The organism is Streptomyces sp. NPDC088794, from assembly GCF_044750545.1.
GTDB lineage: Bacteria > Actinomycetota > Actinomycetes > Streptomycetales > Streptomycetaceae > Streptomyces.
The window spans coordinates 388,728-445,508 of sequence record NZ_JBIVKB010000001.1; the positions used below are offsets into that span (position 1 = coordinate 388,728).

Annotated in this window: 47 protein-coding genes (1 of these 47 cut by a window edge); 17 read left to right on the forward strand and 30 right to left on the reverse strand. The window is 70.8% G+C overall.

The window, feature by feature from the left end; genetic code table 11:
* Positions 1 to 2 precede the first annotated feature (2 nt).
* Positions 3 to 1,001, forward strand: a complete 999-nt coding sequence (locus ACIP6U_RS01870) for an LLM class flavin-dependent oxidoreductase (RefSeq protein WP_401711443.1) — start codon at positions 3 to 5, stop codon at positions 999 to 1,001.
* A gap of 36 nt (positions 1,002 to 1,037) precedes the next feature.
* Here the strand turns inward: ACIP6U_RS01870 and ACIP6U_RS01875 are convergent, their stop codons facing one another.
* Positions 1,038 to 1,598 carry a TetR/AcrR family transcriptional regulator gene (locus tag ACIP6U_RS01875; RefSeq protein WP_401711446.1) on the reverse strand — a complete coding sequence of 187 codons (561 nt, stop codon included), beginning with the start codon at positions 1,596 to 1,598 and terminating at the stop codon, positions 1,038 to 1,040.
* A gap of 158 nt (positions 1,599 to 1,756) precedes the next feature.
* On the opposite strand from ACIP6U_RS01875, the gene ACIP6U_RS01880 reads away from it, so the two are divergent.
* Positions 1,757 to 2,776, forward strand: coding sequence for an NAD-dependent epimerase/dehydratase family protein (locus ACIP6U_RS01880; protein WP_401711448.1), 1,020 nt, complete (start codon positions 1,757 to 1,759; stop codon positions 2,774 to 2,776).
* Between the two features lie 52 nt (positions 2,777 to 2,828).
* Here ACIP6U_RS01880 and ACIP6U_RS01885 read toward each other — a convergent pair whose 3' ends face one another.
* The gene (locus tag ACIP6U_RS01885) at positions 2,829 to 5,312 is read right to left on the reverse strand and encodes an ATP-dependent Clp protease ATP-binding subunit (RefSeq protein ID WP_401711451.1); all 2,484 of its coding nucleotides are present in this window, start codon (positions 5,310 to 5,312) and stop codon (positions 2,829 to 2,831) included.
* A gap of 168 nt (positions 5,313 to 5,480) precedes the next feature.
* Between ACIP6U_RS01885 and ACIP6U_RS01890 the strand changes: the two genes are divergently transcribed.
* Both ACIP6U_RS01890 and ACIP6U_RS01895 read left to right on the forward strand, forming a co-directional pair.
* Complete coding sequence (locus tag ACIP6U_RS01890) at positions 5,481 to 7,826, forward strand: ATP-binding cassette domain-containing protein (protein ID WP_401711454.1); 2,346 nt, start codon at positions 5,481 to 5,483, stop codon at positions 7,824 to 7,826.
* A 159-nt stretch (positions 7,827 to 7,985) separates the two neighbouring features.
* Positions 7,986 to 9,329 (forward strand): jacalin-like lectin, encoded by a 1,344-nt coding sequence (locus ACIP6U_RS01895; protein WP_401711456.1) that lies wholly within the window; start codon positions 7,986 to 7,988, stop codon positions 9,327 to 9,329.
* Here ACIP6U_RS01895 and ACIP6U_RS01900 read toward each other — a convergent pair.
* From ACIP6U_RS01900 to ACIP6U_RS01930, 7 genes are all read right to left on the reverse strand, one after another.
* Positions 9,310 to 10,485 (reverse strand): alanine--tRNA ligase-related protein, encoded by a 1,176-nt coding sequence (locus ACIP6U_RS01900; protein ID WP_401711458.1) that lies wholly within the window; start codon positions 10,483 to 10,485, stop codon positions 9,310 to 9,312. The genes ACIP6U_RS01895 and ACIP6U_RS01900 overlap by 20 nt on opposite strands.
* Positions 10,486 to 10,605: 120 nt before the next feature.
* Positions 10,606 to 11,532 carry a lysophospholipid acyltransferase family protein gene (locus ACIP6U_RS01905; protein ID WP_401711461.1) on the reverse strand — a complete coding sequence of 309 codons (927 nt, stop codon included), beginning with the start codon at positions 11,530 to 11,532 and terminating at the stop codon, positions 10,606 to 10,608.
* The gene (locus ACIP6U_RS01910; RefSeq protein WP_401711463.1) at positions 11,532 to 12,305 is read right to left on the reverse strand and encodes a GNAT family N-acetyltransferase; all 774 of its coding nucleotides are present in this window, start codon (positions 12,303 to 12,305) and stop codon (positions 11,532 to 11,534) included. Before ACIP6U_RS01910 ends, ACIP6U_RS01905 begins: the two co-directional genes overlap by 1 nt.
* A 172-nt stretch (positions 12,306 to 12,477) precedes the next feature.
* The gene (locus ACIP6U_RS01915; protein ID WP_401711466.1) at positions 12,478 to 13,503 is read right to left on the reverse strand and encodes a hypothetical protein; all 1,026 of its coding nucleotides are present in this window, start codon (positions 13,501 to 13,503) and stop codon (positions 12,478 to 12,480) included.
* Between the two features lie 123 nt (positions 13,504 to 13,626).
* Entirely contained in the window at positions 13,627 to 14,376 is a 750-nt protein-coding gene (locus tag ACIP6U_RS01920; protein WP_401711469.1) for a succinate dehydrogenase/fumarate reductase iron-sulfur subunit, read from the reverse strand.
* Complete coding sequence (locus ACIP6U_RS01925) at positions 14,373 to 16,322, reverse strand: fumarate reductase/succinate dehydrogenase flavoprotein subunit (RefSeq protein WP_401711472.1); 1,950 nt, start codon at positions 16,320 to 16,322, stop codon at positions 14,373 to 14,375. The genes ACIP6U_RS01920 and ACIP6U_RS01925 overlap by 4 nt, the downstream gene beginning before the upstream one ends.
* A gap of 2 nt (positions 16,323 to 16,324) precedes the next feature.
* Complete coding sequence (locus ACIP6U_RS01930) at positions 16,325 to 16,996, reverse strand: succinate dehydrogenase (protein WP_401712875.1); 672 nt, start codon at positions 16,994 to 16,996, stop codon at positions 16,325 to 16,327.
* Between the two features lie 119 nt (positions 16,997 to 17,115).
* Here ACIP6U_RS01930 and ACIP6U_RS01935 point away from each other — a divergent pair, with 119 nt between their 5' ends.
* Entirely contained in the window at positions 17,116 to 18,003 is an 888-nt protein-coding gene (locus ACIP6U_RS01935) for a LysR family transcriptional regulator (protein ID WP_401711475.1), read from the forward strand.
* Between the two features lie 53 nt (positions 18,004 to 18,056).
* Here ACIP6U_RS01935 and ACIP6U_RS01940 read toward each other — a convergent pair whose 3' ends face one another.
* From ACIP6U_RS01940 to ACIP6U_RS01960, 5 genes are all read right to left on the reverse strand, one after another.
* Positions 18,057 to 21,305 carry a discoidin domain-containing protein gene (locus ACIP6U_RS01940; protein ID WP_401711478.1) on the reverse strand — a complete coding sequence of 1,083 codons (3,249 nt, stop codon included), beginning with the start codon at positions 21,303 to 21,305 and terminating at the stop codon, positions 18,057 to 18,059.
* Between the two features lie 132 nt (positions 21,306 to 21,437).
* A complete protein-coding gene (locus ACIP6U_RS01945; RefSeq protein WP_401711480.1) occupies positions 21,438 to 22,280 on the reverse strand; it encodes a FadR/GntR family transcriptional regulator in 843 nt (280 codons plus the stop codon).
* A 228-nt stretch (positions 22,281 to 22,508) separates the two neighbouring features.
* Positions 22,509 to 24,644, reverse strand: a complete 2,136-nt coding sequence (locus ACIP6U_RS01950; protein WP_401711483.1) for a putative bifunctional diguanylate cyclase/phosphodiesterase — start codon at positions 24,642 to 24,644, stop codon at positions 22,509 to 22,511.
* On the reverse strand, positions 24,641 to 25,453 hold the full coding sequence (locus ACIP6U_RS01955) for an SAM-dependent methyltransferase (protein ID WP_401711486.1): 813 nt from the start codon (positions 25,451 to 25,453) through the stop codon (positions 24,641 to 24,643). The genes ACIP6U_RS01950 and ACIP6U_RS01955 overlap by 4 nt, the downstream gene beginning before the upstream one ends.
* Before the next feature lie 289 nt (positions 25,454 to 25,742).
* Complete coding sequence (locus ACIP6U_RS01960; RefSeq protein ID WP_401711489.1) at positions 25,743 to 26,699, reverse strand: SCO0930 family lipoprotein; 957 nt, start codon at positions 26,697 to 26,699, stop codon at positions 25,743 to 25,745.
* A gap of 293 nt (positions 26,700 to 26,992) precedes the next feature.
* Here ACIP6U_RS01960 and ACIP6U_RS01965 point away from each other — a divergent pair, with 293 nt between their 5' ends.
* From ACIP6U_RS01965 to ACIP6U_RS01975, 3 genes are all read left to right on the forward strand, one after another.
* The gene (locus tag ACIP6U_RS01965; RefSeq protein WP_401711492.1) at positions 26,993 to 27,610 is read left to right on the forward strand and encodes a hypothetical protein; all 618 of its coding nucleotides are present in this window, start codon (positions 26,993 to 26,995) and stop codon (positions 27,608 to 27,610) included.
* A gap of 46 nt (positions 27,611 to 27,656) precedes the next feature.
* Positions 27,657 to 28,391 (forward strand): DUF4239 domain-containing protein, encoded by a 735-nt coding sequence (locus ACIP6U_RS01970; RefSeq protein ID WP_401712878.1) that lies wholly within the window; start codon positions 27,657 to 27,659, stop codon positions 28,389 to 28,391.
* 166 nt (positions 28,392 to 28,557) lie between these two features.
* Entirely contained in the window at positions 28,558 to 29,088 is a 531-nt protein-coding gene (locus ACIP6U_RS01975) for a hypothetical protein (RefSeq protein WP_123996529.1), read from the forward strand.
* Positions 29,089 to 29,188: 100 nt separating this feature from the next.
* On the opposite strand, the gene ACIP6U_RS01980 is transcribed toward ACIP6U_RS01975, so the two are convergent.
* Complete coding sequence (locus ACIP6U_RS01980) at positions 29,189 to 29,677, reverse strand: hypothetical protein (protein WP_401711495.1); 489 nt, start codon at positions 29,675 to 29,677, stop codon at positions 29,189 to 29,191.
* A 377-nt stretch (positions 29,678 to 30,054) separates the two neighbouring features.
* On the opposite strand from ACIP6U_RS01980, the gene ACIP6U_RS01985 reads away from it, so the two are divergent.
* Entirely contained in the window at positions 30,055 to 30,714 is a 660-nt protein-coding gene (locus tag ACIP6U_RS01985) for a class F sortase (protein WP_401711497.1), read from the forward strand.
* A 31-nt stretch (positions 30,715 to 30,745) separates the two neighbouring features.
* On the opposite strand, the gene ACIP6U_RS01990 is transcribed toward ACIP6U_RS01985, so the two are convergent.
* Positions 30,746 to 31,582: a polysaccharide deacetylase family protein gene (locus ACIP6U_RS01990; RefSeq protein ID WP_401711500.1), complete on the reverse strand. Its 837-nt coding sequence runs from the start codon at positions 31,580 to 31,582 to the stop codon at positions 30,746 to 30,748.
* A gap of 89 nt (positions 31,583 to 31,671) precedes the next feature.
* Complete coding sequence (gene lysX / locus ACIP6U_RS01995) at positions 31,672 to 34,950, reverse strand: bifunctional lysylphosphatidylglycerol synthetase/lysine--tRNA ligase LysX (RefSeq protein ID WP_401711502.1); 3,279 nt, start codon at positions 34,948 to 34,950, stop codon at positions 31,672 to 31,674.
* A gap of 113 nt (positions 34,951 to 35,063) precedes the next feature.
* Here lysX and ACIP6U_RS02000 point away from each other — a divergent pair, with 113 nt between their 5' ends.
* Positions 35,064 to 35,525: a universal stress protein gene (locus ACIP6U_RS02000; RefSeq protein ID WP_401711504.1), complete on the forward strand. Its 462-nt coding sequence runs from the start codon at positions 35,064 to 35,066 to the stop codon at positions 35,523 to 35,525.
* Between the two features lie 30 nt (positions 35,526 to 35,555).
* Here ACIP6U_RS02000 and ACIP6U_RS02005 read toward each other — a convergent pair whose 3' ends face one another.
* Entirely contained in the window at positions 35,556 to 36,404 is an 849-nt protein-coding gene (locus ACIP6U_RS02005; RefSeq protein WP_401711507.1) for an alpha/beta fold hydrolase, read from the reverse strand.
* 57 nt (positions 36,405 to 36,461) lie between these two features.
* Between ACIP6U_RS02005 and ACIP6U_RS02010 the strand changes: the two genes are divergently transcribed.
* On the forward strand, positions 36,462 to 36,947 hold the full coding sequence (locus ACIP6U_RS02010) for a MarR family winged helix-turn-helix transcriptional regulator (protein WP_401711509.1): 486 nt from the start codon (positions 36,462 to 36,464) through the stop codon (positions 36,945 to 36,947).
* 15 nt (positions 36,948 to 36,962) lie between these two features.
* Here the strand turns inward: ACIP6U_RS02010 and ACIP6U_RS02015 are convergent, their stop codons facing one another.
* Entirely contained in the window at positions 36,963 to 38,114 is a 1,152-nt protein-coding gene (locus ACIP6U_RS02015) for a CapA family protein (protein ID WP_401711512.1), read from the reverse strand.
* A gap of 233 nt (positions 38,115 to 38,347) precedes the next feature.
* On the opposite strand from ACIP6U_RS02015, the gene ACIP6U_RS02020 reads away from it, so the two are divergent.
* The 3 genes from ACIP6U_RS02020 (at position 38,348) to ACIP6U_RS02030 (ending at position 40,349) form a co-directional block, all read left to right on the forward strand.
* Complete coding sequence (locus ACIP6U_RS02020) at positions 38,348 to 38,893, forward strand: sigma-70 family RNA polymerase sigma factor (RefSeq protein WP_401711516.1); 546 nt, start codon at positions 38,348 to 38,350, stop codon at positions 38,891 to 38,893.
* Positions 38,894 to 39,027: 134 nt separating this feature from the next.
* Positions 39,028 to 39,546 carry a hypothetical protein gene (locus tag ACIP6U_RS02025; protein WP_401711519.1) on the forward strand — a complete coding sequence of 173 codons (519 nt, stop codon included), beginning with the start codon at positions 39,028 to 39,030 and terminating at the stop codon, positions 39,544 to 39,546.
* A gap of 152 nt (positions 39,547 to 39,698) precedes the next feature.
* Positions 39,699 to 40,349: a zf-HC2 domain-containing protein gene (locus ACIP6U_RS02030; protein ID WP_401711522.1), complete on the forward strand. Its 651-nt coding sequence runs from the start codon at positions 39,699 to 39,701 to the stop codon at positions 40,347 to 40,349.
* 41 nt (positions 40,350 to 40,390) lie between these two features.
* Here the strand turns inward: ACIP6U_RS02030 and ACIP6U_RS02035 are convergent, their stop codons facing one another.
* From ACIP6U_RS02035 to ACIP6U_RS02045, 3 genes are all read right to left on the reverse strand, one after another.
* Entirely contained in the window at positions 40,391 to 41,254 is an 864-nt protein-coding gene (locus ACIP6U_RS02035) for an Fpg/Nei family DNA glycosylase (protein ID WP_401711524.1), read from the reverse strand.
* Between the two features lie 41 nt (positions 41,255 to 41,295).
* Complete coding sequence (locus ACIP6U_RS02040; RefSeq protein WP_401711526.1) at positions 41,296 to 43,383, reverse strand: SpoIIE family protein phosphatase; 2,088 nt, start codon at positions 43,381 to 43,383, stop codon at positions 41,296 to 41,298.
* A gap of 99 nt (positions 43,384 to 43,482) precedes the next feature.
* Positions 43,483 to 44,727 carry a DUF6777 domain-containing protein gene (locus ACIP6U_RS02045; RefSeq protein ID WP_401711528.1) on the reverse strand — a complete coding sequence of 415 codons (1,245 nt, stop codon included), beginning with the start codon at positions 44,725 to 44,727 and terminating at the stop codon, positions 43,483 to 43,485.
* A 147-nt stretch (positions 44,728 to 44,874) separates the two neighbouring features.
* Between ACIP6U_RS02045 and ACIP6U_RS02050 the strand changes: the two genes are divergently transcribed.
* The 3 genes from ACIP6U_RS02050 (at position 44,875) to ACIP6U_RS02060 (ending at position 49,593) form a co-directional block, all read left to right on the forward strand.
* Positions 44,875 to 46,296, forward strand: coding sequence for a lipase maturation factor family protein (locus tag ACIP6U_RS02050; protein ID WP_401711530.1), 1,422 nt, complete (start codon positions 44,875 to 44,877; stop codon positions 46,294 to 46,296).
* 193 nt (positions 46,297 to 46,489) lie between these two features.
* Positions 46,490 to 49,213 (forward strand): hypothetical protein, encoded by a 2,724-nt coding sequence (locus ACIP6U_RS02055; RefSeq protein WP_401711532.1) that lies wholly within the window; start codon positions 46,490 to 46,492, stop codon positions 49,211 to 49,213.
* A gap of 11 nt (positions 49,214 to 49,224) precedes the next feature.
* Entirely contained in the window at positions 49,225 to 49,593 is a 369-nt protein-coding gene (locus ACIP6U_RS02060) for a hypothetical protein (RefSeq protein WP_401711534.1), read from the forward strand.
* 53 nt (positions 49,594 to 49,646) lie between these two features.
* On the opposite strand, the gene ACIP6U_RS02065 is transcribed toward ACIP6U_RS02060, so the two are convergent.
* The 8 genes in view from ACIP6U_RS02065 to ACIP6U_RS02100 are tightly spaced (at most 40 nt apart) and all read right to left on the reverse strand, a layout consistent with a single transcriptional unit that may run on beyond the window.
* The gene (locus ACIP6U_RS02065; protein ID WP_401711537.1) at positions 49,647 to 50,471 is read right to left on the reverse strand and encodes an amidohydrolase family protein; all 825 of its coding nucleotides are present in this window, start codon (positions 50,469 to 50,471) and stop codon (positions 49,647 to 49,649) included.
* Positions 50,468 to 50,782 carry an L-rhamnose mutarotase gene (locus tag ACIP6U_RS02070; RefSeq protein ID WP_401711540.1) on the reverse strand — a complete coding sequence of 105 codons (315 nt, stop codon included), beginning with the start codon at positions 50,780 to 50,782 and terminating at the stop codon, positions 50,468 to 50,470. Before ACIP6U_RS02070 ends, ACIP6U_RS02065 begins: the two co-directional genes overlap by 4 nt.
* Complete coding sequence (locus ACIP6U_RS02075) at positions 50,779 to 51,780, reverse strand: aldo/keto reductase (RefSeq protein WP_401711542.1); 1,002 nt, start codon at positions 51,778 to 51,780, stop codon at positions 50,779 to 50,781. Before ACIP6U_RS02075 ends, ACIP6U_RS02070 begins: the two co-directional genes overlap by 4 nt.
* Positions 51,777 to 52,532 (reverse strand): SDR family NAD(P)-dependent oxidoreductase, encoded by a 756-nt coding sequence (locus ACIP6U_RS02080; RefSeq protein WP_401711545.1) that lies wholly within the window; start codon positions 52,530 to 52,532, stop codon positions 51,777 to 51,779. The genes ACIP6U_RS02075 and ACIP6U_RS02080 overlap by 4 nt, the downstream gene beginning before the upstream one ends.
* Positions 52,529 to 53,887, reverse strand: coding sequence for an L-fuconate dehydratase (locus ACIP6U_RS02085; RefSeq protein WP_401711548.1), 1,359 nt, complete (start codon positions 53,885 to 53,887; stop codon positions 52,529 to 52,531). The genes ACIP6U_RS02080 and ACIP6U_RS02085 overlap by 4 nt, the downstream gene beginning before the upstream one ends.
* A 40-nt stretch (positions 53,888 to 53,927) precedes the next feature.
* Entirely contained in the window at positions 53,928 to 54,953 is a 1,026-nt protein-coding gene (locus ACIP6U_RS02090; RefSeq protein ID WP_401711551.1) for an ABC transporter permease, read from the reverse strand.
* On the reverse strand, positions 54,946 to 56,457 hold the full coding sequence (locus ACIP6U_RS02095; RefSeq protein ID WP_401711554.1) for a sugar ABC transporter ATP-binding protein: 1,512 nt from the start codon (positions 56,455 to 56,457) through the stop codon (positions 54,946 to 54,948). The genes ACIP6U_RS02090 and ACIP6U_RS02095 overlap by 8 nt, the downstream gene beginning before the upstream one ends.
* A protein-coding gene (locus ACIP6U_RS02100) for a sugar ABC transporter substrate-binding protein (protein ID WP_401711557.1) crosses the window boundary here: on the reverse strand, positions 56,454 to 56,781 show its 3' end. Its footprint extends 749 nt past the window's final position; the window shows 328 of its 1,077 coding nt (coding positions 750–1,077); the start codon falls outside the window, past its right edge — the gene reads right to left on this strand; the stop codon is at positions 56,454 to 56,456. Before ACIP6U_RS02100 ends, ACIP6U_RS02095 begins: the two co-directional genes overlap by 4 nt.

Here is a 56,781-nt window from a genome sequence, read left to right on the forward strand (position 1 = left end):
ATGTGACCTCTGCATTCGAAGGCGTACGGTTCTCCGTCCTCGACCGGTCCCGCACCCGCGAGGGGCACCGGGACGGGGAGGCGCTGCGCGACACCGTGGCGTTGGCCCGGGAGGTCGAGGCCTTCGGGTACCACCGGTTCTGGGTGTCCGAGCATCACGGCGTACCCGGGGTCGCCGGGTCGGCACCGACGGTCCTCGCGGCCGCCGTCGCGAGTGCCACACGGAACATCCGGGTGGGCACCGGCGGTGTGATGCTGCCGAACCATCAACCCCTGGTGGTGGCCGAGCAGTTCGGGGTGCTGGAGTCGCTCTTCCCGGGCCGGATCGACATGGGCCTGGGCCGGTCCGTGGGCTTCACCGACGGCGTGCGCAAGGCACTTGGGCGCGACAAGGAGGACGCCGAGGACTTCGCCGGTCAACTCGATGAGCTGCTCGGCTGGTTCGGCGGTACGTCACCCACGCGCGTCCACGCCCGCCCGTCCGAGGGCCTGACCGTGCCGCCCTTCGTCCTCGCGATGGGCGAGGGCGCGGAGATCGCCGCCCGGGCCGGGCTGCCGATGGTGATCGGCGACCTGCGCGGCCGGGAGAAGATGCAGCGCGGCATCGACCACTACCGCAGCCGGTTCCACCCCTCCCCCTGGGCGCCGGAACCGTACGTCGTCATCTCCGGCACGATCGCCGTCGCCGCCACCCCCGAGGAGGCACGGCGCCTGCTGATCCCGGAGGCCTGGTCGATGGCGTACTCCCGCACCCACGGCACCTTCCCGCCCCTGCCGCCCGCCGAGCGGGTCGAGGGCCTCAGCATGACCACGAAGGAACGCGGGTTCTACGAGGCCGGGCTGGCCGGCCACATCGCCGGTACCGAGGAGCAGGTGGCCCACGAGCTGGAGACGGTGCTGAAGGAGACGGGGGCGCAGGAGGTGCTCGTCACGACCAGCACCTACGACCGTGCGGCACTGGTGGACTCGTACCGGAGGCTCGGCCGGATCTTCGAAGGCTGACGGCCCGGCGATCGAACGGTCCGGCTGGTCAGGCGGTCAGGCCTTGAGGCCGTCCACGATCAGGGCGAGGATCCGCGCCGCCCGCGCCTCGGCGCCGTCGCGCTTGGGGTCGATCCGCCACAGGACGCTGAGTTGGAGCAGGACGTCCTCCGGGTCGAGCCGCGACTTGAGGGAGCCGTCGGCCGCGCCGGCGTCGAGCAGGACACCGATGGCGTGGACGAAGGGTTCGTAGTACTCGTCGTCGAGGCCGCCGTTGGTCGCCGCGTGGATGACCTCCGAGACGCCGAACTTGAGCCGTCCGTAGTGCGCGACCTCGTCGAACCAGAGGCGGAGGGCGACCAGGGGCTCGTGCTCCGTCAACAGGGCGGGGGCCCGGTCGATCAGGTGCTGGATGTCGTGCCGGTACAGCTCCAGGACGAGCGCCTCGCGGGTCGGGAAGTGCCGGTAGAGCGTGCCGATGCCGACGCCGGCCTGCCGGGCGATCGCCGAGAGGGACGCGGAGGCGGAGGTGCCGAGCGCCTGACGGGCGACGGTCAGGATGCGCTCCCGGTTGTCGAGCGCGTCTCGGCGGGTCGGTTTCGCGGGCGGCGGGGTCACGGGTGCGGGGCGTCCAATCGGCTCGGGTGTCGGCTTGCTTCTCAGCTGGGACGGTGGCTCGGATTGCTAAACGGAGGGGTCTCCGGTACGTTGAAGGGGAAGCGGAGGGGCCTCCGTTTCATTCTGACACTACCCGTCCCACTCCGCGGAGGACAGTCATGCCCGAGTTGGTTCTGGTCACCGGGGGCAGCGGTTACATCGCCGGCTGGTGCGTCGCCGAGTTGCTTCGGCGCGGCTACCACGTACGGACCACCGTGCGTTCCCCGGAACGCGAGAAGTCGGTCACCGAGGCGGTCTCGACCGCCGTCGACCCGGCCGGCCGGCTCAGTTTCGCGGTCGCCGACCTGACGGCGGACGAGGGCTGGGAGGCGGCTCTCAAGGGCGTGGACCACGTCCTGCACGTCGCCTCACCGCTGGGCGCCGCCTCCGACGACCCCGCCGCCCTCATCGGCCCCGCCCGCGACGGCGCGCTGCGCGTCCTGCGTGCGGCGACCGCGGCCGGCGTGCGACGCGTGGTGATGACGTCGGCGGCGAACGCCGCGAGCCCGTCCTCGTACGCCACCGAGGGCGTCACCGACGAGACGCTGTGGACCGACCCCGACGATCCGACGCTCATCCCCTACCGCCGGTCCAAGACCCTCGCCGAGCGTGCGGCCTGGGACTTCATGGAGACCTACGACGGTCCCACCGAGCTGACCACCGTGCTCCCCGGCGCCGTGTTCGGGCCGATCCTGACCTCGGAGAACCTCGGCTCGGTCGGCATCGTCGCGCGCATGCTCTCCGGCGGGATGAGCGGCGTCCCGCGGATCGGCCTGGAGGTGGTGGACGTCCGCGACCTCGTCGACGTGCACATCCGGGCGATGACGTCACCGGCGGCCGCCGGTCAACGCTTCCTCGCCACCGGGGAGTTCGTGTGGATGGCGGACATGGCACGCACCCTGCGCGACGGCCTCGGCGAGGACGGTCGCCGCGTCTCCACGCGGCAGGTCCCGGACTTCGCCGTCCGCCTGGTGGCCCGCTTCCGCGACCCGTCGCTCCGCGAGATCACCCCGGCCCTTGGCCGCCGCAACCGCCACAGCACGGAGAAGGCCCGCACGGTACTGGGCTGGGAGCCGCGGCCGGCTCGGGAGGCGGTGCTGGACTGTGCGCGCAGTCTGATCGCGCACGGGGTCGTCTAGAACTGGCCCTGGTCCGGCCCCGGTTGTCCAGGGCCGAACCGGTTCCGGTCGTCTAGGACTCGCCTTGATCCCGGACCGCGGTGACCTTGAGTTCTCCGTCCGCCGCGTCCACCCGCGCCCGGTCGCCCGCCGTCAACTCCCCCGACAGCAGCAGGTCCGCGAGCCGGTCGTCGACCTCGCGTTGGATGGTGCGGCGCAACGGGCGGGCGCCGAAGTCGGGTTGGTAGCCGAGGTTCGCGAGCACGTCGGCTGCCTCGTCCGTGACCTCCAGCGTGACGTCCTGGGCGTGCAGGCGGCGCCGGGTGTGTTCCAGCAACAGGTCGACGATCCGGCGCAGTTGGGTACGGTCGAGGCCGCGGAAGACGATGATCTCGTCGATGCGGTTGAGGAACTCGGGGCGGAAGTGCTGGTTCAGGACCGGCAGTACGGTCTCGCGCACCTTGGCGTAGTCGTCCACCCCGGCCGCGAGGATGCGGTCGGCGCCGATGTTCGACGTCATGATGACGACGGTGTTCTTGAAGTCGACGGTACGGCCCTGGGAGTCCGTCAGCCGTCCGTCGTCCAGGAGTTGAAGCAGCGTGTTGAAGACGTCGGGGTGCGCCTTCTCCACCTCGTCGAGCAGCAGCACGGCGTACGGCTGCCTGCGCACCGCCTCGGTGAGCTGCCCCGCCTCCTCGTGGCCGACGTATCCGGGCGGCGCGCCGACCAGCCGGGAAACGGTGTGCCGCTCCTGGAACTCGCTCATGTCCAGGCGGATCATGCGGGTCTCGTCGCCGAAGAGCGCGGCCGCGAGGGCGCGGGCCAGTTCGGTCTTGCCGACGCCGGTCGGGCCGAGGAAGAGGAAGCTGCCGACCGGGCGGTTGGGGTCGCTCATGCCGGCCCGGGCCCGCCGTACCGCGCGGGCGACCGCGGTGATCGCCTCGTCCTGGCCGACGACCCGCTCATGGAGGTGCTCCTCCAGTTTCATCAGCCGGGCCCGCTCCTCCTCGGTGAGCTGGGCGACCGGGATGCCGGTGGTGCGGGAGACGACCTCGGCGATGTCCTCGGCGGTCACCTTCGGTGCGTGCTCCTCGGCCCGTTCCGCGCCCGCCCGTTCGGCCTCGGCGTCCTTGATCCGGTCCCGCACCTCCTTGGCGCGCTCGTACTCCTCGTCGGCGACGGCCTGGTCCTTCTCGCGGTTGAGGGCGGCGATCCGGTCCTCGATGTCGCGGGTGTCGGCGGGCGGGGTCTTGGCGCGCAGCCGTACCCGCGCCGACGCCTGGTCCATCAGGTCGATGGCCTTGTCGGGCAGGAAGCGGGCGGTGATGTAGCGGTCGGAGAGTTCGGCCGCGGCGACGACGGCCTCGTCGGTGATCCGGACCTGGTGGTGGGCCTCGTAGCGGTCGCGCAGGCCGCGCAGGATCTCGATGGTGTCGTCGACCGTCGGTTCGCCGACCAGGATCGGCGCGAAGCGGCGCTCCAGGGCGGAGTCCTTCTCGATGTACTTGCGGTACTCGTCGACGGTGGTGGCGCCGATGAGGTGCAACTGGCCGCGGGCCAGGGCGGGCTTGAGCATGTTGCCCGCGTCCATGGCGCCGTCGCCGCCCCCGCCGGCGCCCACGACGGTGTGCAACTCGTCGAGGAACAGCACCAGTTCGTCGCCGTGCTCGCTCACCTCGTCGAGGACCTTCTTCAGCCGCTCCTCGAACTCGCCGCGGTACTTGGTGCCGGCCACCATCCCGGCGAGGTCCAGGGTCACCAGCCGCTTGCCCTCCAGCGTCTTCGGAACGTCGCCGGACACGATCCGCTGGGCGATGCCCTCGACGATCGCGGTCTTGCCGACGCCGGGGTCGCCGATCAAGACGGGGTTGTTCTTGCTGCGCCGGGAGAGGACCTCGATGGTCTGCTCGACCTCCTCGTCCCGCCCGATCACGGGATCGAGCCGGCCGGCCCGGGCGTCCTCGGTGAGGTCACGGCCGTACTCGTCGACCGTAGGCGTGGTGCTGGGCCGCTTGCGCTCGGGCTCGGCGCCGGTGCCTGAGGCGGGCAGCCTGCCGCTCTCCCAGCCGCTGCCCGCGAGGGCCTGGCCGGCGGCCGACTCGGGGTTGGCGGCCAGCGCCCGCAGCAGGTGTTCGGGGCCGATGTACGAGGAGTCCTCGGCGCGGGAGATCCGGTAGGCGTCAAGCAGTGCCCGTTTGGCGGCCGGGGTGAGCGTGGCGGGCTCGGTCTTGGCCGCGCCGCCCCCACCGGCGGTCAGGCGCTCCCGGATGCGGTCGGGATCCGCGCCGGCCTCGGCGAGCAGGCGGCGGGTCGACTCCTGCTCGGTGGCGGCGGCCAGCAGATGCCGGGCGTCGAGTTCCTCGCTGCCCTCGACGGCGGCGATGTCCCGCGCCTGGGCGACCAGCTCGCGGGCCCGTTCGGAGAGCAGGCTGCCGATGTCGACGCGCTGCGCCCGGCGCGACGGCGCCGCCGGGCCCGAGCCGCCGAAATACCGGGACATCAGCTCGTCGAATTCCTCGAAGGGGCTGCGTCCGAAACCGAATCCGGGAGTGGTCATGACCACGGACCTTCCGTGTGGTGATGGGCATCCTTATCTGCTGGGCCGTATCGGGCCTCCATAGCTTCTGCGCCTGCTGCGCCTTCCAACCTGGCACAGGGCCAAGGCCCTCGCACCCGCGCAGGTCAGCGGGCGTCACAGGGCGGATTCGCATAGACTCGCGGGGTCATGCAGACCCCTCACGACCCGTACGTCCGCGTCCGTGGCGCCCGCGAGCGCAACCTCAAGGGCGTGGACGTCGACATCCCGCGGGACGTGTTGACCGTGTTCACAGGCGTGTCCGGTTCCGGGAAGTCGTCGCTCGCGTTCGGCACGATCTACGCGGAGGCCCAGCGCCGCTACTTCGAGTCGGTGGCGCCGTACGCCCGCCGCCTCATCCACCAGGTCAGCGCGCCGAAGGTCGGCGAGATCACCGGCCTGCCACCCGCGGTCTCGCTCCAGCAGCGCCGCTCGTCGCCGACGTCACGCTCGTCCGTCGGCACGGTCACCAACCTCTCGAACTCGCTGCGAATGCTGTTCTCGCGCGCGGGCACCTACCCGCCCGGCGCCGAGCGCCTCGACTCGGACGCGTTCTCCCCGAACACGGCCGTCGGCGCCTGCCCCGAGTGCCACGGGCTCGGCCGGGTGCACGGTACGACGGAACAGTCGCTGGTCCCCGACCCGTCGCTGTCGATCCGCGAGGGCGCGATCGCCGCCTGGCCGGGCGCCTGGCAGGGCAAGAATCTGCGCGACATCCTCGACGCGCTCGGCCACGACGTGGACCGCCCTTGGCGTGAACTCTCCGCCGAGCAGCGGGAGTGGATCCTCTTCACGGACGAACAGCCGGTCGTCACCGTGCACCCGGTGCGGGACGCGGACCGCATCCAACGCCCGTACCAGGGCACGTACATGAGCGCCCGCCGGTACGTCATGAAGACCTTCGCCGACTCCAAGAGTCCGGCCCTGCGTGCCCGCGCGGAACGCTTCCTGACCAGCGCGCCCTGCCCGGTGTGCGGCGGCGGCAGGCTGCGCCCGGAGTCACTGGCGGTGACGTACGCGGGCCGCACGATCGCCGAGGTGGCCGCGCTGCCCCTGGCGGAGCTGGCGGCGACCCTGGACGGCTCCTCGCCGGCGGCCCGCGTCCTCACCGAGGACCTCAAGTCCCGTATCGCACCGGTCGTCGAGCTCGGCCTGGGCTACCTCAGCCTGGACCGCCCGGCCCCCACCCTCTCCGCGGGCGAGCTCCAGCGACTGCGCCTGGCGACCCAGCTGCGGTCCGGGCTGTTCGGTGTCGTGTACGTCCTCGACGAGCCGTCCGCGGGACTGCACCCGGCGGACACGGCGGCCCTGTTGACGGTCCTGGCCCGGCTGAAGGCGGCGGGCAACTCGGTGTTCGTGGTCGAGCACCACCTCGACGTGATGCGCGGCGCCGACTGGCTGGTGGACGTGGGCCCGGGGGCCGGCGAGCACGGCGGGCAGGTGCTGCACAGCGGTCCGCCGGCGGAGCTGGCCGCCGTGCCCCGGTCGGCGACGGCCCGCTTCCTCTTCGACCGCTCCCCCGCTCCGGTACGCCAAGTGCGCGCCCCGCGAGGCCAGTTGAAGGTCGGCCCGGTGACCCGGCACAACCTGCGCGGAGTGACGGCCGAGTTCCCCCTGGGCGTCTTCACCGCGGTCACCGGCGTCTCCGGGTCCGGGAAGTCCACGCTGATCGGCGAGATCACCGAGGAACTGCCGGGCGTGAAGCGTCTGGTGTCCGTGGACCAGAAGCCCATCGGCCGCACCCCGCGCTCCAACCTGGCCACCTACACGGGCCTGTTCGATGTCGTGCGCAAGGCGTTCGCGGCCACCGACCAGGCCCGCGAACGCGGTTACGGCGTCGGGCGCTTCTCCTTCAACGTGGCCGGTGGTCGCTGCGAGACCTGTCAGGGCGAGGGGTTCGTCAGCGTCGAGCTGCTGTTCCTGCCGAGCACCTACGCCCCCTGCCCGGACTGCGGCGGAGCCCGCTACAACCCCGAGACGCTCGACATCACCTACCGGGGACGGAACATCGCGCAGGTCCTCGACCTGACGGTGGAGGGCGCGGCGGAGTTCTTCACCGACACTCCGAGCGTCTCCCGCAGCCTGAAGACCCTGCTGGACGTGGGTCTCGGCTACCTGCACCTGGGGCAGCCCGCCACGGAGTTGTCCGGCGGCGAGGCCCAACGCATCAAGCTGGCCAACGAGTTGCAACGCGGTCGGCGCGGCCACACCCTTTACCTCCTCGACGAGCCGACGACCGGTCTCCACCCGGCCGACGTCGAGGTCCTCATGCGTCAACTGCACGGACTCGTGGACGCCGGGCACACCGTGATCGTCGTCGAGCACGACATGTCGGTCGTGGCGGGCGCGGACTGGGTGATCGACCTGGGGCCGGGCGGCGGGGACGCGGGCGGCCGGATCGTGGCGACGGGAACTCCCACGGAGGTGGCGGGGGTTGGCGCGAGCGCCACGGCTCCGTATCTGGCGGCGGTGCTGGATCGGCAGCGGCAACCCTGAGGTTCCCGCTCCCTTAACCCGCCCTCCACCCGCAAACATCCACGCATCACCCGGGCTCGAGATTCTCCTGTCAGGACCGCGACAGATCGGGGTAACCGGCGGTAACTTCTGCCATGTCCCTATGGCAACCGCTTACTTCCCCCCGGGAGACACCAGCTCATGCGCAGACTCCTCGCCTGCCTGGCGGCAGCCGCCGCCGCTGTCGGCGGGCTCACCGTCGCGGCCGCCCCGCCCGCGGCGGCCGCCGACTCGGGCACCTTCAGCGTGCTCAGCTACAACGTGGCCGGACTCCCCGAGGCGCTCTCCAGCGCCTCGACTCCCCGCGAGTCCAGCACCACGGCGATCGGCCAGCGGATCGCTCCCTACGACATCGTCCACGTCGAGGAGGACTTCAACTACCACGCCTACCTCTACGCCGGCGACACCACGCACGCCTACCGCACGCCCACCAGCGGCGGAGCCGGCATCGGCAGCGGTCTCAACACGCTGTCCAAGATCTCCTACGACACGGACGACTTCGAACGCGTCGGCTGGAACTCCTGCCAGTGGGACTCAGGTGACTGCCTGACCCCCAAGGGCTTCACCTTCATGCGCGAGCGCCTCGCCGAGGGCGTCTACGTCGACTTCTACAACCTGCACACCAACGCGGGCACCAACGACGGCGACCTCGCCTCGCGCGCCGACAACCTCAACCAGCTCACCGCCTTCATCGGCAGCCACTCGGCGGGCAACGCCGTCGTGGTGATGGGCGACACCAACACCCGCTACACGCGCGCCGGCGACACCATCGCCGAGTTCGGCGCGGCCAACGGCCTCACCGACGCGTGGGTCAAGCTGATCCGCGGCGGCACCGCGCCCGCCAAGGGCAGCGACGCGCTGGTGTGCGACCAGACCGGCACCACCGTGCCGAACACCTGTGAGGTCGTCGACAAGATCCTCTACCGCGGCAGCAAACTCGTGTCCCTCAACGCGACCTCGTACAACAACGAGCACTCCAAGTTCCTCACGGACGCCGGGCTGATGCTCTCCGACCACGACCCGATCACAACCGGGTTCACCTGGTCGCGCAACGCCTCCTTCCAGCTCAGCGACCAGTTCGGCGGCCCGCACGGCGACTACTTCAACGACATCGACAGCGTGCCGGCCGCCGCCCGGGCCACCACCATCGGCCTGCGCGCCGGATCCCGCGTGGACCAGCTGAACGTCACGCTCTCCAACGGCACCACGCTCGCCCACGGCGGCACGGGCGGGACGGCGTCCTCACTGACCCTGGGCAGCGGCGAGTACGTCACGACCGCCAACCTGTGCCAGGGCGTGAAGGACGACCACACCCGCATCTTCTACGCCAAGTTCACGACCAACCTCGGACGCACGCTGGCCGGCGGCACCACGACCTCCGACTGCGTGACCCGTACCGCGCCCTCGGGCTGGCAGATCGCGGGCTTCCACGGCCGCACCGGGGACGAGGTCGACAAGGTCGGCTTCATCTACACCCAGCGCTGATCCCGGCGACCAGTTCGCGGGGCAGGCCGTAGGTGTCGTGGAGGTAGGCGTAGTCCTCCTCGTCCAGCGGCCGGGCGCGGAACTCCGTCCGTGACAGCACCCGCCGACCCCGCTCCAGCAGTTGGCCGAACCGCCGTTCCTCGTCCAGGAGCACTTCCCGGACGAGGTCGGCGCGTTCGGTCTGCCGGAAGTGGTCCAGCGTGTGCTCGATCAACTCCCTTGGCAGCTCGGCCAGTCCACGCGAGGAGTCGTCGCGGTACAGGGAGGTCAGAAGGCGGCGGATCAGGCGGCGCAGTACGTAGCCGCGGCCGGTGTTGGAGGGTCGTACGCCGTCGGCGGTCACCACGATGCTCGACCGCAGGTGGTCGCAGACCAGGCGGGTCGAGCGCTCGTCCAGGTCCCACAGCGAGGGGACCGTCCGCATCCACGGCTCGAACAGGTCGATCTCGTAGACGTCGCGGCGGCCCTGAAGGACCGTCAGCAGCCGTTCCAGGCCCATGCCCGTGTCGACACCGGGCCGGCGCAGGGGTTCCAGGCGGCCGTCCTCGTGACGGTGGTAGCGCAGATGGACGTGGTTCCAGATCTCGACCCAGCGCGGGTCGGTGGTGGGCGTGCGTCGGGGCGGGCCGTCGCCGGTCCACACGAAGATCTCGGAGTCGGGGCCGCAGATGCCGACGGGTCCGTTGGACCACCAGTTGTCCTCGCCGGTGAGCTCCACGGGGACGCCCAACTCCTGCCAGGTGCGCAGGGATTCGTCATCGGGGCCGACCTGGTCGTCGCCGCCGAACACGGTGGCGTAGAGCCGCTCGGCCGGGATGCCGAAGCCGTCGCGCAGCAGCTCGTACCCCCACCTCAGGCTCTGCGGATGCCCGTAGTCGCCGAGCGACCAGGAACCGAGCATCTCGAAGACGGTCAGGTGCGTGGCGTCGCCGACCTCGTCGAGGTCCGTGGTGCGCAGGCAGCGCTGGACGTTCAGCAGGCGTCGGCCCTGTGGATGGGGCCGGCCCTGGAGGTAGGGCGTGAGGGGGTGCATGCCGGACGTCGTGAACAGCACCGGGTCCTGCGGCGGGGGCAGCAGCGAGGTGCCGGTGACGGTCTCGTGCCCGCGCTCGCGGAAGAAGTCGGTGAACGTCCGTAGGGTCTGGTCGGTGTCCATGGCGGTGTTCCTTCACCTGAGGTCGTGGAGACCGGGAAGGACCGCGCGAGCACAACGGGGAGAGTAAGGAGAGGGTCGTCCCGGCGGTCCGTCTCCGGCCGCCGGGGAGGTGTGACGAGGTCAGACGTCGGCAGCCGGGGAGCTGGTCGCTCGCGCGGCTGCGGTGTGGGTACGCCTGATGTCCTGCACGCGCTCCACGCTAACAGCGTTCCGTCGGAACGTCCTCGGGATTTCCGTCCGGGCCACGAGCACGGTGTGGGTCCAGTTCGGCTGGGTCGTCTCCCGCGGCTGCGCGGCCCGCGCCAGTGACCGGCGGTCGGGGTGGCTGCCCGGCGCGATGACGGCCCGTACGTCGATCTCGGCCACCAGGCCGCGCGTCGACACCACCCGCCACACCGACGCCAGCAGCGAGTCCTGTCCTATGAACGCGGGCGCCGTGCTCGCCGAGCCGCCCTCGATCCGGTACCGCAGCCGCACCGGCTGCACGGGCACACCGGCGTCGAGCGCGGCCTGGAAGACGGCCCGCCGGAACGAGCCCTGCGCGCGCCCGCACCAGGTGCTGCCCTCCGGGAAGACGGCCACCGCGCTGCCCGAACCCAGCGCGCCCGCGATACGGGCGACCGTTTCGGGGAGCGCGCGCAGCCGGTCCCGGTCGATGAACAGGGCACCGCTCCCTGCGGTCAGCACCCCCGCCACCGGCCAGCCCCGGATCTCCGCCTTGGCCAGCATCCGGGCCGGGCGTACGGCGGCCATCAATGGGATGTCCAGCCACGAGATGTGGTTGGCGACCAGCAGCAGACCGCCGCCGGAGGGCGCGGCCCCGGTGATCCGGAGCCGCACCCCCGCGGCCCGTACGATCCAGCGGCACCACAGCCGCACCGCCGCGGCGGGGATCAGCCCGCCGAGCGGCATCAGCATGATCCCGCCGAGCACCACCACGACGACCGCCATGAGGCGCAGCACGGCCAGGGGTACGGCCGTGAGGGACCGGGTGGGTTCGATGCACGCCCTGGGGGTGCAGGGCGCGCTCGGCAGCCAGACGCTCATCAGGCCGGGACGAGCGAGAGGAAGTGCCGCAGATAGCGCGGGTTGACCCGGCGCATCGACAGCAGCACGTACAGGTCGGCGACGCCGAAGTCGGGATCGTGGGCGGGCTCGCCGCACACCCAGGCACCGAGTCGGACGTATCCGCGCAGCAGCGGCGGGAGTTCGACGCGGCCGGCGGGACGGGCGACACCGTCCGCGCTCCAGGGCAGCAGCGGCCTGACCCGGAACTCCTCCGGGGCGAGGTGCTTGGCGCCGACCCGGTCCCAGGTGCCGGCGGCGAGGGCGCCGCCGTCGGCGAGCGGGATCGAGCAGCAGCCGGCCAGCCACTCGTGGCCGCGGTCGACCATGTAGCGGGCTATGCCGGCCCAGATGAGGCCGATGACCGTGCCGTCGCGGTGGTCGGGGTGAACGCAGGAGCGGCCGACCTCGACCAGGCCCGGGCGGATCGAGTCGAGCGGAGCGAGGTCGAACTCGCTCTCCGAGTAGAGCCGGCCGGCGACCGCGGCCCGCTCCGGCGGCAGCAGCCGGTAGGTGCCGACCACCTGGCCGGTGACCGTGTCGCGGACGAGGAGGTGGTCGCAGTAGGCGTCGAAGGCGTCCACGTCCAGGCCCGGCCGCGGGCTGGACAGGTGGGCGCCCATCTCACCGGCGAAGACGTCGTGCCGCAGCCGCTGCGCGGCACGCACATCGTCCTCGTCACGGGCGAGCGTGACGGTGTAGCGGGTCGGCGCGGCGGGCTGCGAGGGACGGTCGAGGGTGGAAACGCCGGTCATGGCTCTCCCTGATCACGGGCCGGGTTCGGCGGAGGAACTGGCTGGCCGGTTCCGTATCTCCGGTCGCAACAGTTCTTCCGATGCCGGGCGTCCTGCGCGTGACCTGTGCCCGGAGCAGGGATGTGGGGTTGTTGAACGGCGTCCCCGCACCCGGGCCCTCAGGGTGTGCCGCTCACTTCGGCGGGGCGCACCGCCCCAGCCACTCCCGCGCCTCGTCGGCGCCGAGCACCCGCTCCAGCACCAGGTCACCGGTCATGCCGGGGAAGAACCGGCCGGCGGGCCAGCCGCGCTGGTACGGCGGCGGATCGAGGACCACCACCCGTACGCCGTCAACGACCGGGATGTCGGTGGGAGTTCCCTCGTTCCACACCCATTCGCCGTCCGGGGTCACGAGGTTGAAGGCGCCGGTGGTCGGCACCTGTCCCGGGGCGTCCCGGCACACGGCCGCCTCCTGCGCGGAGGGCGCCTGCCCGGGCACGTGCCCGCCGCCGATGAGGACGTCGGCGAGGAGGGTGTGCAGCTGGAAGGTGTCGCCCATGCCGGTCATGCGCAACAGGTAACCGGTGCCGGTGGGGCGGTGCAGGGCGAGGAGGGGTTCGTCGTCGAGGACGAGGAGGGCGTAGTGCAGGCACTTGAAGTCGTGGCCGGACGCCTCCTGTATCCCGTGCAGGGCGCGCAGGAGGACGAGGCGGGTCTCGGGCAGGAGTGCGGTGCGCACCGCCGGACGGTTGAGCATGGCCACGGACGCCATCTCCCACTGCGGCAGGGTGATCCAGCCGACGGCGGCGTCCTGTCCGACCCGTTCGAGGGCCGCCTCGGTGAGCGCGGCCGGGTCGGGCTCGGGGAGGTCTCCGCCGCCGGTCGCCGCCCAGCGCTCGCAGAACTCCTGAGCGACGCCGAGGGCTTCGGCGAGACCGTCGAGGACCTGCGGCGCACAGGCGACGGCGTCCGCGCCCCGTTCGACACAGGCGCCGATCAGTACGGCGACCAGCGCGCGGGGTCCGGGCGGCACCTCCGGCAGCAGCGCGGCCATGCGCGGGCCGATCAGGACGAGGTCGTCGTCCCGCGCGTGCTCGAAGTACTGCCGGACGTCCTGCATCGCCTGCTGCGCGCGCTCGCCGTCACTCCGGCCCACGGCGTCCTCGAAGCCCGTCACGGCGTCGAGAAACCGAGTCCGCCCCTTGCCTGTGAAGATCATGCGGGCAGCCTACCGAGGGCCGCGATGCCTGGCGGGACCGGGGATGAGCACCACTCCCGGTCCCGCCCGTCCGCACCTTGTCGGCGAACGTTCTTTTCCCACAAGGGAGTTGGTGTCCGGAGTTCAGCGCTTGGCGACCTTGCGCGTGGCCCGCAGCCACTCCTTGTTCATGCTGGTGATGGAGACCAGCGGGATGCCCTTGGGGCAGGCCGTGGCGCACTCGCCGGCGAGGGTGCAGCCGCCGAAGCCCTCGTCGTCCATCTGCGCGACCATGTCGAGGACGCGGGTCTCGCGCTCGGGTGCGCCCTGCGGGAGCACGTTGAGGTGGTTGATCTTGGCCGAGGTGAACAGCATCGCGGCGCCGTTGGGACACGCGGCCACGCACGCCCCGCAGCCGATGCACTCCGCGTGCTCGAAGGCGAAGTCGGCGTCCGGTTTCGGGACGGGGGTCGCGTGGGCCTCGGGCGCGGCGCCGGTCGGGGCGGTGATGTAGCCACCGGCCTGGATGATCCGGTCGAACGCCGAGCGGTCCACCACCAGGTCCTTGATCACGGGGAACGCCGACGCCCGCCAGGGCTCGATGTCGATCGTGTCGCCGTCCTCGAAGGACCGCATGTGCAACTGGCAGGTGGTGGTGCGCTCGGGGCCGTGCGCGTCGCCGTTGATGACGAGCGAGCAGGCGCCGCAGATGCCCTCGCGGCAGTCGTGGTCGAAGGCGACCGGGTCCTCGCCCTTGAGGATGAGCTCCTCGTTGAGCGTGTCCAGCATCTCCAGGAAGGACATGTCGGAGGAGATGCCGTCCACCTCGTAGGTGGACATGGCGCCGTCGGCGTCGGCGTTCCGCTGCCGCCAGACGCGCAGGGTGAGCTTCATGCGTAGCTCCGCTGGGTGGGGTGGACGTACTCGAAGACCAGGTCTTCCTTGTGCAGGACGGGAGCCTCGCCGGTACCGGTGAACTCCCAGGCGGCCGCGTACGAGAACTCCTCGTCCCGGCGCTCCGCTTCGCCGTCCGGGGTCTGGGACTCCTCGCGGAAGTGGCCGCCGCAGGACTCGGCGCGGTGCAGCGCGTCGAGGCACATCAGCTCGGCCAGCTCCAGGTAGTCGACGACTCGATTGGCCTTCTCCAGGGACTGGTTGAACTCCTCGCCGGTGCCGGGCACCTTGATGCGCCGCCAGAACTCCTCGCGGATCTGCGGGATGCGCTCAAGGGCCTTGCGCAGTCCGGAGTCACTGCGGGCCATGCCGCAGAACTCCCACATCAGCTCGCCCAGTTCACGGTGGAAGGAGTCCGGCGTGCGGTCGCCGTCCACCGACAGAAGCAGGTTGAGCCGGTCCTCGGTGTCGGCCAACACCTCCTGGACCTCGGGGTGTTCGTCGGTGACCGTGCTCTGGTGCGGGTTGCGGGCGAGGTAGTCGTTGATGGTCGCCGGCAGGACGAAGTAGCCGTCGGCCAGGCCCTGCATCAGCGCGGAGGCACCGAGGCGGTTGGACCCGTGGTCGGAGAAGTTGGCCTCACCGATCGCGAACAGGCCGGGGACGCTGGTCTGGAGGTCGTAGTCGACCCACAGTCCGCCCATCGTGTAGTGCACGGCCGGGTAGATCCGCATCGGGACCGTGTACGGGTCCTCGGCGGTGATGCGGGCGTACATGTCGAAGAGGTTGCCGTACTTCTCCTCGACCGCCTTGCGCCCCATCCGCTGGATGGCGTCGGCGAAGTCGAGGTAGACGCCCTGTCCGCCGGGACCGACTCCCCTGCCCTCGTCGCAGACGTTCTTCGCGGCCCGGGAGGCGATGTCGCGCGGGACCAGGTTGCCGAAGGACGGGTAGATGCGCTCCAGGTAGTAGTCGCGCTCGTCCTCGGGGATCTGGTTCGCCGGACGCTCGTCGCCCTTGGCCTTCGGCACCCAGATCCGGCCGTCGTTGCGCAGCGACTCGCTCATCAGCGTCAGCTTGGACTGGTGGTCGCCGGTGCGCGGGATGCAGGTCGGATGGATCTGCGTGAAGCAGGGGTTGGCGAAGAGCGCTCCGCGCCGGTGCGCCCGCCAGACGGCGGTGGCGTTGGAGTTCATGGCGTTCGTCGACAGGTAGAAGACGTTGCCGTAGCCGCCGCTCGCCAGTACGACGGCGTCGGCGAAGTAGGTGTCGACCTTCCCGGTGATCAGGTCGCGGGCGACGATCCCGCGCGCCTTCCCGTCGATGACGATCAGGTCGAGCATCTCGGTGCGCGCGTGCATCTCGATGTTCCCGGCGGCGATCTGCCGGCTGAGCGCCTGATAGGCGCCGAGCAGCAGCTGCTGCCCCGTCTGGCCACGGGCGTAGAAGGTCCGGGACACCTGCACACCGCCGAACGACCGGGTGTCGAGCAGACCGCCGTACTCCCGGGCGAACGGCACGCCCTGCGCCACGCACTGGTCGATGATCTCGACCGAGATCTGCGCCAGGCGGTGCACGTTGGACTCGCGCGCCCTGAAGTCGCCGCCCTTGACGGTGTCGTAGAAGAGCCGGTGGATGGAGTCGCCGTCGTTGCGGTAGTTCTTGGCCGCGTTGATACCGCCCTGCGCGGCGATGGAGTGGGCGCGGCGCGGGGAGTCCTGGTAGCAGAACTGGACGACGTGGTAGCCCTGTTCGGCGAGGGTGGCGCCCGCCGAGCCGCCGGCGAGGCCGGTGCCGACGACGATCACGGTGTGCTTGCGGCGGTTGGCCGGGTTGACCAGCTTGGCCTCGAAGCGGCGGGTGTCCCAGCGGTCGTTGACGGGCCCGGTCGGGGCTTTGGTGTCGACGACGGGTTCACCGGTCGCGTAGTCCACGTAGGAAGTCATGTTCAGCTCACCACTCCGGTCATGACGCCCACGGGGACGGCGATGAAGCCGGCCGTGAGCAGCAGCGCGAGGGCATTGGCGGTGGTCTTCAGGGCGCGGTCGCGGGTGCGGCTGCCGGCGCCGAGGGTCTGGGCCGCGCTCCAGAAGCCGTGCCGTACGTGCAGGCCGAGCGCGAGCATCGCGACGATGTAGATGACGTTGCCGTACCAGGTGGAGAAGGTGTCCACGACGTTCTGGTACGGGTGACCCTCCTGGAAGCCGCCGGAGTGCACGGTCCCGGTGGTCAGGTCGAGGATGTGCCAGACGATGAACAGGCCGAGGATGATCCCGCCCCAGCGCATCGTGCGCGTCGCGTAGCTCGCCTGCCGCTTCTTGTGCACGTACTTGCTGGGTCGCGCCTTGATGTCACGACGGCTGAGCTGGTAGGCGGAGGTGGCGTGCGCGATCACGGCCACGACCAGGACGATCCGGATGAGCCAGAGCGTCCACTCGTAGTGCATGAAGGGCTCGCCCACGGTGCGCAGCCAGTGCGCGTAGTGGTTGAACTCGCCGGAACCGAAGAAGATCTTCAGGTTCCCGATCATGTGGACGACCAGGTAGAGCAGCATGATCAGGCCGCTGACGGCCATCACGGTCTTCTTGCCGACGGAGCTGTCCCACACGATCCGCGCCATCGACGGCCGTCGGTCCGTCCGCGTTGCCAGAGCCATGCCACCGACGCTAGGCCCCGGAACGCCGATCGGTCCAAGACATGGTCCGGCTTGATTCGATAGGCAGCGACTATGGTACGAGTATGCAGTTCCAGCAGCTCCAGTACTTCGTGGCCGTCGCCGAGACGCGGCACTTCACCCGGGCCGCCGACCTGGTCCATGTCGCCCAGCCCTCCCTCTCCCAGCAGATCAAGGCGCTGGAGCGGGAGCTGGGGGCGGATCTGTTCCTGCGGGCGCGCGGCAACATCGCGCTCACCGACGCCGGCGAGGCCCTGCTGCCGCTGGCCCGCCGCATCCTGGCCGACGCGGACACGGCCCGGCACGAGGTGCAGGAGCTGGTGCAGCTGCGCAGCGGGCGGGTGCGGCTGGGGGCGACACCGAGTCTGTGCACGGGCCTGCTGCCGGATGTGCTGCGCGCCTTCCACGACCGGTATCCCGGGATCCGGCTGCTGATCGAGGAGAGCGGCTCGCACGACCTCGTACGGGAGCTCGCCCGTGGGGCGCTGGATCTCGCACTCGTCGTGCTGCCGCTGCCGACGCCGTCTCCGGCGCTGACGACGGTGGAGTTGCTGCGGGAGGACCTGGTGGTCGTGTCCTCACCCGAGGCGCCCGCGCCGGGTGGGCCCGGGCGGCGGACCGTGCGGATCTCCGACCTGGAGGGCGAGCGGCTCGTGATGTTCCGGCACGGGTACGACCTGCGGGAGTTGACCGTCGCCGCGTGTCGCTCCGCGGGGTTCGAGCCGAGTTTCTCCGTCGAGGGGGGCGAGATGGACGCGGTGCTGGGCTTCGTGCGGGCGGGGTTGGGAGTCGCCGTGGTGCCCCGGATGGTCGCTGCCCGCTCGGGGCGGGGACTGCGGGTCACCCCGCTGGCCCGGCCGGGGTTGGCGCGGACGATCGCGTTGGCTCACCGGAGTGACGTGGCTCCGCCTCGGGCGGCGCGGGAGCTTCAGCGGATGCTGTTGGAGGGGTGACGGGCGGGCGCCGGCCGCGACTTCGGCTGCCGGCGCCCGCCCGTGCGTACGGCTCAGAAGCCGCCGTACGCCTGGAGTTCGTAGATGCTGCCGCCGTTCCAATTGGAACCTGTGACGGTCAGGCGGAGGTAGCGGGCGGTGACGGGGGTGTCGGCGAGGGAGTAGTTGACCTGGGCGGTGGTGCTGTCGGCGGTGTGGTCCTCCAACGTCGACCAGCTCTGACCGTCGGTCGAGTACTCCAGGCGGTACTTGTAACCGCTCGCCAGCTCGAAGGTGGTGACCACCGCGGAGACGCTGGTGTCCTTGCCGAGGTCCACCTGGATCCAGGACGGGTCGGGCAGACCGAGGCCCTGCGCCCACCGCGTGGTCAGGTCGCCGTCGACGGCCTTCGCGGGCACATGGCCCTCCGAGTCGGAGGACGCGGTCGCCGCCTTGTTCAGGGCCAGGTCGTCGTCGGCCGGGGTGGTCGACTCCGCCGCCGGGCTGGGCTCGGAGGTGTTGAGCTCGGCGTCCCTGGCCACGACGGTGAAGGAGTACGCCGTCGCCGGCTTGAGACCCGCGACCCGCAGTGTCGTCCTGTCCGTGACAGCGATGCGCTTGCCGTCCTGGTAGACGACGTAACTGGTCACCCCGGTGTCGTCGGTGGCGGCGGGCCAGCTGACGTCCACCAGACTGGGCAGCAGCGCCTTGACGGTGGGCTGCCCCGGGCTCGTGGGGGCACTGTGGTCGGAGGGGGCGCGGGCGGTGCCGTAGACCTGGAAGTCGTAGATGCTGCCGCCGTTGCCGCTGGAACCGGTCACCGTGAGCCGGACGAAGCGGCCCGCGACCGGGGTGTCGGTGTGCGCGTAGTCGGTCTGCGCCGTGGTGCTGTCGGCCGTGTGATCCGCGAGCGTCGTCCAGTGGACCTCGTCGGGCGACACCTGGATGCGGTACTTGTAGCCCTTGCTCAACTCGAAGGTGGTGATCGCTCCGCTCACGTCGTACGAGGCGCCGAGGTCGACCTGGATCCAGGACGGGTCGGGCAGGCCGAGGCCCTGGGCCCAACGGGTGCTCAGATCACCGTCGTTCACCTTCGACGGGACGTTGCCCTCCGAGTCGGAGGACGCGGTGACCGGCTTGTTCAGGGCCAGGTCCTTGCCGTCCGGCATGGTGACCTTGATGGCCTTGCTCGGCGCGGACTCGTTGCCGGCCGCGTCACGCGCGGTGACGGTGAAGGTGTACGTCTTTCCGGCCGTCAGGCCGGAGATGCGTACGGAGGTCTTGCCGGAGGCGTTGACGAGCTTGCCGTCCTGGCGGACCGAGTAGCCGGTGACGCCGGTGTCGTCCGTGGCGGCGGGCCAGTTGAGGTCGGCGACGGTCGGGAAGTCGGTGACCGCGGTCGGGGTGCCGGGGGCGGTGGGCGCCTTGTGGTCGGTGACCACGGGGCCCGGGTCGAGGTGCCGGTAGGGCGCTTCGAGACCGGCGTTGTTCACGATCGAGGCGGGCAGCTGGTCGCAGGCGCCGACCGTGATGTTGCCGTTGACGTCGTTGTTCTTGCTCAAGTACTGGACGCTGAAGGCGGGTTGGGTCGTGTAGTTGCCCTTGGCCGTGTTCTCCTCGGCGTGGTTCATCAGCAGCCACTGGAAGGAGACGTCACAGAACGCGTTGCCGGTGTTGGTCCAGTGCCGGCTGCCCTCGTCGTGGTAGACGGCGCCGTAGGCGGGGCCCGGGACCCCATGGATGTAGTTGCCGGCCACCGTGCCGCCGGGGTTGCTGCTGAGTGTGTAGATCGCTCCGCCGTCGGCCTGCGACTTCATGATGTCGCTGATCTCGTTGTCGGTGACAACGGTGTCGCGGCTGATGGTGGGGGTGTCGGAGACCGGGATGCCGGCGTTGTTCGGGTAGGCCGAGTTGCCGCCCTGGTCGGTCAGCCCCCAGCCCCAGCCGACAGAGATACCGGAGTACGGCAGGTCGTAGACCTTGTTGTGCGTGATCACCGTCGAGTCGGTGTAACCCGCCAGGATGCCGAGCGACCCGTTGTACTGATCGGCGACCTTGGTGACGACGTTGTTGTCGACCCGCGTGTCCTTGGTGATGTCCCTCGGATCATCGGGATGGGCGTCACCCCACTCGACCCCACCGATCTGGACGCCGGTCCCGGCGATCTGACGAAACACATTGCCCGTGATGTCGGTGTGCTGCGTACCGGTGTTGAGGTTCAAGCCCACCGCACCGAGATGGGTGAAGGTGTTGCCGGTGAACTCGACGCCCTGACCATGGCTGACGTTGACCGCGCCGGGTGTCTTCTTCCAGTGCAGACGCGTGGAGTCGAAGTCCGGGTTGTCCTTGCCGACCATCCGGAAACCGGCCTGACCCTCGATGAACCCGTCGGGCGAACTCGGCTCCAGCCAGGTCGAGTAGGAGAACGTCAGGCCCTCGAAGGACACGTTCTTGACCGGCTGGCTGCGGGTGCCGTTCAGGTCGACCAGATCCTGGATCACGGGCACGGTCACGTCCGCGGTCTTCATGTTCTCGCCCTGCTCGGGCTGGTAGTAGACATAGCCCGCGCCCTTGTCCAGATACCACTCCCCCGGACTGTCCAGCAGCTCCCGCGCGTTCTCCAGCCAGGTCGGATTCTGGATCTCCTGACCGCTCTGCAGATGCGCGTTGTGCCAGCACGGCTCCTGCATCGTCATCGCATTGCCGGAGATCGACGCCACCGGACAGCGCATCAGCTTCCAGCCCCAGGAACTCACCACTTCGAGATCCGAGGGACGCTTGTACGCGCTGATGGCGGAGTCGGTGAAGGTGTAACCGGTCGACGTCTTGCTGAAGCCGGCCGGGTTCTTCCCACTGCGGGCCCGCGTCCTCAACTCACCGTTCACATACAGCTGCCGGGTGTCCAGGCCCGTCAACTTCGCCCTGTAGACCTTCCCTTCGGCATCCGCCTTCGTCCAGCCCGTGACCTGCCTGCCACCACTGACCACCGGATGCGCACCGGGCGCGGCCTCATAGACGATCCGCTGCCCGCCCGTACCGGAGTCCTTGGCGGTCAGAGCGAAGGTGCGACTGAGCTGGTACGTGCCCGACTTGAGCCGGACATGGATGTCACCGCGCACCTTGGACTTGACGTCGCGCACGTAATCCCGCGCGTGCTCAAGGGTCTTGAAGGGGTGGTCGGCGGTGCCGCGGCCGGTGTCCTTGCCGGTCGGGGAGACGTAGACGGTGAGGCCGGACGGTCGCGCGGCGGCCTGGGCCGGGGCGACGGTCAGGGGCGCCGCCGCGGCGGCCAGGGACACGGCGGCTATGAGAACTCTTCGCACGGGCACACGGCGGCCCCTGCGCGCAGACGGAACAGACACGGAAATCCAATCGCCTGGGGGATGTGACGCGGGAGGCCGGTCGTCCACCGGCCTCTCCGGACGTCGGTCGGAATGCGCCCGTACGAAGTCGGCCTAGGAGGCGGACGTCTGCGGGGGCAGTGAGGAGTCGCCGGGACCGGCGCTCGTCGAGGGCCGCGCGGGTGCCCCGGGGGCGGCGCGGTCACCGAGGTTGAACAGCCGGTCGCGGATCTTCCGCTCGAACTGGGTGCGCGTGGTGGCGATGTGCTCCACCATCAACTCGCTCGCGAGATCGGCCTCCCCCGCGGCGACCGCCTCTGCGATGGCGAGGTGCTGTCGTGCGGCGGCCTCCAGCGAGCCGGGCGCGTCGCCGTGGAAGAGCAGCACGTCGGACTGGGCGGCGAGGCGCCGTACGCCGGCCACGCTCGACCTCAGGAACACGTTGTGCGCGGCGGCGCCCACCGCGTCGTGGAAGGCCTCGTCGGCCTCGGCGAAGGCGTGCGCGTCGCCGCGCTGGGCCGCCGTCAGTGACCTCTGCGCGGCCTCCCTGATGGTGCGGACCTCGATGGGGGTGGCGAGGCCCGCGGCCCGGCGGGCCGTCTCCGACTCGATCACGGTGCGGTACTCCAGGAGCATCAGGACGTCGTCCATGCTCGTCGGGCGGAAGTGCGCCAAGTGATCGTCCACCAGCCCGCCGGAGGCCTCCGCGACGAAGATGCCTGCGCCTCGCCGTACGCTCAACCGGCCGATGGCGGCCAGGACTTTGACCGCCTCGCGGGTGACGTTGCGGGAGGCGCCCAGGACTTCGGCCAGGCCCGCCTCCGTGGGGAGCCGGTCGCCCGGTCGCAGGTTCTGCCCGGCGATGTACTCCAGCAGTTGCTCGGCGACGAGTTCGTACCCCGGCCGGTAGGGACCGTCGGCCCCCGGTGACGCATCGGCCACTGTGCAACCCTCCATGCCTGTGGATTAACCCGGTTCATCGATGATGGTCACTATGGCATCCGGGTTCCAGGGAGGGAAGATGTCGAACAGAACCTGATTCATGTGGTGGATGTGGCGGCGTATCGCCAAATGAAACAGGTCTATTGGCCGGTGAGGCGCCCGGGCCGGGAACGGGAAAAGGTGTCGGCCGAGGAGAAGGATCTCCTCGGCCGACACCCTGTGCTTCCTCTGCGTCCGGGCGGCTCAGCCCGTCGCGTCCACCAACGCCAGTTCGTGCAACCGCTCCGGCGGGCCCGGGCGGGCGTAGTACCAGCCCTGGGCCGTGTCGCAGCCCAGTATGCGGAGTTGTTCGGCCTGGGCGCCGGTCTCCACGCCCTCGACCGTGACCGCCAGGTCCAGGCTGTGGGCGAGGGAGACGATCCCTTCGACGATCTTGAGGTCGACGGGGTCGGCCGGGAACTGCTGCATGCTCTGGGTGAAGGAGCGGTCCAGTTTGAGGATGCTCACCGGCAGCCGGCGGAGGTTGGCTAGGTTGGAGTAGCCGGTGCCGAAGTCGTCGAGGGCGATGTCGACGCCCATCTCGGCGAGCCGGCGCAGGGGTTTGAGGAGGTCGTCGTCAGCGCCGATGAGCGCGGACTCGGTGACCTCCAGGCAGAGGGCGTCCGGCTGGACGCCGGCGCGCTCCAGGATGTCGACGGTGTCCTGCACCAGGCCGGGGTGGGTGAGCTGGCAGGGCGAGAGGTTCACGTTGATGCGCATCGGGCCCGCGTCCTCGAACCGCTCGCGCCACTCGCGCGCCTGGCGGACGGACTGTTCGAGCACCCAGCGGCCCAACGGGACGATGAGGCCCGTGTGTTCGGCGAGCGGGATGAAGCGGTCCGGGCCGAGGACGCCGTGCTGCGGATGCAGCCAGCGCACCAGCGCCTCGGCACCGCGGACGGTGCCGTCGCCGAGGTGGACCAGGGGCTGGTACTCGATGAAGAACTCGCCGCGCTCCAGGGCGATGGGCAGTGCCGTGGTGAGCCCGTGCCGGGTGATGGCGCGGGCGTCGGCCTCCTCGTCGGCGAGCTCGTAGCGGTTGCCGCCCGCGGACTTGGCCCGGTACATCGTGATGTCGGCACTGCGCAGCACCTCGGCGGGGGTGCGCTCGCCCGCCGGGCCCTCGACGATGCCGATGCTGCCGCGCACCAGGAGTTCCCTGCCGTCCACGCTGATCGGCGTGACCAGGGCGTTCATGATGCGCTCGGCGAGTTCGTCGACCTCGCGCTCGGTGCCGGTCCCGGTGGTCAGGGCCACGAACTCGTCGCCGCCGAGCCGGGCGACCATCTCGCCGGGCGCGGTCGCGCAGGCCTGGAGGCGGTCGGCGACCTCGACGAGCAGCCGGTCGCCGGCCGCGTGGCCGAGGCTGTCGTTGATGGCCTTGAAGCCGTCGAGGTCGAGGTAGCACAGGCCGAAGCGCTGGCCGGTCCCGGCACCCAGCGCCTTCTCCAGCCGCTCGAAGAAGAAGGTCCGGTTGGGCAGGCCGGTCAGCGCGTCGTGCGTGGCCTCGTAGCGGAGTCGGAGGTTGAGCAGCCGGCGCTCGGTGGTGTCCTCCATGAGGGCGAGCTGGTACTGCGGTTCGCCGTCCGCGTCACGCAGCAGGGAGACCGTCAGATTGGTCCACAGGGCCGTCCCGTCGGGCCGGGAGAAGGCCTTCTCCACGTGGTAGTGCTCGCGCTCGCCGCGGACCAGCTCGTCGTAGAGCGTCCAGGTCTGGGGCGCGTCCTCGGGGTGGGTCCACTCCTGGACCCGCCGGCCGCGGAGCATCTGGTCGGTGAGACCGAACATGCGCAGCAGGGCGCCGTTGACTTGCAGGATGTTGCCTTCGAGGTCGGCGATGCCGATTCCTATGGCCGCGCCCTCGAAGACGGCCCGGAAGCGGGCCTCGCTCGCGTGCAGCGCCTGGGCGACCACGCCCTGCGCCTTGAGCGCGGCCGCCGAGATCGCCTCCTGCTCGGCCAGGGTGCGCTCGCGCAGCGCCTGGGCGTACCCGGCCGCCATGGCGTGCTGCAACCGGGCCGCGCGGGCCCGCAGGTCCTCCTGGTCGCCGTCCTCGCCGCAGTAGAGCACCAGATAGGCGTGCACACAGTCCAGCGAGCGGCTGAGCGCCTCGGGGTCGGTGCAGTGCGCGGCGACGAGGGCGGCGCCGACCGCTCTGCCCTCGTCGGCGTCGAGCGTGCGGGTGTGCAGTGCCTGGCTCAACCGCCGGGCCAGCGGCAGGAGTTGCTCCTCGAACTCCGGCCGGGTCAGCGACGTCGAGGTCACCGGGAACACCGCCCGGCTCCAGATCGTCGCGAACCGGCGCAGTCTGTCCTCCGGCCCGTCCGGCTCCGCGCTCACGCCGTGCGCCCCACGCCGGCGAACCCGGAGAACGCGTAGGGATCCTCGTCCTCCAGTGCCGTCTCCGGCCGCCAGTGCGGCATCGGCACCAGTCCCGGTTCCACCATGTCGTACCCCTCGAAGAACCGCGCGATCTCCTCGCGCGAGCGCATGATCAGCGGGTTGCGAATGTCCTTGTATACGTCCACCGTGCCCGCGGCCCGCTCCGGGGGGAGCGGGATTCCCTCGTACGAGGCATGGGTGAGGATCAGCAGACTGCCGGGCGCGAGTGCGTCGCGCAGCTGGGCCACCGCTTCGTACGGGTCGTCCTCGTCCTCCACGAAGTGCAGTATGGCAACGAGGAGCAGGGCCACCGGCCGGTTCACGTCGATCAGCCGCTGTACTTCGGCACTTGCGAGGATCTCCTGGGGCTTGCGGAGGTCGGCGGCGACGACGTCCGCGTCCTCGTTGCCGGCGAGGACCGCCTGGCTGTGCGCGACGGCCACCGGGTCGTGGTCGACGTAGACGACATGCGTGCCGGGCCGGGCCGACTGGGCGACCTCGTGGACGTTGCCGAAGGTCGGGATGCCGGAGCCGATGTCCAGGAACTGGGTGATGCCCTCGTCGACGGCGAACCGCACCGCGCGGCGCATGAACGCCCGGTTCGCCTGCATGATCTTGGGAAGTCCCGGCATGAAGTCCATGGCCTTGCGGGCCGCTTCCCGGTCGACCTCGAAATTGTGCGAACCGCCCAGGTAGTAGTCGTAGATGCGCGAAACGCTGGGCACCGAGATGTCGATGCTCCGGGGGGCCCAGGCGGGACGCTCCATCTATCTCTCCAAGGCGTAGGCGATCCGGTGTTCGAGCTGAGGCTACTGATCGCCTGCCAACGGGGCGAGCCCAAACGGAAATTGACCGTCCGTTCCCGGTCACTGCCTGCGGCACATGCCGTAATCGCCCGCTCAAAAAGGGCAACTCGACATCCCCCGAAGAGCAAAAGATGCCCGCCGGAACATAAAGCCGGAACACAAAAGCGGTCCGCCCCCTCCGTGCGGTGCGGAGGGGGCGGACCATTCGATCGTGCGCTGTCCGGTGCGATCAGCCCTGGGGAGGTGATCCCTACTTCTTCGGTGCGCCGATCGGCTTTCCGTCGGGCGCCATGACGTACCAAGTACCGCCGACGCCCTGACCGTTGGTGTCACCGGGAGCCTCGTCACCGGCGAAGGTGTACGCCGGCCAGCAGTCGACGGTCATCTGCTTGATGCCGTCGGGCCGGGTGATGGCCATGAGGCCGCTCTTCTTGAGGCCCTTGGTGTCGTTGGCCTCGACCGGGCCGACGACCGGCCACTTGTCCAGGCAGGCGCCCGTGCAGTTGGAGATCGGGTCGGGCCAGGCCACGTCCTTCAGGAAGCGGTAGACCGTGTGACCGTTCTTGTCGACGACGATGTCGCCGAGCTTGGCGTCCTTGCGCACGGAGAGTCCGGGCAGGCTCGCGAGGGTGGCCTTCTTGCCGTCGGGGGCCAGCGCGAACCACTTCTTGCCCACGCCCTGACCGGTGATGTCACCGGCCTTGGTGTCCTTCGCGTAGCGGTACGCCGGCCAGCCGCCGATGGTGAGCTGCTTGGTGCCGTCGGTCCGGGTGACCTCGCCGAGCAGGGCCTTGTCGATACCGGCGCCGGCCGTGGCGTCGTCCGCGGGCACCGGCGGCCAGGCGGTCGCGCAGTCGCCGTCGCAGCTCGACTTGGGCGGCTCGGCGGTGTCGTCGTCGAATCGGTAGAGGGTCAGGCCCGTGCCATCGGTGAGCACCTTGCCGAGTTCCGCGTCCTCGGCGACGGCGAGCTTGCCCGCGGGAGTCGTCTGGGTGCCCAGATTCTGACCGTCGGCGCCGTAGCCATTGCTGGGGCTGGCGCTCGCGCCGGCCGCCGGGACGCTGCCGTAACCGCCCGCAGGCGCTGTGGCGCCCACGTTCTGGCTGCCCACCCCCGACGTTCCGCTTTCCTGACCGCACGCCGTCGTCAGCGCCAGTACAGCCGCAGCGCTTGCCACGAGTGAGGCGCTCCGCCAGGAGGTCTTCATCTTCAACTCCCCATAATCCCAAGGCTTATCGCAGCGCCCTGCTGCGCCGCCGCACGGCACTGAGTACGCATGGGGCCTGCGGTTGTGTTCAACCGCCCCGCATATTTCTTTCCGGAACCTGTGACACAGGCGCACCAACCTGTGCGACTCGCCCCGTTTCTCGCGCATACGTGCGCATTGCCGGAGACGTGAGCGAGTCCTGATCAAACCCCCGGGCCCACTACTTCCCCCGTTAGGACCAATCCTTCTGCGCCATCGCGTGCGCGGGCCCGCGAGGGCTCATGATCTCCGTCGTGCATCGACCCGAACCGACCCGAATCGGCCTCACCGCCCGGCTGTTGGCACCGGTGACGCTGGCCTGGCTGCTGATGGGGGCACCGGCGGGCGTGGCGGTGGCCGACGCGTGCGCGTACGCCTCGACCGGCCCGGACGGCACGGAGGCGGTGGCGGTCGCCGGAAGCCTCGGCTGGCCGACCCCTCCGGGCTGTCCCAAGCCCCCGCCGCCTCCGCCGTGTCCCGAGCCCACGCCGAGCCCGACGCCCAGCCCCCCGCCGAAACCGCCGCCGCCCAAGCCGAAGCCCACACCCACGCCCACGCCGAAGCCGCCGCCCCCGAAACCCAAGCCCACCCCGAAGCCGACCCCCACGCCGCCGCCCCCGGCCCCGCCACCCGCCGCCCGGCCGGCCCCGCGCCCGCCGGCCCCGACTCCCCCGCCCCCTCCGAAGCCCACACCTACGCCGAAGCCCTCGGCCAAGCCCGCCCCCGGTCCGAGCGCCAGTCCGGTGAGCTACCCGAAATACCGCGCCCCGGCCCCCAAGCGGCCGACCCACAACAGTCCGTCCCCGCTCACCTTCGTCCTGCTGATCACGACTCCCGCCGTGGTCGCCGTCGCCGCCCTGCGGCCGCGCTGATTCCTGGAGGCACCTCTTGCCGGAATGGCTTGTTCTCACTCTCGCGATGCTGGCCGCGTGCGTCGTGGTGGTCATCATCACCTTCCTGCGGCACCGCACGGCGTCCGACGACGAGGACACCAGTGAGACCCCCGACGTCATCGAGTACATGACGATGTGGATCGGTGTGGTGTACGCCATCGTCCTGGGCCTGGCCATCGCCGGGGTGTGGGAGGCCCGCAGCGCCGCCCAGGACCACGTGCAGGCCGAGGCCGTCGCGCTGCACGAGATCTCGGAACGGGTCCGGGTCTATCCGCCCGACGTCCGTGACCGCATTCGGGACGACGTCGACGCTTATGTCGGACAGGTCGTCGACAAGGAGTGGAAGTCGATGGCCGACCACGGCGAGGTCACCCAGCGGGGCAGTGACCTCCTGGAGAAGATCCGCGTGGACGTCACCGACTACCAGCCGACGACGGACTTCCAGGCACAGGCCTACCAGCCGCTGATCGACCAGGTGATGGCGGCCGACCAGGCCCGCAACGCACGGGCGGACGCCATGGGCGCGACCATGCCGGGCGTGGTGTGGTTCGGACTGCTGACCGGAGCCGCGGTCACCATCGGAATGATCTTCGCCCTGCAGATCCGGCGCACCACGCGTGAACTGATCCTGGCCGGGCTGTTCTCCGCCCTGATCGCCTTCCTGCTGTTCCTCATCTGGGACTTCGACTCGCCCTACAGCCGGGGCATCACGGCGTCGGCGGAACCCTTCCTGCGGCTCTTCCCCCACATCGGGGGCTGACGGCCCTTCAAACGCCGTTCCCCTGAGCGGCCCACACGGTTGCCCCATTCGCACGACTGCGATCGCGCACACGTACACATGTTCCTAGCGTTTCGATCATCGAGGTGCATTTCCGGCGCAAGCGGAACAGGTCCGCTGCTGCTCCTCGGGGACCGGAGGAACCACCATGCGCGCGATACGCGTCGCTTCGGCCGCACTGCTGGGCATCAGCGCCCTCGCTCTTTCCGCACCCGCCGCGGTCGCGAGCCCCGACGGCAACATCACGCCGTTCGGCTTCAGCGTCCTGCCCTCGACCATCGCGGCGGGCGGTCAGGTCACGCTCCAGCTGAACCGTGACGGCGGCTGCCGAGGCACGGCGACGGTCACCTCGGCCGTCTTCGACACGGTGCGGATCCGCCCCGGTCAGTCGTCGGCGACGGCGATGGTCGACTGGGACGCCAAGCCGGGCGCGCTGTACCAGGTGACGTTCGCGTGTGACGGCGCGAGCGGATCGACGGATCTCACCATCGCCGGCGGACGCCCGGTCAATCCCACACCGGTGCCGCTCAATCCCTACCGGGGCGTGCACGCCGGTGAGGGCGGCAGCATCGCCGGGTTCGACGTCAAGGAGCTCGGTATGGGTGCCGCGCTCATCGTGGGCTCGGTCGGGGCGGCGTACCACTTCTCGCGCCGCCGCACCGGCGAGGACGGCGGCTGACCCCGGCGCCTCACCCGCACAGGCCTTCGCCCCGGATCCTGACAAGGGATCCGGGGCGAAGGCCTGTTGTGCGTGCGATCCGCCTCCGAAGGGGGTGAGGTCAGATGCGCTTCTCGGACCGCCTGCGCATCCAGAACAGTCCGCTGCCTACGGCGGCCGCGGCCACGAGACCGCCGCCGATCGCCATGTCGGTCGGCGTCGCCCCGCTGGTGCTGCTGCCGCCGAGACCACCGCGGACACCGCCGATGACGGTGAAGGCGGCGGGGTTGACGACGGATCCGTTGGCGCAGGTGACCGTGATGCTGTGCGAGCCCGTGCGCACGTTGCGGTTGACCGTGGCGGTACCCCGCATCAGGCTGCTGGTGCCCGAGAGGGTGGTCGCCGGGAACGCGTCCGAGGTCGCGGTGGCCGTTCCTGTGCAGTTGTCGACGGTCAGGGTCAGCTGCCCGCCCCGGGCGATGACGCTGGGCAACGCGACGATGTTGCTGGGACTCAGGTTCATTCCGTCGCGCGCGACGGCCGCCGGAGCGGCGAGTCCGAGTGCGGCGACCGCGACGGCCGAGGCCGCCAGGGCACGAGTGGTACGCATGTGATCCTCCGCGGAAGACGCCCCGGGACCTGTTCCCCGGTGGATCGGCGAGAAAGCGCCTCCCAGACAGACCCTCAGTTGCCTTGCGCCAAGCCGCATTTCGGCGCTGGTCCGTCCTGGTGAGAAGACACGCCGAGAGATAACCGCACAATCGGATATCACCGCAGGTCACGGACCGTCAGAAAATTCCTGCGCACGGCAACTCGGATGGCGCACCAAAGGAGTACGGGAAAGGGAACGGCCGGACCACACCAGGAACGACGACACGGGGACGGCCACCCGTTCGCTTCTCCCCCGTCGCCGGTTTCACGCGCGGGACTTAGCGTTCTCGTATGCGCGAATGACGTGGCGACGGCCGCGTCGAGAGGGGTAATCGAATGTCTGCGTTCGAGCTGGCCGACGAGGAGGAGCCGCAGCCGAAGAAGCGTGCTCCTTGGGGCGTGATAGCGCTTGTTCTGCTGACCGGCCTCGCGCTCATTCGGAATGGTTCGGGAGAGTTCGACGTGGGTCCGCCGCAGCCCGCCTCGGCGGCCGCGGCCGACAGCCATGTGCCCGGGACCTTCGCCAAGGCCCAGCCGCTGGCGTTCTCCATGCCCGACCGGGTCAGGATTCCGTCGATCCGGGTCGACGCGCCCGTGATGGCGGTCGGCCTGGACTCGGACGGCTGGGTGGGAGCGCCGCCGCCGGAGGATCCGAATCTGGCGGGCTGGTTCACCGGCGCGGTGTCGCCGGGCGAGAAAGGCACGGCGGTCGTGGTCGGCCACGTCGACAACAAACAGGGCCCCGCCGTGTTCTACGGACTCGGGGCCCTGAAGAAGGGAAATCGAGTAGAGGTCGCGCGCAAGGACGGAAAGACGGCCGTCTTCGAGATCTACGGCATCGAGGTCTTCGCGAAGAACGACTTCCCCGGCGACCGTGTCTACGGTTCGAAGGGCACCCCCGAATTGCGGGTCATCACCTGCGGGGGCGGTTTCTCCAAACAGCACGGATACGACGGGAACGTGGTCGTGTTCGCCCGCCTGGTCGAGGTCCGCTGAGCGTTCCCCGACCGGGCGGGCGGAATTCGGTCTATGCGGTACGCCGTCTCGGCACGCTCATGTGATAGCCGGAATCCAGCAGTTGCGGCAGATAGTCGCGCAGGGCCCGGACGCTCTGGGAGCGGTCGCCCCCGGCGTCGTGCGAGAGCACCACGACGCCGGGGGCGGCGCCGCCCTCGACCCGGTGGACGATGGTGCGCGTGCCCGGGGTGGTCCAGTCGAGCGTGTCGACGGTCCAGGCGAGGGGCTCCATGCCCAGGTCGGCGCCGAGTTGGAAGGCGGCCCGGTTCCAGGCGCCGTAGGGCGCGCGGAACCACTGCGGCCGTTCCCCGTACGCCTCCTCGATGACCTCGCTGGTGCGGTCCATCTCGGAGTGGATCTGCTTGCGGGTCAAGCGGGTCAGCAGCGGATGGGACCAGGTGTGGTTGCCGACGACATGCCCTTCGTCGGCCATGCGGGCCAGCAGGTCCTGGTTGTCGACGGCCATCTCCCCGCACACGAAGAACATGGCCCGCACGTCGTACTCGGCGAGGGTGTCCAGGATGTGCGGGGTGTAGCGGGGGTCGGGCCCGTCGTCGAAGGTCAGCACCATGGTGCGCCCGCGACCGGACATCTTCAGAAAGGGCTCGTGCCGTACGAGGGTCCGGCCGGGGGTGCTGCGGGGCGGGCCGTATCCGGTCAGGGGCTGGAGCCGGTAGGCGGACGGCTTGAGCGGGCGGCTCGCCTGCGGTCCCGCGGCGGGAGCCGGGGGCTTGGCCTGCCCGCCGCCGGTCTCCCACAGCACCGCGCCGGCGGTGCCGGCCGCCCCCAGAGCGGCGGCGCCGGCGAACAACGCCCCGCGCCGCGTGAGCAACTGATCCTTCTTCATGACTCATGAGTCGCCCGGCCGAGGGCCGACGCACCACAGCAACACCGGCGCGGCGGCAGGAATACACCCACACGGCCCAGCAATCGGGGTCAGCGGCGGCGCACCAGGGGGAACGGGAGCGTCTCACGGATCGTCAGACCCGTGAGGAACATGACCAGTCGGTCGACGCCGATGCCCAGGCCGCCGGTGGGCGGCATCGCGTATTCGAGGGCGTCGAGGAAGTCCTCGTCCAGTTCCATCGCCTCGGGGTCGCCGCCGGCCGCGAGGAGCGACTGGGCGGTGAGCCGGCGGCGCTGCTCGACGGGGTCGGTCAGCTCGGAGTAGGCGGTGCCGAGTTCGGTCCCGAAGGCGACCAGGTCCCAGCGTTCGGCGAGCCGTGGGTCGGTGCGGTGCTGGCGGGTCAGCGGGGAGACGTCGGTCGGGAAGTCCTTGTAGAAGGTCGGCAGCTGGGTGCGCTCCTCCACCAGCCGCTCGTACATCTCCAGTACGACGTCCCCGCGCCCGTCCTCGTCGCTGTACGGCACCTTCGCGCGGTCGCACAGCCGGTGCAGTGCGCGCAGTTCGGTGTCCGCGTCGACCGGCTCCCCCAGCGCCTCGGAGATCGCGCCGTAGACGGTCTTGACCGGCCAGGCGCCGGAGATGTCGTGCTCCTCGCCGTCCTTGCGTGCGACGGGTGAGCCGAAGGCGGCGGTGGCCGCGCCCTGGATCAGTTCGCGGGCGAGGTCGAGCATCACGTCGTAGTCGGCGTAGGCCTGGTAGGCCTCCAGCATCGTGAACTCGGGGTTGTGCTTGTAGGAGACGCCCTCGTTGCGGAAGGTGCGGCCCATCTCGAAGACCTTCTCCAGGCCGCCGACGCACAGTCGCTTGAGGTACAGCTCGGGCGCGATGCGCAGATAGAGGTCGAGGTCGTAGGCGTTGATGTGGGTGGTGAAGGGGCGGGCGTTGGCGCCGCCGTGGATCTGCTGGAGCATCGGGGTCTCGACCTCCAGGTAGCCGCGCGTCAACAGGCCCTGGCGCAGGGCCTGTACGGCGGTGGAGCGGGCGCGCACCACGTCGCGGGCGGCGGGGCTGGAGACCAGGTCGAGGTAGCGCATGCGGACCTTGGCCTCGGGGTCGGTCAGGCCCCGGCGTTTGTCGGGCAGGGGGCGCAGGCACTTGCCGATCAGCTGCCAGGAGGTCACGAAGACGGTGGTCTCGCCCTGGTCGCTGGTGCCCGCGCGGCCGGTGGCGGTGATGTGGTCGCCGATGTCGGTGTCGGCGGTGAAGCGGTCGAGTTCGGCACCGGACTCCTCGCGGGTGAGGGCGAGTTGGCCGTCGCCCGACCAGTCGCGCAGGCCGACGAAGACGATGCCGCCGAAGTCGCGCACCAGCATGACCCGGCCCGCGACGGTGACCTCCTCGCCCGGCCGGACCTCGGCGAGGGTGTGGGTGCGGGCCGGGATGCCGACCGGGTAGGGGTCGGTGCCGTCGGCGCGCAGCCGGTCGAGCGTGCGGTGCCGGATGCGGACCTGTTCGGGCCGGCCGGTGTGCTCGTCGCCGGGCCCGGCCTCGTCCCCTCCGGCGAGGCCGAGCGCCGACAACGACGGCAGTCCCTCGGTCGTCGCGGGCCTGGGCGCCCCCTTCGGGTGCCCCTTTCCCCAGAGCTTGCGCAACGACGGTACGGAGACGAAGCCTTCGGCGATTCCGGAGGCGAGGCCGATCCGGGCGAGGGAGGCGGTGTCGCCGTAGCAGATGAAGCGGGGGTACCACTCGGGGCGGTACTTGGCGTTGGAGCGGTAGAGGGCCTCCAGCTGCCACCACCGGGAGAAGAACAGGAGCAGGCGGCGCCACAGGCGCAGCACTGGGCCCGCGCCGATGCGGGCGCCCTCCTCGAAGACCGAGCGGAAGACGGCGAAGTTGAGGGAGATGCGGCGCACGCCCAACTTGGGTGCGGCGGCGCACAGTTCGGCGACCATGAACTCCATCACCCCGTTCGGTGCGGAGCGGTCACGGCGCATCAGGTCGAGGGAGACGCCGTCCTTGCCCCAGGGCACGAAGGACAGCAGCGCGAGCAGCCGGCCGTCCTCGCCGAGGGCCTCCACGAGGAGGCAGTCGCCGTCGGCCGGGTCACCGAGGCGGTCCAGGGCCATGGAGAAGCCGCGTTCGGTCTCGGTGTCCCGCCAGGCGTCGGCCTTGTCGACGATCTCCTCCATCTCCTGGTCGGTGAGGTCGGCGTGGCGGCGGACGCGGGTGGTGGCGCCGGTGCGCCGGACCCGGTGCACGGCCTGCCGGGTGACCCGCATCTCCCGGCCGGACAGGTCGAAGTCGGCCACGTGCAGGATGGCCTCGTCGCCGAGTTGCAGTGCGCCGAGTCCGGCGCGGGCGAAGGCCTTGGCGCCGTCCTCGGAGGCGCCCATGGCGGCGGGCGCCCAGGCGTGTCTGCGGGCCACGTCCAGCCAGGCGGCGAGGGCGTGCGGCCAGGCTTCCCGGTCGCCGACGGGGTCGCCGCTGGCGAGGCAGACGCCGGCCTCGACGCGGTAGGTGACGGCGGCCTTGCCGCTGGGCGAGAAGACGACGGCCTTGTCGCGGCGGGTGGCGAAGTAGCCGAGGGAGTCCTGCTCGCCGTAGGCCGCGAGGAGGGCGCGGATGCGGGCCTCCTCGTCGCCGTGCAGGGCGGCTTCCATGCGCTGGGAACGGAACATGGTGGCGGCGGCGCTGAGCAGGGCGAGCGCGCCGAACAGGCCGAGCGGGAAGTACAGGGCGCGCGGCGGGCGGCCGTCGAAGGAGCGGGTGGAGACCAGGCCGCCGCAGACCCGGTTGGCGGCCCAGGCCAGGCGCTGGCCGTGCGGCAGGGTGCCCGGGAACAGCTCGACCAGCCCCCAGCCGACCAGGATGCCGAGGACCAGGCCGACGAACAGGACGAGGAGGGCGCGGCGGACGGCGGCGCGGCGGGAGGCGGCGTAGAACTCCTTGCGGGCGACGACCAGCAGGATCAGGGCGAGGCCGCAGACGATCAGCGACGGCAGGGAGTCGTAGTACAGGCCGACCGCCACGCCGAGGGCGTCGGTGAGGACGAGCAGGCCCAGATAGACGACGACCAGCCACCAGGCGGCCTTCTTGCGGGCGGCGGTCGCCGCGGCCAGCAGGAAGAGGAAGACGGCGTAGGCGAGGTTGGCGCTGACCGGGACGATCAGCAGGTCGAGGAAGCGGACGACCGGGCGCAGCGCGGTGCGCAGCGGCGGGATGAAGGCCAGCAGGACGCACAGGAGACCCAGGGCGCCGAAAAAGGCCGCGAAACCCTCGGGCACCCTGCTCAGCGGGCCGCTGCCGGGAGGCCGGCTCTTGCCCCCGGTGCCCTTGGGCGTCACGGCCTCCACGGTGGCCGTCATGGTTCCGACACGGTGGCAGTCATGGTTCCGACTGTAGGAAGACCCCGGCCGCCGCGCCCGTCGAGGCGTCCCGGCCGGCGGCGGGACCTGCGGTTTCCGATAGCCTCTGCGCCGTGACGGAACAGCACTCGCACCAGTTCGAGCGGGGCACGGACGGCCCCAAGGTGATCGTGGTCGGCGTGGACGGCTCCGACTCCTCGCTCCGCGCGGCGTCCTACGCCGGTGGTCTGGCCCGGCGGCAGCACGCGCTGCTGGCCATCGTGTACGTGCAGCCGGTGATGGCCGCGGGCGCCGCGCTCGGCGCTCCGGTCGCCGAGACGACGGACGAGATCGCCGAGAACCTGATCGCGGAGATCCGGGACGCCACCGAGCGGGCCAAGGGGATATTCGACGTGCGCTGGGAGTTCCACACGTTCCGCGGCGACCCGTACGGCGGCCTGGCGAAGGCGGCCGACGAACTCAAGGCGGACGCGGTGGTGGTGGGCGCCTCGGAACAGGCCGGCCACCGGTTCGTGGGTTCGGTGGCCGTGCGGCTGGTGAAGGCGGGCAAGTGGCCCGTCACGGTGGTGCCGTAGGCCGCACCGGTCTCACCGGTCTCACCGGTCTTACAGGCCGAGCAGGAAGTCGAGCAGCACGGCGTTGAAGGCCTCCGGCCGCTCCATGTTGGGGAAGTGTCCGGCGTCCTCGATCGTCACGGAGCGGCCGTTCGGGACCGTCCGGGCGAACTTCTCGGCCATCGCGATGCCGTCGTCCGCGTCCAGCGCGCCGTGGATGGCGAGGACGGGCACGTCGATCTTCGGCACCCGGCTCCAGGGGTCGTCGAGCGGCACGTACCAGTTTTTCTCCCCCGGGGTGTGCTTGGCGACGGTGTGCGTCGCCATCTCCCGCATCCGGCGCACCAGTTCGGGGTCGATGTCGTCGACGGAGCGGTGCGGTCCTGAGATGTTCTTGGCGAAGGTCTCGATCCAGCCGGCGAGGTCACCGGCGGCCAGCAGCCGGCCCGACTCCGCCGCGCGCTCCGCCGTCCACGGGTCGCTGTACTCGAACGCGCTGGTGCCGCCCCCGGCGACGACCACGGCACGGACCAGTTCCGGGTGTTCGATCGCGGTGTCGGTCGCCACGGCCGCGCCCATGCACGCGCCGACCAGGACGGCGGGTCCCGCGTCCAGGTGACGCAGCAGCGCGCCCAGGTCGTCGGCCCAGCGGAACGGCCTGCTCGCGTTGGCGGAGAAGCCGTGGCCGCGCACGTCGGGGGCGATGACCCGGTGGCCGGCGGCGGCCAGCGCCGGTATCTGGTCGTCGAAGATCCGGTGGTCGACGTATCCGGGGTGCACGAGGACCACGAGGTCACCGGCGCCGCTGTCGCGGTAGGCGAGGTCGCCGTCGGCGGACGCGAAACGGTGGAGATCCGAGTGACCCGGTTCCGCATTGCTCAGTTCCGAAGCAGCTGTCATGACAACCAAGGTGTCATCTTCGGCAGGTTTTGGCAACCAAGGTGTCATGATGGCCGCGTGAACGACATCGACGCACCGCTGCCGCCCGACGATCTCGGCCACCGCGTCAGCGAGGTGTTCGACCTCGTCGGCGCGCTCTACCGACGCGGTCTGCGCAAGCTGGAGCAGGACGAGGCGGCCGGCGTGGACGGGGCGGTCGAGGGGGTGTCCGTCGGCGTGCGCTCCGTGCTGGTCCTGCTGCACCGGTACGGGTCCATGACGGTGCCTCAGATGGGCCGTGTCATGGCGCTGACGCGGCAGTTCGTGCAGCGCATGGTCAACGACGCGATGGAGCGGGGGTGGGTGGAGGCGACACCCAACCCCGCGCACCAGCGGTCCTCGCTGATCCGGATCACGGACGAGGGCGAGTCCGTCATCACCGCGATCCTGGAGCGCGAGCACGCCCTGAACCGGCAGGTCGGCGGCGATCTGACCGAGGCCGAACTCCGGGCGTGCGTACGCGTCCTGAAGCAGATGCTCCGGACCTTCGACCCCGGGGACTGACCCTCTCCCCGTCGGCTACTTCCCCATCACCAGTCCGTCCTTGCCCGCGCCCCGGCTGAGCACCACCTCCCGGATGCGGTCGCGCACGCTGCGCACGTCGGCCCCCTCGGCGAGCACCCGGTTGAGGTCGACCACGCGTCCTGCGTCGATGTCGAACTGCTGAGGGATGAACTCGGCCCTGGTCACCCGCCACCGGGCACCCGGCGCGGCCGGCGGGGCGAAGGTGAAGCGGGCGATGGTCGACTCGTTGCCGCGTGGGTCCTGGACGCCCTGGTAGTTGGTCATCTCGCCGGCGATCTGGTCGCCCATGCCGTAGACCACCCAGGTGCCGTTGACCTTCTCGTAGGCCTGCGGGACGTGCGCGTGGGTGCCGATGATCAGGTCGATGTCGGGGCGGCCGCCGGTCTGCGCCGCGGTGAGCGTCTTCGCCAGGGCGAGTTGCTGCTCGTCCGGGGCGTCCTGCCATTCCGTGCCCCAGTGCAGCGAGACGACGACCACGTCGGCGCCCGCCTGCCGGGCGGCCCGGGAGTCCCTGAGGATCTTGTTCTGGTCGATGAGGTCCACGGCCCAGGGCTGACCCGGCGGCAGCGGGAAGCCGTTCGTGTCGTAGGTGTAGGCGAGGTGGGCGACCTTCGCCGGACCGGCGCGCAGGACGGTGACGGAGCGCGCCTCGGCCGCCGTGCGCGCCGTTCCCGCGTGACCCACGCCCGCCCGGTCGAGCGCGTCGAGGGTGCGCAGGATGCCGGCGGCGCCGTCGTCGAGGCTGTGGTTGGAGGCGGTGGAGCAGCCGTCGTAGCCGGTGGCGGCCAGGGCCCGGGCCACCTCGGGCGGGGACTTGAAGGTCGGGTAGCCGGTGTAGTCGCCGTTCGCGCCGTACACGGTCTCCATGTGACACAGGGCCAGATCGGCACCCGAGACGATCGGCTTCACGCCGTCCAGCATCGGCCGGAAGTCATAGCCCTTGCCGCCTCCGTCGAAGAGCGCGCGGTCGATGATCGAGCTGTGCGGGAGGACGTCACCGGAGGCGACGAGCGTGAATCCCCGGTCGGCCGAGGGCGCCGGCTGCCCGGCCCGGGACGGCGACTGGTGGTCCCGGGCCTGGCAGGCGGCTCCTCCGACGAGGATCGCGGCGAGGGCCAGGACGACCTGTCGTCTGCGTGCAATCATCAGCCCACCTCACTGTGGTCATATTTACCCACAAAAGGTACGGAGCTGAGGGCTCCCCCTGACGCCCCCGACACGCCGGTTCGCCCGTCCGGTGCGCCGGACGGGGCCTCCGGGCCCACCGCGCGTACCGGACGGAACCGTTCATCGAACCGTTCGTCGACGCGATCGACCGTCCGCCGCAGATCCGTGTGCGTGCCCTGTCCCGAAACGGCCCCCTGCGATGCCATACGCCCATGACGGCCGGAACCACCCTCACGAACGGGACGACCGCCGAGCACGAGCTCGTAGCGCTGCAGCGCGAGCACGGCCGGCCCCTCTTCGCGCTCCTGCTCCGGCTCTGTGACGGCGACCGGCAGCGCGCCGAGGACCTCGTCCAGGAGACGCTGGTGCGGGCCTGGCAGCATCCCGAGGCCCTGCGCGCCGACGACTTCGACTCCGTACGGCCGTGGCTGATGACCGTCGGCCGGCGGCTCGCCATCGACGCGCGGCGGGCCCGGCAGGCGCGTCCCGCCGAGGTCGGGGACGCGATCCTGGAGAACTCGCGCGTGATCGCCGATCACGCCGAACGGGCCGCGGCCGCCCTCGACGTACGCGAGGCTGTGAAGACACTCACTCCGGAGCACCGTGAAGTCCTGGTGCTCGTGTACTTCCAGGGGGCGAGTGTGGCGGAAGCCGCCGAAACGCTGGGGATCCCTGCCGGTACGGTGAAGTCTCGCGCGTACTACGCGCTGCGTGCCCTGCGTCGGGTGCTCCCCGGTTATGCAGCCGACCTGCGGTGAAACCGAAGGCTTGGTCAAACCTCGGTAAAGCGCCTGCTGACGACCATGGTTGAGTAATCGGCTGTCTTCATCCGTGTTCCGGACTGGGGCCCGGCGACGGGCATCGCGCACGCACCGGAGGAAGGCAGGAAGGGATGCTGCACAGAGGTCACGAGAGCGCGGACGGCACAGGTGAAGGCGAACTCATCGTCCCCATGGCCTGGTTGTACGCCGAATACATCGCCGACGAGCTGTTGCGGACGGGCGATCTCATGCCGCCGACGTCCTTCGAGTTCCGCGCCGGGCGGGATGCCCTGGCGCTGACCATCTTCCTGTCCGACACCGACGGCGAACTCTCGGGCATCCGGGTGGTCTCCCAGTTGGAGACCTGGCTGTCCCTGACCGCGTACGACCAGCCCTGGCAGGACTGGGTCGGCGAGCGGATGGCCCTGCTCGCCGCCGAGGTGGCCGAATCCGGGGCTCCCGCACCGGACTTGGCGTTGGCGGAGGATGCCTGGCGCTGGCTGGAGGAGACGGAGCTGCTCGCGCCGGACCTCAACGCGGCGGTGCCGGGCGGCGGTCCGGCGGTCGGTGAGGACGAGGGACCCAAGGTGTGGACGAAGGCGTGGCAACTCGGCCTGCCCCTCGGCCACCTCGCCATCCACCTTTTTTGAGACCTGTTTCGATCCGGACCAATCCGCGTGCCGGGCCGCTACGAATCCCTTGATTGCGATTCTGTGTGTGCCTTGAGTGATTCGACGGTCTGGTGCGTACCGATGGGAGCAACGAGTAACCCAACCCGCACCCAACGGCACGAGGATTCGGCATGAGGTCCCTGGAGAGGCATCGCGACGTCGCCGCGTACGCGCTCGGCGTGCTGGACGAGGCGGACGCCTTCCGCTTCGAGGACCACCTCATGGAGTGCGCGCGCTGCGCGGCACACGTGACCGAGTTCGGGCCCATCACCCGGCAGATGATGCTGTATCGCCGGGCGACCCCGCGCTTCGTGCACCCCATGGCCAAACCCGGTCCGCAACTGCTGGACCGGCTCCTTGGCGCGGTGGCGGCCCGACATCACGCCGGGCGCCGGCGCTTCCTGTACGCGGTCGCCGCGTCCGTGGCGATCGCCGCGGCCGGCCCCGGCATCGCGATGTACGCGAGCGGTGGCGACCAGAGCGTGCAGGTCGCCGCGACCGACGCCAAGACCGGTGTGTGGGCGAAGGTGAAGGTCGCGGACGAGGAGTCGGGCAGCGCGATCCAGGTCGAGGTGAAGGACGGCGCGGGACCGCGCTCCTGTCGCCTGGTCGTGGTCGGCCGCGACGGCTCCGAGGAGACCGTGACGAGCTGGACCGTGCCCGACCACGACGCCCGCCCCAACACCATCCAGGGCAGCGCGGCCATGCATCCCGACGAGATCGACCACTACGAGGTGCGCACGGCGGAGGGCGATCACCTGGTCACGCTCGACCCCGCCTAGAACTCGTCGAGGGCCGCCCTCCTGAGGCGACCGGGGTTCTCCTACTTCAGCAGCTTCGACATCCTCCGGTCCGCGAGCGGTTTGCCGCCGGTCTGGCAGGTCGGGCAGTACTGGAGCGAGGAGTCGCTGAAGGAGACCTCGCGGATGGTGTCGCCGCACACCGGGCAGGCCTCGCCGGTGCGGCCGTGGACGCGCAGGCCGCTCTTCTTCTCGGCCTTCAGACGGCCGGCGGCGACGCCGCGCGAGCGCTCGATGGCCTCGGTGAGGGTGCCGCGCAGGGCCTCGTAGAGACGGGTCGTCTCCTCCGGGGTGAGGGACGCGGCGAGTTTGAAGGGGGACATCTTCGCGGCGTGCAGGATCTCGTCGCTGTACGCGTTGCCCACGCCCGCGATGAGGCTCTGGTCGCGCAGCGCCCCCTTGAGCTGGCGTCTCTCGGTCTTCAGGAGGTCCGCGAAGGCCTGCTCGTCGAAGGCGTCGGCGAGCGGGTCCGGGCCCAGGCGGGCGACGCCCGGAACCTCCTGGGGGTCGTGGACGACGTACACCGCGAGGCGTTTCTGGGTGCCCGCCTCGGTGAGGTCGAAGCCCGCGCCGGTCTCCAGGGCGACACGCAGGGCGAGAGGGCCCTTGCCGGGGCGGGGCGGGCCGTCGGGCAGCTTGTCCTTCCAGTGCAGCCAGCCCGCGCGGGCGAGGTGGGTCACGAAGTGCGGGCCGCCGTCCGTCTCCAGGTCGAGGAACTTGCCGTGCCGGTGCACGGCGGTGACCTCGTGGCCCTCGACGGCCGTCAGGGGAGGGTCGTACGTCTTCAGGACACTGATCGCCACGGGCAGCACCCGGACGATCTCGTGTCCGACCAGGTGCTCGGTGAGGAAGTCTTTGAGTGCTTCGACCTCGGGGAGTTCCGGCATACGTCCAGGGTGCCATCCGGCGCCGACAACGCCAGGCGGGTTCAGTCGCCGGCCGGTACCACGAACTCGCACCACACGCACTTGCCGCCGCCCCGCGCCTCCACGCCCCACACGTCCGTGAGCAGGTCGACCAGGAGCAGACCACGTCCCGAGACACCCGACTCCCCCGCCTCGCGGCGGCGCGGCAGGGCGCTGGAGGAGTCCTCGACCTCGACGCGCAGCCGCCGGTCGCCGTCGGTGAGGACCCTGAGAGTGACGATCGCGGCGCCCTCGGTGTGCATGAGGGCGTTGGTGATCAGTTCGTCGGCGACGAGTTCGATCTCGTCGGCGCGGTCGCGGGCGCCCCAGGACCGGACCGCGGCGCGGATCATGTGGCGCGCCTGGGTGAGCGCCTCGGGGTCGCCGGGCGCCACGTGCTGCTGGAGCCGGCCGCCGGTCTGCTGGGCCTCGAGGCCCCGGCGGCGCAGCAGGAGCAGGGCCACGTCGTCGTCGCCGTTGCGCTCCTCGGCCACGTCGATCAGACAGTCCGCGAGGTCGCGTACGTCGTCCGGGCCGCTGCGGATGAGGGCGGTGAGAGTCTGCATGCCCTCGTCGAGATCGGCGCCGGGCAGTTCGACCAGACCGTCGGTGCACAGCAGGAGGGTGTTGCCGGGGTCCAGCTCCAGGGTGGCCACGGGGTAGTCGAGGCTGCCGAACTCGGCGGACAGGCCCAGCGGGAGTCCACCCTGGACGGGGATGCGGCGGCAGCTGCCGTCGGCGTACCGGATGAGCGGGTCGATGTGGCCGGCCCGGACGACCTGGACGACTCCGGTGGCCAGGTCGGCCTCCGCGTACAGGCAGGTCGCGAAGCGGTCGGTGTCGAGTTCGTGCAGGAAGACGGAGGCGCGGGCCATGACGGTGGCGGGAGTGTGGCCCTCGGCGGCGTAGGCGCGCAGGACGATGCGGAGCTGGCCCATCACGGCCGCCGCGTGCGTGTCGTGGCCCTGGACGTCGCCGATGACGGCGCCGACCCGGCCGCCGGGCAGCGGGATCAGGTCGTACCAGTCGCCGCCGATGTCTCGCCCGAAGGTGCCCGCGGCGGAGCCCGCCCGGTAGCGGACGGCGACGTCGGCGCCGCGCACGCTGGGGATCGAGCGCGGCAGCATGGCCTGCTGGAGGCCGGTGGCGAGGTCCTTCTCCTGCTCGTAGAACATGGCCCGCTGCAGGCTCTGCGCGATGCTGCTGCCGAGCGCGAGCAGCACGTTGCGCTCCTCCGGGGAGAAACCGCGCCGGTCGCTGTAGAGCAGGCCCATCGCGCCGATCGGGCGGCCCTGGGCGATCAGCGGGAGGTAGGCGGCCGCGGTGATGTGCAGGTCGGTGAGGTACGGCCAGAGGATCGGAAAGCGTTCCGCGAACTCCTGCGGGGACTCGATGAAGCACGGGGCGAGGGTCCGTACGACCTCGCTCATCGGGTAGTGCTCGTCGATCCGGGTGACCTCGGTGCCGGGGACGAAGCTGCCCGCGGGGCCCTCGGCGATCAGCCGGATCCGGCCGGCCTCGACCTGGCCCATGACCAGGCTGGTGGCGCCCAGATGGGTGAGGCCGTGGGTGTCCTTGAGGACGTCGATGACGTCCTGCACGGAGCGGGCGTGCGCGAGGGCGGCCGTCGTCAGCTGGACGACGTTGGTCTGCTCGCGCCGGGCCGCGTCCTGGGCGGCCTGCTCGCCGTGCGCCTCGGTGTCGCTCAGCTCCTGGGTGGCGTCCCGCACGATGCCGATGACACGGCGGGGACGGCCCGTCTCGTCGCGCCGGATGTAGCCCTGGGTGTGGGTCCAGCGCAGGGTGCCGTCTCGGCGCCGGATGCGGAAGTAGGCGCCGTAGTTCTCGCTGCCGTCCTTCAGCGCCTGCGAGACCAGGGCGTCCAGCCGGTGGCCCTCGACCGTGGGGACCCGGATCGCGAGGCTCTCGGGGTGGTCGTCGTACTCGTCGGGGCGCAGGTCGAAGACCTCGTGGGCCTGGGCGTCCATGTGGAACAGGCCGTTGTCCAGGTCCCAGTCGAAGCTGCCCATGCGATTGAGCGCCAGGATCGGATCCGGGTGGGCTGGCCAGTCGTCCGGGAGGGACAGGGCGCTCGCTCCCCGATCAACCATGGGCCCACCTTGCCAGGATTCGCCGGATTCTTCGACCCGGCCGGGACGGTTCGGTACGGTCCCGGCCTGGGCGGAGGCCATCGATCGCCGGGGTCGGGGTCAGCCGTCGAAGGCGTCCGTGTCGTCCGGGATCAGTCCGCCGCCGTCGGGCAGGTCCGGGGTCTCCGGGACGGACTCGGGCCCGATCTCGTCGTCGGGGTCCGGCGGGGACACGGGCGTGACGGAGTCGGGGGCGGTCGTGGGCACGGTCGCGGGCGGTGTGGCCGTGACCGTCGCCGTGGGGCAGACCGTGAGGGTCGCGGGCGGCTGGGACGGGACCACGGCGTCGGTGGCGCCCGGGGTGACGGTCACGGTCGGGGTGACGCAGTCCGTGGCCGACGGGGAGGTGACGGCGTTCTCGTCGCTCCCATCGCTCTCGCCGGTCGGGGACGTGCCGTCCTCCCGCGGTGAGGCGCCGGGGCTCGACCCGCTGTCGTCCGGGCTCGGCGTGAGGGTCGCCAGGCCCTGCGTGGACGTGGACGTGGGAGTGGGTGGTGTGGGCGTCGGGGTCAGCGGGAGCGGCGACGGGACGACGTGATCGTGGTGCACGTCGTGGCCGATGGGCCGCTCGATCCAGGTGTTGTCGACGATGTTGATGATCGTGATGTTGGTGATCGCCTGGGGTGCCGGGATCACGACGACCACCTGCGCGGGCCGGTAGCCGGACCAGGGCCGGCCGCTCGTGGCGTAGCGGCCGTGCTGGGCGACCGGCGACCCCAGCGGGTTGCCGCAGGCGCAGCGGACGCGGGGTGTGCCGCGGTTGTCCACGAGGACGGCGGTACCGGCCTGGAGGACGGACTGGTAGCCGGTCGTCCGTCCTGCGCGGTAGCCGTGGTTGGTGACCCGGGTGTCGGCGCGCAGCGCCACGGGGGCGAGACCGCGCAGAAAGGCGGGGACAGAGGCCTGCGAGATGCCCTCGGCCTGCGCGAAGGCGCGAGACCTGGACGGGTCGGCGTTGAGGTACTCGATCTGCCGGTTCACGTCACAGCTGGCTGCGCGTGCGGTACCGGCATAGAGGCCCGGGGTGCTGCCCTGGAGGGAACGGACCCGTGGGCTCGATGCCGTGCGGGCCGGTGAGGGAGTCGTCGGCGTGTGCGTCGGCGTCGGCGTGACCGTCGGCGTCGGCGTCACCGTCGAGGTGGCCGTCGACTCGGTGAACGGGTCGGGGCCCTGCGCCGCGGCCGGCTGCAGAAAGACCTCGCCGCTCGACTTCGTGTCCTTGGCGCCGTCGCCTCCGCAGCCGGCGACGAGGAGCGCCGCCGAGAGCGCGCAGGCCGTGGCGATGGTTCCGGTGACTGTTCGCACCTGATCCTCCCGCCTCACTGAAGGCAGTTCGTCACCATTGTCTGCGTCACTCACTTGGGTTACGCAAGCGGAGGCGGGATATACGGAGAGTGACATAGGGTTCCGACGCGCACAGGACGAGCGGCAGCGGAGGGAGGCAGGGCGACCGTGGAGTGGTTCACCGCATCCGGCTACTGGTGGAGCCGACTGCTCTTCCAGCGGGCTCTCGCCGGCGTGTATCTGGTGGCGTTCCTGACGGCGGCCCTCCAGTTCCGAGCCCTGATCGGCGAACGCGGCATGCTCCCCGTCCCCCGACTGGTCGCACGCGTGCCGTTCCGACAGGCACCGAGCCTCTTCCAACTCCACTACTCCGACCGGTACTTCGCGGCCTGCGCCTGGACCGGTTGCGCGGTGTCGGCCGCGCTGCTCGCCGGACTGGACTCCCAACTACCCCTGTGGGCGGGGATGTTGCTCTGGCTGCTGCCGTGGGTGCTGTACCTGTCGATCGTCAACGTCGGCCAGACCTGGTACGCGTTCGGCTGGGAGTCGCTGCTCCTTGAGGTGGGCTTCGTCGCGGTCCTGCTCGGCAACGACGACGTGGCCCCGCCGATCGTGCTGCTGTTCCTGCTGCGCTGGATCCTGTTCCGCGTGGAGTTCGGCGCGGGCCTGATCAAGATGCGCGGCGACGCCTGCTGGCGGAAGCTGACCTGCCTCTACCACCATCACGAGACGCAGCCCATGCCGGGCCCGCTGAGCTGGTTCTTCCACCACCTCCCCCGCCCACTGCACCGGGTCGAGGCAGCCGCCAACCACGTCACCCAACTCGTCGTGCCGGTCCTGCTGTTCACCCCGCAGCCGGTCGCCACGGCCGCCGCGTCCCTGATGATCCTGACCCAGCTGTGGCTGGTCCTGTCCGGCAACTTCTCCTGGCTGAACTGGATCACCGTCGTGCTCGCGCTCTCCGCGCTGGAACTCCCGGGCGAGGCACCGCCGTCCGTGCCCGCCGCCCCGCTCTGGTACGAGGTCCTGGTCCTCGCCGTGACCGCCCTGCTCGTCGGCCTGAGCTTCCACCCCGTGCGCAACATGCTCTCCCGCCGCCAGATCATGAACCGCTCCTTCGACCCGCTCCATCTGGTCAACACCTACGGCGCGTTCGGCAGCGTCAGCCGGGTCCGGTACGAGGTGGTGATCGAGGGCACGGCGGAGGAGGTGCCCCGCGAGGACTCGGAGTGGCGGGAGTACGAGTTCAAGGGCAAGCCTGGTGATCCGCGGCGCCTGCCACGCCAGTTCGCGCCGTACCATCTGCGGCTGGACTGGCTGATGTGGTTCGCGGCGCTGTCGCCGACCTATGCCGAGCCGTGGTTCGGCGGACTGGTGGAACGCCTGCTAGAGAACGACCGCGACACGCTACGACTCCTGCGCCGCTCCCCGTTCCCGCCCGACGCCCCGCCCCGCTTCGTCCGCGCCCGGCTCTTCCGGTACCGGTACACGAACTGGCGGGAGTTGCGGGAGACGGGCGCGTGGTGGGAGCGGACGTTCGTGCGGGAGTATCTGCCGCCGACGCGGCTAGCTGGAGTGGTTCGATCGTGACAACCCCCCGTGGCCAGACATATCCCACCTGAATAAATTGAGATCAACTACGGTCTGTTTTAAGGAGTTACCGAGCACTTGCCACTGCCGCGGCCTGCATTTCGCCATATTGGCGGTGATGTTCTCCAAGTCGGCATGCGGGAGAGTGGCGATGACGGGTGGGGGCCGAAGCGTCTCCGTGGGTGGCGAGGCGATGGGTCAGTTCATCGCCGGAGACAACAACAACGTCTACGGCGTAGTGGTGAACGCGAGTCATTCGACCGTGACCGTGCTGGGACCGGACAGACAGCCCAAGCCCGTCCGACGCGAGCGCATCGAGCGCCTGCCGCGTCGCGGTCCCCAACCACTCGGCCGGGAGAGCGAGTTGGCCTCGGTGCTGAGGAGCGTCGCGGACAACGAACCGGTCGATGTGTACGGTCCGGTCGGCATCGGCAAGAGCGCGCTGGTCCGACAGGCGGTCTTCGAGGTCGCCGCCCCCGACGGCGTCGTATTCCTCAACGGGCACGGCCATGACGTCGACGACATCCTCCAAGGCGTCTTCGAGGCCTGCTACGACAGCCCCGGACACCGCCCCGGCGAGGGCGAACTGCACCGTCTTCTGGGCGATCTCCGGCTCTGTGTCGCGGTCGACGACCTGGAAGCCTCGGACCGGGACCTGACACGCCTCCTGGACACGATCCCGCGCGGCACTCTCCTGATCAGTTCGTCGCAGCGCCTGCTCTGGGGCCACGGCAGGCACGTCGAGCTTTCGGGTCTGTCCCGGGAAGCCGGACTGCGCCTGTTCGCCCGTGAGCTGCGACGGCCCCTGCACCCGACCGAGTCGGCCAACGCGACGGCGCTGTGGGAGAGCAGCCAGGGCCATCCGTTCGAGCTGATCCGGGCCGCCGCCCTGGCCCGCCCCGCCGAGCGCGACGGGGAGCCCCGGCTGCCCGCCCCCGCCGAGATCCCCACCCTGCTACGGCATGCCCTCGCCGGCCTGAGCGACCTGGCCCGGCAGATGCTGTCCCTGTTCTCGGCGGTACCGGAGGCGGCCGTCACCACCAAGGTGCTCGTACGGCTGTTGCCCGCCGGCACCACGGCGGAGGCCGTCGAGGAGTCCGCCCACCACCTTTCCAGGCTGGCGCTGCTCACCGTCACCGAGCAGCGCATGGGCCTCGGTGCCCAGGTCGCCGAGGCGCTCCCGGCGGAACTGACGCTCGGCGACGATCAGATCGCCGAGGCGGTGGTGCGGCTCACCGAATGGGTGTCGGCGCGGCAGACCCCGCCTTCGGAGATCGCCGACCACGCCCCGCTCATCGGCGCCCTGGTGGATGCCGTGAGCCGGGCAGGCAGGCCGGAACTCGGCGTCGGGCTGGCCAGGGCCGCCGCGCCGGGCGCCGCGTGCTCCTTGCGTCCGGGTGCGTGGAGCCGCGTCCTCACCCGCGGTCTGACCGCCGCCCAGCAGGCCGGTGACCGGCGCGCCCACGCCTACTTCACCCACGAGACCGGCGTCCGCTCGCTGCTCACCGGAGAGCGCGTCGCGGCCGCGACGGCCTTCGCAGCCGCCGCACTGGCCTGGCACACCCTTGGCGATCAAGGGAGCGCCGCGATGGCCGAACACGCCCATGCGCTGGCAACACCCGACTCACCGCTCACCGCCGGGCCATCGGCGCACCAGCCGCTCGACGACGGCAGCGGCCTCAGCGATCACCCGTCCAACTCATCCGGCCCTGCCGATCCATCAGGAACGACAGCGCATTCCACCTCCACGCCAAGCCCGGCAGACAGCTCTGCGACCCACTCCGGGTCGGCACCGCACCAGCAGCCTCCCTCACCCGGAAGCAACGGAAGCAACGGAAGCAACAGTGCCGCTCCGGGCGGCGGTGGCCCCGCGGGCAAACTGGGCAGCCTCTCGCTCAAGGCCAAGGTCGTGATCGGGGCCTCGTTGCTCGCCGCCGCCGGCGGCGGGGTCGTCGTGCTCGGACAGGGCGACGGCGCCGAGGCCATCCCGACCGTACCGCTGCATGTACAGGTCGTCACCGGCGAGTTCGAAGTGACGGACATGCCCGGGACTCCCGAAGGACCGTGCCCGAGCGGCACCGGCAAGACCGACTGCACAAAGGTCACGCAGGTGGCCAGAGGCAAGGAGGGCCCGGTCCAGGTCATCCCCGCCGGACAGCTCCCGAAGGGCGTGGCGGTCGTCTACTGGGGCTGCGACGAGGGTCCCGCGTCGGCCGGTTGCACCGTCAAGGCGGACCGGGAACGCACGGTCTGCGCCACGACGACCAGCCCCAAGGACACAGCGGCGAGGAAGCAGTGCGAGGAGCGGGTCAAGGACCTCCGCCCGTCGACTTCCGGAACGGCCCTGGTCTCGATCAACCTCGCCGCGACGGACTTCGAGGTCACCGTCACCCCGGACACCCCCGGCGGGAAGCCATGTGTCCAACCTCCCCTGAACCATGAAGCCACACCGGATCCGACCACGGAACGCCGCTGCGAGTTCGTCGTCCCGCTCGGTACGAAGATGCGCCTCGCAGCCGAGATCACCGGAAACGAGCCGGTGTTCGATCGGCCGTTCAACGGGGAACCGGTCTGGTTCGGCTGCGACGAAGGACCCTCCGCACCGCCGACGGACATCTCCGACCTGTTGGGCCTCGACGACGCGAACAACCGCCAGACCTTCGCCAACTCGACCACGACCTGCACGCTCACCCTTGATACGGGGCGGTACGTCGGCCTGGGCAGCACCGACGTGGACGATGCCGACGCCGGCGCCCTGGCCCAGGCCTTCGCACAACTTCCCAAGGTCCGCATCGCCCCCGGCGTGACCACCATGCCGGGCGCCAGTTCCGAACCGCTCCAACGAGTACCGTGCTCGTCCGCCGGAGGCCCGGAGGACCTGGACTGCCTGGGAACACGATCCGCGACCGGAGACTGAGGAGAAAGAACGTGACCAGCGAAACGGGGAACAGTGGCATCCACATCGGTGGGAGTGTCACGGGCCAGATCCTGAACGGCGACAACTCATCCCAAAATGCCACACGAATCGCAGCCGAGGACCACACCGGATCCATCGTGCAGTTCACGGAACTGATGCTCGCCCTCATCCCCGAGCTGCACCTGCCGGCAGACCATGAGACCGGCGCTCGCGCGGCGCTGGACGTGATGCGCCAGGAGGCAGCCGAGGAGGCGTCGCCGACGAGGCTCCAGAGTGCGATGACCGCCCTGGTGACCTACTTGTCCCAAGCCGGCCTACCGGCCCTCACCGCCGCTTTCATGACCCTTGCCATGCACCTGGGCGCTGCGGGCCCCCGCTAGGAAGGGCGGAGGACGGCCTGCGCGCCCAGGCCCACGGCTTACGACTCGTCCGCTCAGAGGCCGTAGACCCGTGCGGCCGTGGCCTCGAAGATCTGGGCGTGTGCCGACTCCGGCGTCAACTCCCGCGTCGCGTCGACCACTTGTCCGTACGTCGCGCCCAGCACGGACACCGGCCAGTCCGAGCCGAACATCAGACGGTCGGGGCCGAAGGCGTCCAGGGCCACGTCCACGGAGGGCCGCAGGTCGGCGACGGTCCATGTCTCCGGGTCCGCCTCGGTGACCAGACCCGACACCTTGGCGACCACGTTGGGCAGGGCGGCCAGGGCGCGGAAGTCGGCGGCCCAGGCATCCAGGGCGCCGGACGCGATCGGCGGTTTGCCCAAGTGGTCGAGGACGAAGGTGAGTTCGGGGTGGGACGCGGCGGCCTTGGCACTGGCGGGGAGCTGGTGGGGCTGCACGATCAGGTCGTAGACCAGGCCCGCCGTCGCGAGCGCCGCCAGGCCGCGGTGGACGTCGGGGCGCAGCAGCCACTCCGGGTCGGGCTCGCCCTGGACCTGGTGGCGGATGCCCTTGAGGTACCGGCCGCCGGGGAGTTCGCGCAGCCGGGCCAGTTCGTCGGCCACGTCCGGGCGGGTGAGGTCGGTCCAGCCGACCACGCCGGCGACGAGGTCGTGCGCGTCCGCCAGGGCCAGGAACTCCGGGGTCTCCTCCGGCACGGTGATCGTCTGCACGAGGACCGTACGGTCGACCCCGGCCGCGCGGGCCTCGGGGACGAGGTCGGAGAGGCCGAAGTCCCGGCGCAGGGGACTGTGTTCGGGGATCCAGTCCTGGTCCCGGACGGACAGGTCCCAGATGTGGTGGTGGGCGTCGACGGTCATGGCAGCTCCCATACGACGGGCAGGCTCGCGTCCGTGCCCCCGTCGGAGTAGTCGTGGACCACGTCGAGGAGCTGGACCATCCGTGCCTGCCAGGCGACGTTGACGGGGAGTTCCTTCAGCGCGGCGAGGAGGCGGGCGTAGTCCTCGCACTCCAGGAGGTGGAAGAGGTCGGTGCCGCTGCGCCAGATGGTCCAGGAGGTGGCGCCGGCCTCGCGGATCGCGGCCGTGAGTTCCTTCGGGACCTCGCGGTGGGCGGCCTCGTACTCGGCGACGCGGTCCGCGCGGACCTTCGTGTGCAGGGCGACTCTCATGACGGCTCCTCGGCGCCGGGCTCGGAGGGCACCGGCGCGTCGGGCGGGATCAGGCCCTCCGCGCGCAGTTCCTCCCAGAACTTCCGCGGCACCGGCGCCGCGAACTGCTCGGCGCAGTCCCGCACTTCGGCCGCCGACCGCGCGCCGACCAGCACGCTCGCGACCACCGGATGCGCGGCGCAGAAGGCCAGGGCGGCAGCGCGCAGGGTGGTGCCGTGCTGCTCGGCGAGGGCCTTCAGGCGCAGGGCGCGGTCCAGCAACTCCTGTGGTGCGGCGGCGTAGTCGAAGGTCGCGCCCGGCTTCGGGTCGGCGAGCAGGCCGGAGTTGAAGGCGCCGCCGATGACGACGGACGTGCCGCGTTCCTGGGCCGCCGGGAGGAGGTCGGCGAGGGCCGCGTGGTCCAGGAGTGTGTAGCGGCCCGCGCACAGCACGACGTCGACGTCCGTGTCGCGGACGAAGCGGGTGAGCATCGGTGTCTGGTTCATGCCGGCGCCGATCGCCCGGACCACGCCTTCCGAGCGGAGCTTCTCCAGGGCCGGATAGCCCTCGCGGAAGGCCTCTTCGGCATGGTCGTCGGGGTCGTGGAGGTAGACGACGTCCACGTGGTCGAGCCCGAGGCGTTCGAGGCTGGACTCCAGGGTGCGGCGAACGCCGTCGGCGGTGAAGTCCCAGACGCGCCGGTGGGTCGCGGGGACGGCGAAGCCGTTGGCGAGGTCGTCGCCGGTCGCCTCCGGGGTCGGTTCCAGGCGGCGGCCGACCTTGGTGGAGATCGTGTACTCGGACCGCGGGAGCTCGCGCAGGGCCGCGCCGAGCCGGCGTTCGGACAGGCCGATGCCGTAGTGCGGGGCGGTGTCGAAGTAGCGGATGCCCTGCTGCCAGGCGGTGGCGACGGCGTCGTGGGCCTGGTCCTCGCCGAGTTCGGTGTAGAGGTTGCCGAGCGGGGCGGCGCCCAGGCCGAGGGGGCTGACCGGGACTCCGCTCCGGCCGAGGGTGCTCACTGGCCCGCCGGGCGCAGGCGCAGGCCCTGCATGCCGCCGTCCACGGCGAGCGAGGTGCCGGTGGTGGCGCCGGACAGGGGGCTGGCGAAGTAGGCGATGGCGCCCGCGACCTCGTCCGCCGAGACGAGCCGTCCGCTGGGCTGGCGGGCCTCCAGCGCGGCCCGTTCGGCGGCCGGGTCGGTGGCCGCGTCCAGCAGTCGGCCGACCCAAGGGGTGTCCGCCGTACCGGGGTTGACGCAGTTGACGCGGATGCCCTCGCGGAGGTGGTCGGCGGCCATGGCGAGGGTGAGGGAGTACACGGCACCCTTGGTCGCGCTGTACAGGGCGCGTTGGGGCAGGCCCGCCGTGGCCGCGATCGAGCAGGTGTTGACGACGGCCGCGTGCTGCGACTCCCGCAGGTGCGGCAGCGCGGCACGGGTCACACGGACCATGCCGACGACGTTGACGTCGAGGACGCGGTGCCACTCGGCGTCGTCGTTGTCCTCGACGGTGCCCTGTGCGCCGACACCGGCGTTGTTGATCACTACGTCGAGGCCGCCGAGTTCGGCGACCGCGGCGGCCACCGCCTCCCGTACCGAGGTGTCGTCGCTGACGTCGGCCCGGTAGCCCAGCAGCGGCTTCTCCACCGAGGAGGGGTCGAGGTCGAGGACGGCGACTTGTGCGCCGCGTGCGGCGAGGAGTTCGGCCGTCGCCCTGCCGATGCCGGAGGCGCCGCCGGTGACCAGGGCCTTCAGCCCGTCGAAGTCGGTCATGCCGCCCGTCCCTTCTTCTCGTCCAGGTCGGCGGCCCAGAAGGCGCCGCCGGGAAAGGTGTACCGCGCGATGGACTCCGGCCGCATGGCGGCCGAGAAGCCCGGCGCGCTGGGTGCCGTGTAGTGACCCTCTCTGATCACCACCGGTTCGAGGAAGTGCTCGTGCAGATGATCGACGTATTCGATCACCCGGTCCTCGACCGTGCCGGACACCGACACATAGTCGAACATCGAGAGGTGCTGGACGAGTTCGCACAGGCCGACGCCGCCGGCGTGCGGGCAGACCGGGACGCCGAACTTGGCGGCGAGCAGCAGGATCGCGAGGTTCTCGTTGACGCCGCCGACGCGGGCCGCGTCTATCTGGACGACGTCGAGGGCGCCGGCCTGGAGGAGCTGCTTGAAGACGATCCGGTTCTGGACGTGTTCGCCGGTGGCGACCTTGACGGGGGCGACGGCGGCGCGGATCGCCGCGTGGCCGAGGACGTCGTCGGGGCTGGTGGGTTCCTCGACCCAGTAGGGGTCGAACTCGGCGAGGGCCTTGGTCCAGCGGATCGCCTCGGCCACGTCCCAGCGCTGGTTGGCGTCGATGGCCACGCGGATGTCGGGGCCGACGACCTCGCGGGCGACCCGGCAGCGCCGTATGTCGTCCTCCAGGTCGGCGCCGACCTTCAGCTTGATCTGCTTGAAGCCGTCGGCGACCGCCGCGGCGGCGAGCCGGGTGAGCTTCTCGTCGCTGTAGCCGAGCCACCCCGGGGAGGTGGTGTAGGCGGGGAAGCCGCGGGCGAGCAGGTCGGCGGTGCGTTCGGCGGCGCCCGCCCGGCCCCGGCGCAGGATCTCCAGGGCTTCCTCGGGGGTGAGCGCGTCGGTGAGATAGCGGAAGTCGATCTGGCCGACCAGCCATTCGGGCTCGGCATCGGCGAGCAGGCGCCACAGCGGCTTGTCGGCGCGCTTGGCCGCGAGGTCCCACACGGCGTTGACGACCGCGCCGATCGCCATGTGCATCACGCCCTTCTCGGGCCCCAGCCACCGCAGTTGGCTGTCTCCGATCAGGTCCCGGTACAGCGCCCCCGGGTCGTCGCACACCTCGTCCACGGACCGGCCGACCACATGGTGGCGCAGCGCGTGGATCGCGGCGACCTGGACCTCGTTGCCCCGCCCGATGGTGAAGGTGAACCCGTGCCCCTCCGGCCCCTGCGCGCCGTCCGCCGCTTCCGTGCGCAGCACGACGTACGCGGCCGAGTAGTCGGGGTCCGGATTCATCGCGTCGGAGCCGTCGAGCTCACGCGAGGTCGGGAACCGGATGTCATAGGTGTCGACCGCGGTGATGCGGAACGAGGGGACGGGCGTCGCGGACACGTAGGGCCTTTCAGTCGGTGACGGGGAGCGAGGCACGGCCCTAGTCCTGGGCGCGGCCCGTCGTCAGTCGGGCGATCATGAGGGCGACCAGGATGATTCCGCCGTAGATGGCGTCGATCCAGAAGGACGGCACCTGGGCCAGGGTGAGCATGTTCTTCACGACACCCAGCAGGAGTACGCCGGTGAGGGCGCCGAACATCGTGCCCCGGCCGCCGTCCAGGCTGATGCCGCCGATGACGGCCGCCGCGAACACCGTGAAGATCATGTTCTGGCCCTGGTTGGCGCCGATCGCGCCGACGTAACCGGTGTACATGAGGCCGCCGAGGGAGGCGAGGACACCGGCGACGACGTACACGCCGAGCCGTACCCGGTCGACGCGGATACCGGCGGCGCGGGCCGCCTCCAGGTTGCCGCCGATCGCGTACAACGAGCGGCCCAGGCGGTGGTACTTGAGGAAGAACCCGGCGATGGCGAAGGCGATGGCGGCCACCCAGACCGACAGGGGGATGCGCAGGAAGGTGCTGGTGGCCAGCGAGAAGAACGAGTCGGGCATGCCGAAGAGCGTCTTGCCCTTGGTGGCGCCGACCAGGAGTCCGCGCAGGATGATCAGCATGGCGAGGGTGACGATGAACGCGTTGAGCTTCACCTTCACCACGAGGATGCCGTTGAAGGCGCCGATCACCGCGCCCACCAGGGGGATCGCCAACAGGGCGAGTCCGGCGGGGAGTTCGGTGCCCCAGCCGGCGTTCGCGGCGGGCAGCACCAGGAGTGCGGCGACCGCCGGCGCGATGCCGACGACCGACTCCAGGGACAGGTCGAACTTGCCGGTGATGAGCACCAGCGACTCGGCCAGCACCACCATCGCGAGCGCCGCGGACGAGGCCAGGATGGAGATCAGGTTGGCTTCGGTGAAGAAGGAGTCGTTGAGCACCGCGCCGAGCAGCAGGAGCACCAGCAGCGCGGGGACGAGGGCGAGTTCACGGGCCCGTCGGACGAGCACCGCCCTCGCCGATCGGGTGTCGGGGATGCTCACCGGCTTCACCGGCGGAGCCTTGGTGTCAGCCATGGTCCACTCCTTCGATGGAGGCGATCAGCTCGTGGTCGCGCCAGCCCGCCGCGTACTCGGCGACGACGCGGCCGTGGAAGAGGACGAGGACGCGGTCGCAGCGCCGCAGGTCGTCGAGTTCGTCGGAGACGACGAGCACGGCGGTGCCGTCCTCGCGGGCGGTGTCCACGCGGGCGAGCAGCGACTCCTTGGACTTCACGTCCACGCCCGCGGTGGGGTTGATGAGGACCAGCAGCCGGGGTTCGGAGGCGAGGGCGCGGGCCATGACGACCTTCTGCGCGTTGCCGCCGGACAGGTCGGAGACGGGCTGTTCGGGGCCCTCGGCGTGGATGTCGAGGCGCTCGATCAGCTCGGTGGCGAAGTCGCGTTTGCGGTCGGTGCCGACGAAGCCGAAGCGGCCGAGCCGTTCCAGGACGCTCATGGTGGCGTTGTCGCCGATGGTCATGCCGGCCACCAGGCCCTGTTCGTGCCGGTCGCGGGGTACGCAGCCGACTCCGGCCCGCAGCGCGGACTGCACGTCGCCGAACGGGAGGGGTCTGCCGTCGAGTTGAGCGGTGCCCGCCGCCGGTGCGTACAACCCGGCGAAGGACTCGGCGAGTTCGATCTTGCCGCTGCCGCTGGATCCCGCGAGCCCGACGACCTCACCGCGGCGGACGGTCAGGTCGATGTCCTGGTAGGCGTCCGCGGTGAGCCCGCGGGCGTCGAGGAGGACCGGCGCGCTGTCGTCGACGATCTTCTCCTGCAGCGCCTGTTCGGCGATCGTCTCCAGGCTCTCCCCCGCCATCGCCTCCACCAGGGCCGCCCTCGGCAGGTCCGCGACGGGGGCCGTGGTGATCCAGCGGGCGTCGCGCAGCACGGTGACGGTCTGGCAGACCTCGTAGACCTCCTGGAGGTGGTGGGAGATGAACAGGAAGGTGACGCCCGAGTCCTGGAGTCCGCGCATGCGGCCGAAGAGCCGCTCGATCTCGCGGTTGTCGAGCTGGGCGGTGGGTTCGTCGAGGATGATGAAGCGGGCGCCGAAGCTCAACGCCCGGGCGATCTCCACCATTTGGCGGTCCTCGACCTTGAGGTCGGCGGTGCGCGCCTCCGGGTCGACGTGCACGTCCCAGGTGTCGAGGAGTTCGGTCGCCTCGGTGCGCAGCCGGCGCCAGCTGATGAACCCTCGGCTCAGCGGCTGACGGTTGATGAAGAGGTTCTCCGCCACGGTCAACTCGGGGACGACCGTGGGGTGTTGGTAGACGCAGGCCACCTTGCGGCGCCAGGCGTCGCGGTCGGCGAGCGCGGGTGCGGGCTCGCCGTCGAAGCGGACCGTGCCCTCGTCGGCCGCCTGGAGTCCGGTCAGGACCTGGACCAAGGTCGACTTGCCGGCGCCGTTGCGGCCGACGAGGGCGTGGGACTCGCCGGCCAGCACGGTGAGCCGGCCGTCCGCGAGGGCGGTGGTGGGGCCGTAGCGCTTGACGACGCCGACGGCCTCCACCAGAGGCGTGATCACGGCCGTGCTCATTTGACCGTGTTCCCCCACAGCTTGGGGTCGTCCACGTTGTCCTTCGTCACCAGCGGCGCGGGCAGCTGGTCCTCCAGGATGCCGCTGGGCAGCTTGACGATGGTCGAGTCGTGGTCGGTGGGACCGGGCTTGAAGGTCTTCCCGGCCATCGCGGCCTTGATGTAGTACATGCCGTACTTGGCGTAGGCGTCGGCGGGCTGCGAGACCGTCGCGTCGATCTGGCCCTTGCGGATGGCGTCGAACTCCTGCGGGATGCCGTCGTTGGAGACGATGGTGATGTGGCCCGCCGTACCGGCCGTCTTCAACAGGCCCTTGGACTTGAGG

Bases quoted from the DNA above. Each gene is read 5' to 3' on its own strand.
- ACIP6U_RS01885 (WP_401711451.1), bottom strand. From the start codon at position 5,312: ATGACCACTCCCGGATTCGGTTTCGGACGCAGCCCCTTCGAGGAATTC.
- ACIP6U_RS01930 (WP_401712875.1), bottom strand. From the start codon at position 16,996: ATGGCGCGGATCGTGTGGGACAGCTCCGTCGGCAAGAAGACCGTGATG.
- lysX (WP_401711502.1), bottom strand. From the start codon at position 34,950: ATGACGGCCACCGTGGAGGCCGTGACGCCCAAGGGCACCGGGGGCAAG.
- ACIP6U_RS02080 (WP_401711545.1), bottom strand. From the start codon at position 52,532: ATGACCGACTTCGACGGGCTGAAGGCCCTGGTCACCGGCGGCGCCTCC.
- ACIP6U_RS02020 (WP_401711516.1), top strand. From the start codon at position 38,348: ATGACGGCCGGAACCACCCTCACGAACGGGACGACCGCCGAGCACGAG.
- ACIP6U_RS02015 (WP_401711512.1), bottom strand. From the start codon at position 38,114: ATGATTGCACGCAGACGACAGGTCGTCCTGGCCCTCGCCGCGATCCTC.
- ACIP6U_RS01880 (WP_401711448.1), top strand. From the start codon at position 1,757: ATGCCCGAGTTGGTTCTGGTCACCGGGGGCAGCGGTTACATCGCCGGC.
- ACIP6U_RS01980 (WP_401711495.1), bottom strand. From the start codon at position 29,677: ATGCGTACCACTCGTGCCCTGGCGGCCTCGGCCGTCGCGGTCGCCGCA.
- ACIP6U_RS02025 (WP_401711519.1), top strand. From the start codon at position 39,028: ATGCTGCACAGAGGTCACGAGAGCGCGGACGGCACAGGTGAAGGCGAA.
- ACIP6U_RS01925 (WP_401711472.1), bottom strand. From the start codon at position 16,322: ATGACTTCCTACGTGGACTACGCGACCGGTGAACCCGTCGTCGACACC.
- ACIP6U_RS02065 (WP_401711537.1), bottom strand. From the start codon at position 50,471: ATGACCGTCGACGCCCACCACCACATCTGGGACCTGTCCGTCCGGGAC.
- ACIP6U_RS01955 (WP_401711486.1), bottom strand. From the start codon at position 25,453: ATGGAGCGTCCCGCCTGGGCCCCCCGGAGCATCGACATCTCGGTGCCC.
- ACIP6U_RS01945 (WP_401711480.1), bottom strand. From the start codon at position 22,280: ATGGAGGGTTGCACAGTGGCCGATGCGTCACCGGGGGCCGACGGTCCC.
- ACIP6U_RS02070 (WP_401711540.1), bottom strand. From the start codon at position 50,782: ATGAGAGTCGCCCTGCACACGAAGGTCCGCGCGGACCGCGTCGCCGAG.
- ACIP6U_RS01895 (WP_401711456.1), top strand. From the start codon at position 7,986: ATGCGCAGACTCCTCGCCTGCCTGGCGGCAGCCGCCGCCGCTGTCGGC.
- ACIP6U_RS01960 (WP_401711489.1), bottom strand. From the start codon at position 26,699: ATGAAGACCTCCTGGCGGAGCGCCTCACTCGTGGCAAGCGCTGCGGCT.
- ACIP6U_RS02040 (WP_401711526.1), bottom strand. From the start codon at position 43,383: ATGGTTGATCGGGGAGCGAGCGCCCTGTCCCTCCCGGACGACTGGCCA.
- ACIP6U_RS01985 (WP_401711497.1), top strand. From the start codon at position 30,055: ATGTCTGCGTTCGAGCTGGCCGACGAGGAGGAGCCGCAGCCGAAGAAG.
- ACIP6U_RS01920 (WP_401711469.1), bottom strand. From the start codon at position 14,376: ATGAAGCTCACCCTGCGCGTCTGGCGGCAGCGGAACGCCGACGCCGAC.
- ACIP6U_RS01900 (WP_401711458.1), bottom strand. From the start codon at position 10,485: ATGGACACCGACCAGACCCTACGGACGTTCACCGACTTCTTCCGCGAG.
- ACIP6U_RS01975 (WP_123996529.1), top strand. From the start codon at position 28,558: ATGCGCGCGATACGCGTCGCTTCGGCCGCACTGCTGGGCATCAGCGCC.
- ACIP6U_RS01990 (WP_401711500.1), bottom strand. From the start codon at position 31,582: ATGAAGAAGGATCAGTTGCTCACGCGGCGCGGGGCGTTGTTCGCCGGC.
- ACIP6U_RS01905 (WP_401711461.1), bottom strand. From the start codon at position 11,532: ATGAGCGTCTGGCTGCCGAGCGCGCCCTGCACCCCCAGGGCGTGCATC.
- ACIP6U_RS01935 (WP_401711475.1), top strand. From the start codon at position 17,116: ATGCAGTTCCAGCAGCTCCAGTACTTCGTGGCCGTCGCCGAGACGCGG.
- ACIP6U_RS02005 (WP_401711507.1), bottom strand. From the start codon at position 36,404: ATGACAGCTGCTTCGGAACTGAGCAATGCGGAACCGGGTCACTCGGAT.
- ACIP6U_RS01910 (WP_401711463.1), bottom strand. From the start codon at position 12,305: ATGACCGGCGTTTCCACCCTCGACCGTCCCTCGCAGCCCGCCGCGCCG.
- ACIP6U_RS01970 (WP_401712878.1), top strand. From the start codon at position 27,657: ATGCTGGCCGCGTGCGTCGTGGTGGTCATCATCACCTTCCTGCGGCAC.
- ACIP6U_RS01915 (WP_401711466.1), bottom strand. From the start codon at position 13,503: ATGATCTTCACAGGCAAGGGGCGGACTCGGTTTCTCGACGCCGTGACG.
- ACIP6U_RS01890 (WP_401711454.1), top strand. From the start codon at position 5,481: ATGCAGACCCCTCACGACCCGTACGTCCGCGTCCGTGGCGCCCGCGAG.
- ACIP6U_RS02055 (WP_401711532.1), top strand. From the start codon at position 46,490: ATGGGTCAGTTCATCGCCGGAGACAACAACAACGTCTACGGCGTAGTG.
- ACIP6U_RS02035 (WP_401711524.1), bottom strand. From the start codon at position 41,254: ATGCCGGAACTCCCCGAGGTCGAAGCACTCAAAGACTTCCTCACCGAG.
- ACIP6U_RS02095 (WP_401711554.1), bottom strand. From the start codon at position 56,457: ATGAGCACGGCCGTGATCACGCCTCTGGTGGAGGCCGTCGGCGTCGTC.
- ACIP6U_RS02030 (WP_401711522.1), top strand. From the start codon at position 39,699: ATGAGGTCCCTGGAGAGGCATCGCGACGTCGCCGCGTACGCGCTCGGC.
- ACIP6U_RS02090 (WP_401711551.1), bottom strand. From the start codon at position 54,953: ATGGCTGACACCAAGGCTCCGCCGGTGAAGCCGGTGAGCATCCCCGAC.